Origin of the sequence: Mesorhizobium loti R88b, from assembly GCF_013170845.1 — a bacterium.
Lineage (GTDB): Bacteria > Pseudomonadota > Alphaproteobacteria > Rhizobiales > Rhizobiaceae > Mesorhizobium > Mesorhizobium loti_B.
Map to the genome: position 1 here is coordinate 4,797,736 of NZ_CP033367.1, position 53,681 is coordinate 4,851,416.

At 62.3% G+C, this 53,681-nt stretch carries 64 protein-coding genes (2 of these 64 only partly in view); 31 read left to right on the forward strand and 33 right to left on the reverse strand.

Annotation, left to right across the window (positions count from 1 at the left end; all coding sequences use genetic code 11):
- Window positions 1-709 carry the 5' portion of an aldo/keto reductase gene (locus EB235_RS23460; RefSeq protein WP_027028695.1) on the reverse strand. Its footprint begins 359 nt before the window's first position, so only the first 709 of its 1,068 coding nucleotides appear in the window; it begins with the start codon at window positions 707-709; its stop codon lies off the left edge, out of view.
- 119 nt (window positions 710-828) lie between these two features.
- Window positions 829-1,290: a hypothetical protein gene (locus tag EB235_RS23465; protein WP_080680700.1), complete on the reverse strand. Its 462-nt coding sequence runs from the start codon at window positions 1,288-1,290 to the stop codon at window positions 829-831.
- Between the two features lie 396 nt (window positions 1,291-1,686).
- Here EB235_RS23465 and EB235_RS23470 point away from each other — a divergent pair, with 396 nt between their 5' ends.
- A complete protein-coding gene (locus EB235_RS23470; RefSeq protein WP_080680699.1) occupies window positions 1,687-1,851 on the forward strand; it encodes a hypothetical protein in 165 nt (54 codons plus the stop codon).
- A 138-nt stretch (window positions 1,852-1,989) separates the two neighbouring features.
- Here EB235_RS23470 and EB235_RS23475 read toward each other — a convergent pair whose 3' ends face one another.
- Window positions 1,990-2,496, reverse strand: coding sequence for a DUF1993 domain-containing protein (locus EB235_RS23475; RefSeq protein ID WP_027028693.1), 507 nt, complete (start codon window positions 2,494-2,496; stop codon window positions 1,990-1,992).
- 141 nt (window positions 2,497-2,637) lie between these two features.
- Here EB235_RS23475 and EB235_RS23480 point away from each other — a divergent pair, with 141 nt between their 5' ends.
- Entirely contained in the window at window positions 2,638-3,690 is a 1,053-nt protein-coding gene (locus tag EB235_RS23480; RefSeq protein WP_027028692.1) for a DUF1176 domain-containing protein, read from the forward strand.
- A 34-nt stretch (window positions 3,691-3,724) separates the two neighbouring features.
- Here EB235_RS23480 and EB235_RS23485 read toward each other — a convergent pair whose 3' ends face one another.
- From EB235_RS23485 to EB235_RS23515, 7 genes are read right to left on the reverse strand one after another with little or no spacing between them, the layout of a single operon-like run.
- Complete coding sequence (locus tag EB235_RS23485) at window positions 3,725-4,618, reverse strand: alpha/beta hydrolase family protein (RefSeq protein WP_027028691.1); 894 nt, start codon at window positions 4,616-4,618, stop codon at window positions 3,725-3,727.
- A 32-nt stretch (window positions 4,619-4,650) separates the two neighbouring features.
- Window positions 4,651-6,261: an NTP transferase domain-containing protein gene (locus tag EB235_RS23490; protein WP_027028690.1), complete on the reverse strand. Its 1,611-nt coding sequence runs from the start codon at window positions 6,259-6,261 to the stop codon at window positions 4,651-4,653.
- Window positions 6,258-6,962 carry an XdhC family protein gene (locus tag EB235_RS23495; RefSeq protein ID WP_027028689.1) on the reverse strand — a complete coding sequence of 235 codons (705 nt, stop codon included), beginning with the start codon at window positions 6,960-6,962 and terminating at the stop codon, window positions 6,258-6,260. The genes EB235_RS23490 and EB235_RS23495 overlap by 4 nt, the downstream gene beginning before the upstream one ends.
- 4 nt (window positions 6,963-6,966) lie before the next feature.
- Window positions 6,967-7,305, reverse strand: a complete 339-nt coding sequence (locus EB235_RS23500; RefSeq protein WP_027028688.1) for an XdhC family protein — start codon at window positions 7,303-7,305, stop codon at window positions 6,967-6,969.
- A gap of 48 nt (window positions 7,306-7,353) precedes the next feature.
- Window positions 7,354-8,619, reverse strand: coding sequence for a vWA domain-containing protein (locus EB235_RS23505; RefSeq protein WP_027028687.1), 1,266 nt, complete (start codon window positions 8,617-8,619; stop codon window positions 7,354-7,356).
- Window positions 8,620-8,624: 5 nt separating this feature from the next.
- Window positions 8,625-9,554 (reverse strand): AAA family ATPase, encoded by a 930-nt coding sequence (locus EB235_RS23510; RefSeq protein WP_027028686.1) that lies wholly within the window; start codon window positions 9,552-9,554, stop codon window positions 8,625-8,627.
- Window positions 9,551-10,078, reverse strand: coding sequence for a flavin reductase (locus tag EB235_RS23515; RefSeq protein WP_027028685.1), 528 nt, complete (start codon window positions 10,076-10,078; stop codon window positions 9,551-9,553). Before EB235_RS23515 ends, EB235_RS23510 begins: the two co-directional genes overlap by 4 nt.
- Before the next feature lie 179 nt (window positions 10,079-10,257).
- Here EB235_RS23515 and EB235_RS23520 point away from each other — a divergent pair, with 179 nt between their 5' ends.
- Both EB235_RS23520 and EB235_RS23525 read left to right on the forward strand, forming a co-directional pair.
- Entirely contained in the window at window positions 10,258-11,328 is a 1,071-nt protein-coding gene (locus tag EB235_RS23520; protein WP_027028684.1) for a branched-chain amino acid ABC transporter substrate-binding protein, read from the forward strand.
- Window positions 11,328-12,350 (forward strand): P1 family peptidase, encoded by a 1,023-nt coding sequence (locus EB235_RS23525; RefSeq protein WP_027028683.1) that lies wholly within the window; start codon window positions 11,328-11,330, stop codon window positions 12,348-12,350. Before EB235_RS23520 ends, EB235_RS23525 begins: the two co-directional genes overlap by 1 nt.
- Before the next feature lie 12 nt (window positions 12,351-12,362).
- Here EB235_RS23525 and EB235_RS23530 read toward each other — a convergent pair whose 3' ends face one another.
- Window positions 12,363-12,617 (reverse strand): DUF2171 domain-containing protein, encoded by a 255-nt coding sequence (locus EB235_RS23530; protein ID WP_027028682.1) that lies wholly within the window; start codon window positions 12,615-12,617, stop codon window positions 12,363-12,365.
- A 133-nt stretch (window positions 12,618-12,750) separates the two neighbouring features.
- On the opposite strand from EB235_RS23530, the gene EB235_RS23535 reads away from it, so the two are divergent.
- From EB235_RS23535 to EB235_RS23550, 4 genes are all read left to right on the forward strand, one after another.
- Entirely contained in the window at window positions 12,751-13,488 is a 738-nt protein-coding gene (locus tag EB235_RS23535) for a DUF2259 domain-containing protein (RefSeq protein WP_027028681.1), read from the forward strand.
- 56 nt (window positions 13,489-13,544) lie between these two features.
- Entirely contained in the window at window positions 13,545-14,009 is a 465-nt protein-coding gene (locus EB235_RS23540) for a hypothetical protein (protein WP_032925327.1), read from the forward strand.
- A 157-nt stretch (window positions 14,010-14,166) separates the two neighbouring features.
- Window positions 14,167-15,474 (forward strand): adenylosuccinate lyase, encoded by a 1,308-nt coding sequence (gene purB, locus EB235_RS23545; protein WP_027028679.1) that lies wholly within the window; start codon window positions 14,167-14,169, stop codon window positions 15,472-15,474.
- Window positions 15,475-15,502: 28 nt separating this feature from the next.
- On the forward strand, window positions 15,503-15,850 hold the full coding sequence (locus EB235_RS23550) for a hypothetical protein (RefSeq protein ID WP_027028678.1): 348 nt from the start codon (window positions 15,503-15,505) through the stop codon (window positions 15,848-15,850).
- A 3-nt stretch (window positions 15,851-15,853) separates the two neighbouring features.
- Here EB235_RS23550 and EB235_RS23555 read toward each other — a convergent pair whose 3' ends face one another.
- Entirely contained in the window at window positions 15,854-16,672 is an 819-nt protein-coding gene (locus EB235_RS23555; protein WP_027028677.1) for a VOC family protein, read from the reverse strand.
- Between the two features lie 243 nt (window positions 16,673-16,915).
- Between EB235_RS23555 and EB235_RS23560 the strand changes: the two genes are divergently transcribed.
- On the forward strand, window positions 16,916-17,470 hold the full coding sequence (locus EB235_RS23560) for an RBBP9/YdeN family alpha/beta hydrolase (protein WP_027028676.1): 555 nt from the start codon (window positions 16,916-16,918) through the stop codon (window positions 17,468-17,470).
- 17 nt (window positions 17,471-17,487) lie between these two features.
- Here EB235_RS23560 and EB235_RS23565 read toward each other — a convergent pair whose 3' ends face one another.
- Together EB235_RS23565 and EB235_RS23570 are read right to left on the reverse strand one after the other, a co-directional pair.
- Window positions 17,488-18,261, reverse strand: coding sequence for an HpcH/HpaI aldolase family protein (locus tag EB235_RS23565; RefSeq protein ID WP_027028675.1), 774 nt, complete (start codon window positions 18,259-18,261; stop codon window positions 17,488-17,490).
- 226 nt (window positions 18,262-18,487) lie between these two features.
- Window positions 18,488-18,808: a DUF1476 domain-containing protein gene (locus EB235_RS23570; RefSeq protein WP_027028674.1), complete on the reverse strand. Its 321-nt coding sequence runs from the start codon at window positions 18,806-18,808 to the stop codon at window positions 18,488-18,490.
- A 277-nt stretch (window positions 18,809-19,085) separates the two neighbouring features.
- On the opposite strand from EB235_RS23570, the gene purC reads away from it, so the two are divergent.
- Together purC and purS are read left to right on the forward strand one after the other, a co-directional pair.
- On the forward strand, window positions 19,086-19,880 hold the full coding sequence (purC, locus tag EB235_RS23575; RefSeq protein ID WP_027028673.1) for a phosphoribosylaminoimidazolesuccinocarboxamide synthase: 795 nt from the start codon (window positions 19,086-19,088) through the stop codon (window positions 19,878-19,880).
- 44 nt (window positions 19,881-19,924) lie between these two features.
- Window positions 19,925-20,167, forward strand: a complete 243-nt coding sequence (gene purS / locus EB235_RS23580) for a phosphoribosylformylglycinamidine synthase subunit PurS (protein WP_027028672.1) — start codon at window positions 19,925-19,927, stop codon at window positions 20,165-20,167.
- 123 nt (window positions 20,168-20,290) lie between these two features.
- Here the strand turns inward: purS and EB235_RS23585 are convergent, their stop codons facing one another.
- Window positions 20,291-21,463: a hypothetical protein gene (locus EB235_RS23585; RefSeq protein WP_027028671.1), complete on the reverse strand. Its 1,173-nt coding sequence runs from the start codon at window positions 21,461-21,463 to the stop codon at window positions 20,291-20,293.
- Between the two features lie 284 nt (window positions 21,464-21,747).
- Between EB235_RS23585 and EB235_RS23590 the strand changes: the two genes are divergently transcribed.
- The 5 genes from EB235_RS23590 (at window position 21,748) to EB235_RS23610 (ending at window position 24,747) form a co-directional block, all read left to right on the forward strand.
- Complete coding sequence (locus tag EB235_RS23590; protein ID WP_027028670.1) at window positions 21,748-22,299, forward strand: RNA 2'-phosphotransferase; 552 nt, start codon at window positions 21,748-21,750, stop codon at window positions 22,297-22,299.
- Window positions 22,296-22,964: a phosphoribosylformylglycinamidine synthase subunit PurQ gene (gene purQ, locus EB235_RS23595; protein WP_027028669.1), complete on the forward strand. Its 669-nt coding sequence runs from the start codon at window positions 22,296-22,298 to the stop codon at window positions 22,962-22,964. The genes EB235_RS23590 and purQ overlap by 4 nt, the downstream gene beginning before the upstream one ends.
- Window positions 22,965-23,033: 69 nt before the next feature.
- Window positions 23,034-23,699 carry a glutathione S-transferase family protein gene (locus EB235_RS23600; protein ID WP_027028668.1) on the forward strand — a complete coding sequence of 222 codons (666 nt, stop codon included), beginning with the start codon at window positions 23,034-23,036 and terminating at the stop codon, window positions 23,697-23,699.
- Complete coding sequence (locus EB235_RS23605) at window positions 23,696-24,103, forward strand: hypothetical protein (protein WP_027028667.1); 408 nt, start codon at window positions 23,696-23,698, stop codon at window positions 24,101-24,103. Before EB235_RS23600 ends, EB235_RS23605 begins: the two co-directional genes overlap by 4 nt.
- A gap of 2 nt (window positions 24,104-24,105) precedes the next feature.
- Entirely contained in the window at window positions 24,106-24,747 is a 642-nt protein-coding gene (locus tag EB235_RS23610; protein WP_027028666.1) for a Pr6Pr family membrane protein, read from the forward strand.
- A 30-nt stretch (window positions 24,748-24,777) separates the two neighbouring features.
- Here the strand turns inward: EB235_RS23610 and EB235_RS23615 are convergent, their stop codons facing one another.
- Complete coding sequence (locus tag EB235_RS23615; protein WP_027028665.1) at window positions 24,778-25,029, reverse strand: DUF1127 domain-containing protein; 252 nt, start codon at window positions 25,027-25,029, stop codon at window positions 24,778-24,780.
- Window positions 25,030-25,122: 93 nt separating this feature from the next.
- On the opposite strand from EB235_RS23615, the gene EB235_RS23620 reads away from it, so the two are divergent.
- Complete coding sequence (locus EB235_RS23620) at window positions 25,123-26,532, forward strand: PLP-dependent aminotransferase family protein (RefSeq protein ID WP_027028664.1); 1,410 nt, start codon at window positions 25,123-25,125, stop codon at window positions 26,530-26,532.
- A 16-nt stretch (window positions 26,533-26,548) separates the two neighbouring features.
- Here EB235_RS23620 and EB235_RS23625 read toward each other — a convergent pair whose 3' ends face one another.
- Window positions 26,549-26,713, reverse strand: a complete 165-nt coding sequence (locus EB235_RS23625; RefSeq protein WP_167334844.1) for a hypothetical protein — start codon at window positions 26,711-26,713, stop codon at window positions 26,549-26,551.
- A 202-nt stretch (window positions 26,714-26,915) separates the two neighbouring features.
- Here EB235_RS23625 and purL point away from each other — a divergent pair, with 202 nt between their 5' ends.
- The 5 genes from purL to EB235_RS23650 all read left to right on the forward strand — a co-directional run bounded on the left by purL (window position 26,916) and on the right by EB235_RS23650 (window position 32,229).
- Window positions 26,916-29,147, forward strand: coding sequence for a phosphoribosylformylglycinamidine synthase subunit PurL (purL, locus tag EB235_RS23630; protein WP_027028663.1), 2,232 nt, complete (start codon window positions 26,916-26,918; stop codon window positions 29,145-29,147).
- Between the two features lie 47 nt (window positions 29,148-29,194).
- Window positions 29,195-29,728 carry a hypothetical protein gene (locus EB235_RS23635; protein WP_032926188.1) on the forward strand — a complete coding sequence of 178 codons (534 nt, stop codon included), beginning with the start codon at window positions 29,195-29,197 and terminating at the stop codon, window positions 29,726-29,728.
- Between the two features lie 121 nt (window positions 29,729-29,849).
- Complete coding sequence (locus tag EB235_RS23640; RefSeq protein WP_010909092.1) at window positions 29,850-30,083, forward strand: BolA/IbaG family iron-sulfur metabolism protein; 234 nt, start codon at window positions 29,850-29,852, stop codon at window positions 30,081-30,083.
- 420 nt (window positions 30,084-30,503) lie between these two features.
- The gene (grxD, locus tag EB235_RS23645) at window positions 30,504-30,839 is read left to right on the forward strand and encodes a Grx4 family monothiol glutaredoxin (RefSeq protein ID WP_027028661.1); all 336 of its coding nucleotides are present in this window, start codon (window positions 30,504-30,506) and stop codon (window positions 30,837-30,839) included.
- 121 nt (window positions 30,840-30,960) lie between these two features.
- A complete protein-coding gene (locus EB235_RS23650) occupies window positions 30,961-32,229 on the forward strand; it encodes a multidrug effflux MFS transporter (RefSeq protein ID WP_080681004.1) in 1,269 nt (422 codons plus the stop codon).
- 48 nt (window positions 32,230-32,277) lie between these two features.
- Here the strand turns inward: EB235_RS23650 and EB235_RS23655 are convergent, their stop codons facing one another.
- The 3 genes from EB235_RS23655 to rpsD all read right to left on the reverse strand — a co-directional run bounded on the left by EB235_RS23655 (window position 32,278) and on the right by rpsD (window position 34,736).
- Window positions 32,278-33,105 carry an inositol monophosphatase family protein gene (locus EB235_RS23655; RefSeq protein WP_027028659.1) on the reverse strand — a complete coding sequence of 276 codons (828 nt, stop codon included), beginning with the start codon at window positions 33,103-33,105 and terminating at the stop codon, window positions 32,278-32,280.
- Complete coding sequence (ttcA, locus tag EB235_RS23660; protein WP_027028658.1) at window positions 33,095-33,982, reverse strand: tRNA 2-thiocytidine(32) synthetase TtcA; 888 nt, start codon at window positions 33,980-33,982, stop codon at window positions 33,095-33,097. The genes EB235_RS23655 and ttcA overlap by 11 nt, the downstream gene beginning before the upstream one ends.
- A 136-nt stretch (window positions 33,983-34,118) precedes the next feature.
- Window positions 34,119-34,736, reverse strand: coding sequence for a 30S ribosomal protein S4 (gene rpsD / locus EB235_RS23665; protein ID WP_027028657.1), 618 nt, complete (start codon window positions 34,734-34,736; stop codon window positions 34,119-34,121).
- Window positions 34,737-35,114: 378 nt separating this feature from the next.
- Here rpsD and EB235_RS23670 point away from each other — a divergent pair, with 378 nt between their 5' ends.
- Both EB235_RS23670 and EB235_RS23675 read left to right on the forward strand, forming a co-directional pair.
- The gene (locus EB235_RS23670; protein WP_027028656.1) at window positions 35,115-35,312 is read left to right on the forward strand and encodes a hypothetical protein; all 198 of its coding nucleotides are present in this window, start codon (window positions 35,115-35,117) and stop codon (window positions 35,310-35,312) included.
- A gap of 209 nt (window positions 35,313-35,521) precedes the next feature.
- Window positions 35,522-35,710, forward strand: a complete 189-nt coding sequence (locus EB235_RS23675) for a hypothetical protein (protein WP_027028655.1) — start codon at window positions 35,522-35,524, stop codon at window positions 35,708-35,710.
- On the opposite strand, the gene EB235_RS23680 is transcribed toward EB235_RS23675, so the two are convergent.
- On the reverse strand, window positions 35,704-35,898 hold the full coding sequence (locus tag EB235_RS23680) for a DUF3008 family protein (protein WP_027028654.1): 195 nt from the start codon (window positions 35,896-35,898) through the stop codon (window positions 35,704-35,706). The two genes, EB235_RS23675 and EB235_RS23680, sit on opposite strands and share 7 nt — an antisense overlap.
- 153 nt (window positions 35,899-36,051) lie before the next feature.
- On the opposite strand from EB235_RS23680, the gene EB235_RS23685 reads away from it, so the two are divergent.
- Window positions 36,052-37,434, forward strand: a complete 1,383-nt coding sequence (locus tag EB235_RS23685; RefSeq protein ID WP_027028653.1) for an RNB domain-containing ribonuclease — start codon at window positions 36,052-36,054, stop codon at window positions 37,432-37,434.
- Here EB235_RS23685 and murI read toward each other — a convergent pair.
- Window positions 37,404-38,231, reverse strand: a complete 828-nt coding sequence (gene murI, locus EB235_RS23690; RefSeq protein ID WP_027028652.1) for a glutamate racemase — start codon at window positions 38,229-38,231, stop codon at window positions 37,404-37,406. The genes EB235_RS23685 and murI overlap by 31 nt on opposite strands.
- Entirely contained in the window at window positions 38,224-39,144 is a 921-nt protein-coding gene (locus EB235_RS23695) for an RNA methyltransferase (protein ID WP_027028651.1), read from the reverse strand. Before EB235_RS23695 ends, murI begins: the two co-directional genes overlap by 8 nt.
- 214 nt (window positions 39,145-39,358) lie before the next feature.
- Between EB235_RS23695 and EB235_RS23700 the strand changes: the two genes are divergently transcribed.
- From EB235_RS23700 to EB235_RS23710, 3 genes are read left to right on the forward strand one after another with little or no spacing between them, the layout of a single operon-like run.
- Entirely contained in the window at window positions 39,359-40,570 is a 1,212-nt protein-coding gene (locus EB235_RS23700; protein ID WP_027028649.1) for an NADP-dependent isocitrate dehydrogenase, read from the forward strand.
- Between the two features lies 1 nt (window position 40,571).
- Window positions 40,572-41,321, forward strand: a complete 750-nt coding sequence (locus EB235_RS23705; RefSeq protein WP_051429558.1) for a hypothetical protein — start codon at window positions 40,572-40,574, stop codon at window positions 41,319-41,321.
- A 53-nt stretch (window positions 41,322-41,374) separates the two neighbouring features.
- On the forward strand, window positions 41,375-41,944 hold the full coding sequence (locus EB235_RS23710) for a glutathione S-transferase family protein (protein ID WP_051429835.1): 570 nt from the start codon (window positions 41,375-41,377) through the stop codon (window positions 41,942-41,944).
- A 6-nt stretch (window positions 41,945-41,950) separates the two neighbouring features.
- Here EB235_RS23710 and EB235_RS23715 read toward each other — a convergent pair whose 3' ends face one another.
- From EB235_RS23715 to recA, 5 genes are all read right to left on the reverse strand, one after another.
- Window positions 41,951-42,745, reverse strand: a complete 795-nt coding sequence (locus EB235_RS23715; RefSeq protein ID WP_027028646.1) for a PhzF family phenazine biosynthesis protein — start codon at window positions 42,743-42,745, stop codon at window positions 41,951-41,953.
- A 48-nt stretch (window positions 42,746-42,793) separates the two neighbouring features.
- Window positions 42,794-43,273 carry a DUF2269 family protein gene (locus EB235_RS23720; RefSeq protein ID WP_027028645.1) on the reverse strand — a complete coding sequence of 160 codons (480 nt, stop codon included), beginning with the start codon at window positions 43,271-43,273 and terminating at the stop codon, window positions 42,794-42,796.
- Window positions 43,270-44,583, reverse strand: coding sequence for an SDR family oxidoreductase (locus EB235_RS23725; protein WP_027028644.1), 1,314 nt, complete (start codon window positions 44,581-44,583; stop codon window positions 43,270-43,272). The genes EB235_RS23720 and EB235_RS23725 overlap by 4 nt, the downstream gene beginning before the upstream one ends.
- Window positions 44,584-44,593: 10 nt before the next feature.
- Window positions 44,594-47,260, reverse strand: a complete 2,667-nt coding sequence (gene alaS, locus EB235_RS23730) for an alanine--tRNA ligase (protein WP_027028643.1) — start codon at window positions 47,258-47,260, stop codon at window positions 44,594-44,596.
- A 269-nt stretch (window positions 47,261-47,529) separates the two neighbouring features.
- Window positions 47,530-48,633: a recombinase RecA gene (recA, locus tag EB235_RS23735; protein WP_023669117.1), complete on the reverse strand. Its 1,104-nt coding sequence runs from the start codon at window positions 48,631-48,633 to the stop codon at window positions 47,530-47,532.
- Between the two features lie 281 nt (window positions 48,634-48,914).
- Between recA and EB235_RS23740 the strand changes: the two genes are divergently transcribed.
- Both EB235_RS23740 and EB235_RS23745 read left to right on the forward strand, forming a co-directional pair.
- Window positions 48,915-49,859, forward strand: coding sequence for a carbohydrate kinase family protein (locus tag EB235_RS23740; protein ID WP_027028642.1), 945 nt, complete (start codon window positions 48,915-48,917; stop codon window positions 49,857-49,859).
- A gap of 75 nt (window positions 49,860-49,934) precedes the next feature.
- Window positions 49,935-50,852, forward strand: a complete 918-nt coding sequence (locus tag EB235_RS23745) for a pseudouridine-5'-phosphate glycosidase (protein ID WP_027028641.1) — start codon at window positions 49,935-49,937, stop codon at window positions 50,850-50,852.
- Between the two features lies 1 nt (window position 50,853).
- Here the strand turns inward: EB235_RS23745 and EB235_RS23750 are convergent, their stop codons facing one another.
- Complete coding sequence (locus EB235_RS23750) at window positions 50,854-51,177, reverse strand: TfoX/Sxy family protein (protein WP_027028640.1); 324 nt, start codon at window positions 51,175-51,177, stop codon at window positions 50,854-50,856.
- Between the two features lie 91 nt (window positions 51,178-51,268).
- Between EB235_RS23750 and EB235_RS23755 the strand changes: the two genes are divergently transcribed.
- Entirely contained in the window at window positions 51,269-51,766 is a 498-nt protein-coding gene (locus EB235_RS23755; RefSeq protein WP_027028639.1) for a GFA family protein, read from the forward strand.
- A gap of 216 nt (window positions 51,767-51,982) precedes the next feature.
- Here EB235_RS23755 and EB235_RS23760 read toward each other — a convergent pair whose 3' ends face one another.
- From EB235_RS23760 to EB235_RS23775, 4 genes are all read right to left on the reverse strand, one after another.
- A complete protein-coding gene (locus tag EB235_RS23760) occupies window positions 51,983-52,390 on the reverse strand; it encodes a GNAT family N-acetyltransferase (protein ID WP_432431117.1) in 408 nt (135 codons plus the stop codon).
- A gap of 40 nt (window positions 52,391-52,430) precedes the next feature.
- Entirely contained in the window at window positions 52,431-52,811 is a 381-nt protein-coding gene (gene sufA, locus EB235_RS23765) for a Fe-S cluster assembly scaffold SufA (RefSeq protein WP_013532156.1), read from the reverse strand.
- 181 nt (window positions 52,812-52,992) lie between these two features.
- Complete coding sequence (locus tag EB235_RS23770) at window positions 52,993-53,385, reverse strand: SUF system Fe-S cluster assembly protein (RefSeq protein ID WP_027028638.1); 393 nt, start codon at window positions 53,383-53,385, stop codon at window positions 52,993-52,995.
- Between the two features lie 5 nt (window positions 53,386-53,390).
- Window positions 53,391-53,681 carry the end of a cysteine desulfurase gene (locus EB235_RS23775; protein WP_027028637.1) on the reverse strand. It continues 954 nt past the right edge of the window, so 291 of the gene's 1,245 nt are visible here — the last part of the coding sequence; its start codon lies off the right edge, out of view — the gene reads right to left on this strand; the stop codon is at window positions 53,391-53,393.

The window sequence follows — 53,681 nt, forward strand, 5'->3', positions numbered from 1 at the left end:
CCTGCTCGCGCTCGCAGACCTCGGCGAGGTTCACCTCGAAGGTGCGGTTGACGAGGTTGTAGGCGTTCTGGATCGAAGCGACGCGCGGGCCGATCCCTTTGTCGGCCTCGGCAAGGAACCGCATGACGCCCCAGGAGCTTTCGTTCGATAGGCCGAAATGGCGGATTTTTCCCGCCTTTACCAGTTCCTCGAACACTGCAAGCGTTTCGGCGATCGGCGTTTCGTCCGTCGGAGCGCCTACTGCATCGGCGCGCCGCGCTACAGCGCCGACACGTGTCGGATTGGCACCCCAGGGGATGTCCCGTTCCGGCCAGTGGATCTGATAGAGATCGAGATAGTCGGTGCCGAGCTTGGCCAGCGATTTGTCGATGGCGTCAAAAATATCGGCGCGCACCAGTTGCGAAGGCCTGTCGCCGCGAAACCAGGTGTTGGCGGTGCGGCCGACGACCTTGGAGGCAAGGATCACCTTGTCGCGGTTGCCCTTGGCCTTCATCCATCTGCCGATGATCTTTTCGGTCCGCCCTTGCGTCTCTGCCTTGGGCGGGATCGGGTAGAGTTCAGCGGTGTCGATGAAATTGACGCCGCGCGAAAAGGCCAGGTCCATCTGGGCGTGCCCCTCTGCCTCGGTGTTCTGCTGGCCCCAGGTCATCGAACCCAGGCAGATCTGGGTAACAAGAAGATCGGTCCGACCAAGACGGCGTTTGTGCATGGAATTCAGCTCCGGAGAGATAGGCTGGCGCGGTCGCGCGGGAGGAAGCCGCATCTATAGGGAAAGCAGCGGCGCTCTCCAAGCCTCGCCAGGCCGACTTTTGCGTGAACCAGCGGTGTTTAGCGGCGAACGCCGGCCACGGCGCGGCGCTTGGCCTCGTCGATCAGCATGTTGGCGATCTGCATGCGGATCATGGCGCGCTGGCGCAGATGCGGGGCGACGCGGTCGGGATGATTTGCGAAGGCAAAGCTGCGGCGCATGCGGCTGAAATCGGCAACCTGCTTGGACTGATCGAGGCCGAGTTCGGCTGCGATCGAGTCAGGATCGATCGGTGGCAGTTTCTCCTCGGGCTTCGGCACTTCGCCCGCCAGAGCCAGCTTGGCGTGGTCGAGCAAGGCTGCGAATTCGCTCGCCAGATCGGTACCTGCCTCGCGATACTCGGCGGCGGATACCTTGATGCGCCCGGAATGAAGCTCGTCGGCGACCGAGAGATAGTCGAACGGAATGGACGGACGCGCACCCGTCTCGTCGCCCTCGATGCCGTCGACCTTGTCGGAGGCAACAAAGAGGTCGTCGAGCAACGACGCGAAATCGCGCTTGGCGCTGGTAGCGATGTCAGCCTCCCCCTTGCCCGACTGTCCAGGCTACAGAGCATAGAACCGGCTCGTTAAAAATACATGCCACCGATCTTAACGAATTTAGCCGTTGCGAGGATTGCCGCCCGGGTACCAAGGCCCCTCCAACAAAAAGCCGGACCGCATTTTCATGCAGTCCGGAAATTCGCCAGGAGTGGCGAGGAAAAACTGGCCATGTGCCAGCATCGAAGCCTACGGTTCGTGCGGCACAGAAGTTTCACCGGGTCGAAAAAAATTTTATGAAAATCATCCGGACATAGCAGGCATGCAAATGCTGCACTGCACAATTGTCACGATTCACCTATATTGGCTGGCGTGGAGGACCAACCAGGAGCCTGAATCATGGGTTTCTTCACTGAAATGTTCGCCCGGCCACGCCCAAAAGAACATCTGAGATACCGGGCGGCGCTCGCACTGCTCCACTCAATGAGCAATGCCGACCGTGCCGACATCGGTATCAAGCCCGCCGATTTTCCACGCATCGCCCGCGAAATGTCCATTGGGTAGACTCTTTGTTTTGGCGCAATTCCCAAGGGAAAGCGCTATCCGCTTTTCCCGGAAAAACCGCCGACACTTTTTCTGGAATTGCTCAGAGCAGTAGCCAGATGTCCCGGGTCGCTCCGGGACATCTCAAAGCCTGATTTCTCAGCGCGCTCCGAGGAATGTCGCCTTGCCCAGCGGCACGCCATTGTGGCGAAGGATGTCGTAGGCTGTGGTGAGGTGGAAATAGAAATTGGGCATGGCCAGATGCAGCAGATACTGCATGCCGCCCAGCGTCGTTTCGCGTCCGCCGAGTTTCAACTCGATCACCTTGTCGTCGGATCCATCGATATCGGCAGCCGAAAAAGTCGCCAGAAGCGCGAGTGTCTTGGCGATCCGCGCCTCCAGATCGGCGAAAGTCGCCTCGTTGTCTTCATATTTCGGCACCTCGCGGCCGGCCAGCCGCGATGGCGCCCCCTTGGCATGATCGGTCGCGATCTGCACCTGCCGGGTCAGGGCGTACATGTCGGGTGCCAGTCTCGAGGTCAGAAACACCTGCGGGTCGATCTTGCGGTCAAGCGCATTCTGTTCGGCTGCCGCCAGCACACTGGAAAGTGCTTTCAGCCTGGCTGAAAACACGGGCACGGATGCCTCATACATCGATATCGTCACGTCAAATCTCCTATCCGGCCCGAACGCCGGCTGGGGGACGTAGCGCCTGTGCGCACGATTCTTCAAGCGCCGTAAGGCACCGCGTCACCACGTCGCCGCAATCGCCGTGGTAGAATTTCCGGTATCGAGCGGAGATTCCCGATGAGACGCGTCCTTCTCGCAGCGACAGCCCTTCTCTCCCTTGCCGCCATGGGCCATGCGGCACGTGCCGCCGACGACGCGCCCGAAGCACCCTATGTCGACGACCGGTCGAGCGCCGAGGCGGTCATCCGCTCGCTCTACAGCGCCATCAATCGCCACGAATTCACCCGTGCCTGGGGGTATTATGGCGATGCGAAGCCGGCTAAGGATTTCGACAGTTTTGTCAAAGGCTATGACGGTACCGACAAGGTGGAAGTCGCGACCGGCGCCGTTTCAGACGAGGGTGCCGCCGGCAGCATCTTCTACAACGTGCCTGTCGCCATCCGCGCCACGGACAAGAGCGGCGACGCAAAAGTATTTGCAGGCTGCTACACACTGCGCCAGGTGAACGCCCAAATCCAGGCGGCGCCGCCCTTCGATCCGATCCACATCGAAAAAGGCGCACTGAAACCTTCGACCGCCGATCTCGAGGAGGCTGTGCCGCCAAGCTGTGGCGACGGACCACCACCGCCGAAGAAGGATACGGCACTTGAGCAGGCCAAGAAGGCCTTTCTGGCGACCTATGGCGGCCAATGCGACAACGACCTTCTGGCCACTGAGCCGGATGTCTTTTCGATCAAGTACAAGGACAAGAATGGCCAGCCCGGTGATCCGGACAAGGAAACGCGGCTGTTCCATTTCTCCTGTGCGGCCGCCGCCTACAATGAAAGCTCGGTCTACTACATGACGGATGAGGTCGACGGCGTGCGGCAATTGCAGTTTGCCGAACCGGAGACCGATATCCGCTACCAAAACAACGACAGTGACGGCAAGCTGTTGAGCGTGACGGTGATCGGCTTCCAGACCACGGGATGGGCCACCAACTCCGACTATGACCCGGACGCCCATACGATCACCACTTTCAACAAATGGCGAGGCATCGGCGATGCCTCCGACTCCGGCACATATTTGTTCCGTAACGGTGATTTTTCGCTGGTTCAGTATGACGTCGACGCGTCCTATGATGGTGAAGAAAATCCGCAGACGATTGTCGACTACAACACCGCACCCTGAAGCGCGATGCGCTTCAAGGTTTTGTCCTTCCGTATCAAGGCGCCTTCGACAGCATCCAGTTGAGCGTGCCGCGCCAGTCGATCATGCGGATGGGCGTGCCATGTGTGCCGGTCTCGAAGCGGACGAAACGGGTCGGATACGTCTTTGATCTGGCGAGGATCGAACGGAAGAAGGCTTCCTGGTTCGCTATGGGAAAGACGACATCGTGGCTTCCCTGACCGAAGAAAACCGGTACGCGGCGTTTGAAGGCAGGGCTGGCCAAAAAGCTCTCGTCCCAAAGTGAGCCGAGCAGCAGCAACCCATTGATGCGGCCACCGGTGTCCTTGCGTCCGGCAAGCTTCCAGCACAACGCGCCGCCCATCGAGCCACAGGCGACGAAGATTTTAGCGCCCGGCGACTGTGCGGCGTAGTGCTCGACCAGGGCGGCGACCTGAGCCGCACCTTTGTCGCCGAAATCGGTAAAGTCCGGGGTGAGATAGAGGCCGCCATTGCCGGCCATCAAATTCTTGATGCGGTTGAAATTCCCGCCGAAAGTAAAGTCGTCGACACCCTGCTTGCGGCTGCCTCCCTGCCCATGCAGGTAAAGCACGATGATGCCGGCGCCTTGCGTCTTGCCGACGGCGACGTGCCTGACATCGCCGGCATCGGTCTTCAGCAGCAGGTCCTGCTGCACCTTGCGAACGCTGGTGTCGGTATATTGCGGATGCACGCGCTTTTCCGGCACCTCGTCGCGCTGGTTGATGTCGCGCATCTCGCGGTAATCGAGGACCGTGTAGACGCCGTTGGTGTCGGATGACAGCGCGGCCGGGTAGGCGAAGAGATCGTCCCTGAAGGGTTTTAGTTCGAGCGCATCGGCATGGCCGGCAACGCAAAGAACAAATGTTGCGAAGAGAAAGCCGTGAAGAGGGGAAAGGAAAGGAAACGCCATACCGCAGGCTTGCGTAATTCAGCCTGGGTTTGTCAATCCTGCAGCACGCCGCCGGCGCCTTCGAGCGCCTCGCGGGTGTCAACATCGACAGACGCGCCCTCGCCAATCTCGACATCGACGACATCGAGCCCTTCGGCCTCGACCAGATGGCGCGCGCCGGTGTCGCCTTCGAGATGGGCGATGGCCGGGAACAGCGAGCGCGGCAGGAGCACCGGGTTGCCGCGCTTGCCCTCATGCGAAGCGCGGACCACCGAATTGCCTCCGGCTTTGCGGAACGCATCGATCAGCCGGTCGAGATCGGCGGACGCGACGCCCGGCATGTCTCCCAGAACGATCATCGCACCGGCGATGTCCTCAGGCAGATAGGCGATACCGGCCTTCAGCGAGGTGGACAGGCCGTCGGCAAAATCGGGATTGTCGGCGAAGGTGACGTCGAGGCCCGACAAAGCCGCGCGCACGCGCTCGCGCTGATGGCCGGTTACGACGATCGTACCCGAAGCCTTCGAGGCGAGTGCACGCTCGGCCGTGCGGCGCACCAGCGATTGACCGTTAAACAGGGCCAGCAGCTTGTTCGGCCCGCCCATGCGGCTCGACCGGCCAGCCGCCAGAAGCACGATCCCGACCTTCAGCTGGCTCTTGGCCGGCAGCGGTTCGCGCGGCTGCGGCCGCGTCGGGATTTCCATCAACAGCCCGCCGACCCCCATGCCGGCGATGTCCTTGGCAGTAACGTCGAGCCCTGCGACCAGCCGGTCCAGCACCCAGTCAAAGCCGTTTTCCTTGGGGCTGCGGGCGCAGCCGGGCGCACCGATGATGCGTTTGCCGGCAAGTGTGCCGAGCACCAGCAGATTGCCGGGATCGACCGGCATGCCCGCGCGGATGACAGTACCCCCCGCCATTTCGATCGCCGCCGGAACGACATCGGCGAAATCGCTCATCGCCGAAGCGCCAAAAATCACCACCATGTCGTTGTCGCGCGCCAGCGACGCGGCAGCCTCCGCCACGGCCGTGATCTCATGCGCCGTGCGGCGCTCGGCCGTCAGCCTGCCGCCCGAGCGCGCCAGCCGCGCTTCAGTGACGCGCAAGGTCTTGTCGAGCACGCCGGGCTTGATGCCCGGCAGAACGGTCTGGATGACGCCGACGCGCACCGGTTGATAGGCGTTGACGGCAAAGATCTCGCCGCCGACGCAGATTTTCATGGCGGCATCGACCAGCGCGGAACTGACCGCGAAAGGAATGATCTTCACCGTCGCCACCATTTGGCCCCTCTCGACCGGCGCATGTTGCGCCAGCGTGGCGATGGTGATGGCCGGATCGATGGCGTTAATGGCGTCGATCATCCCGGCGTTGACGGTGAAGATGCCCGCCGCACCAGCATGGAGGTTGACCCGCCCGGTCGCAGCCGGCCTGGCCTCGATGCCGCGAAACGCCATGCTCTGCGCGATCTTTTGCGCCGCGGCATCCTCGCTGAGATCGTCCGAGGCCAGCACGGCGGCAACGACCTGCGAAATTCCGGCACTCTTGAGTATGGAGACGTCCTCGGCGCTCAGTCGGTGCGCCTTGCGAAAGCGCTTTTCGCCAGCGGTCGTAGCATGCGCCAGCACCGCGCCTTCGGCCGTTTCAACCGGAATGGGCCCGAATTTCACGCGGCTACGCCCTTGGCATCGAGGCCGCGCGAGCGGAAGGCGTGGACGACTTGCGCCAGCACCGCCACGGCGATCTCGGCGGGGCTCGCGGCACCGATGTCGAGCCCGATCGGCGCATGGATGCGGGCGATCTGGTCCGCACTCGCGCCTAGCGCCAGCAGGCGTTCGACGCGCTTGGCGTGCGTCTTGCGGCTGCCAAGCGCTCCGACATAAAAGCAATTGGCGTCAAGCGCCGCCTTCAGCGCGAAATCGTCGATCTTCGGGTCATGGGTGACGGCGGCGAGCGCCGTATAGCTGTCGAGCGGCTGGCGCTTCAGCACATCTTCCGGCCATTCGGCATGCAGCGCGACATCGGGAAAGCGATCCGGTGTCGCAAAGGCAGTCCGCGGATCGATGATTTCGAGGGGGTAGCCGGCGATTTTCGCCATCGGCGCCAGCGCCTGGCTGATGTGGACCGCACCGATCACCACCAGGCGCGGCTGCGGCAGATGCGCGTTGAGAAAGAAGGTCCGCCCTTCCGCCTCGACGGAACCGGAATTGCCCGACCGAAACGCCTTGGCGATCGCGGCTCCGAGGTCCCCGGCAACCTGGTCGCCCTCGCGCACGATGCGATCACGGCCGTCACCGAGGTCGGTGACCAGGATCGCCGCGCGGCGGGCGCGGCGCTCGGCGTTGAGCGTTTTCAGTGCATAAGGATCCATTGGATCAGCCTAGTCTCTCAACATAAACCTTGATGCGGCCGCCGCAGGACAGGCCAACCTGCCAGGCGGCCTCGTCGGCGACACCGAACTCCAACATTTTCGCCTTGCCCGTATCGATGACGTCGATCGCCTCGGTCACGACAGCCCCTTCGACACAACCGCCTGAGACGGAACCGTGAAAATTGCCATCCGCATCGATGACAAGATGGCTGCCCACCGGGCGTGGCGCCGAACCCCAGGTCTCGACCACGGTCGCGATAGCGACATCCTTGCCGTCCTTCATCCAGCCTTCCGCGATGATCAGCGGATCGCGGGCTTCATCGAGATAAATGTTGTCGCTCATCGTTGCTTCTCTCAGGGTCTGTTTTTCCAAGGAGCCGGAAACATATGGCTATGCGGCGTGCCTCGCGCCAGCGTCCATCCATCGCCGCGGATCGACTGAAAGCGCCGACTTCTTGTCCAGCGAGGCGCAGAGGTCGGCGAGCGCGTCGAGATTGTGCACCGAGCGGAATTCGTCGACATGCGGCAGCATCGCCTTGACGCCGCGGGCTCGCGCCTGAAAACCGTCGAAGCGTAGCAACGGGTTGAGCCAGATCAGCCGCCGGCAGGATTTGTGCAGCCGTTCCATTTCCTCCGAGAGGCCGGCGACATCGTCACGCTCCAGCCCGTCGGTGATCAGAAGCACGACCGCGCCCTGCCCCAGCACACGGCGCGACCACAGCTTGTTGAACTCGGCCAGCGTATCGCCGATGCGCGTGCCCCCTGACCAGTCCTTGACCGCCGCCGAACAGTCGGCAAGGGCGGCATCGGGATCACGATGGCGCATCTGCCGGGTCAGGTTGGTCAGCCGGGTGCCGAAGACGAAGGTGTGCACGCGGCGGCGCTTTTCCGTCAGCGCATGCAGGAAATGCAGGAAGATGCGCGTGTACTGGCTCATCGAACCGGAAATGTCGGCCAGCACCACCAGCGGCGGGTGGACTTCGCGGGCAGAGCGGAATTTCGGCAGGATCAGTTCGCCGCCGGTGCGCGCGGCCGAGCGCATCATGGCGCGCGGGTCGATGCGGCGGCCATGCGCATCGGCCTTGAAGCGCCGGGTCCGCACCATGTCGACAGGCAGTCGCAGCGCTGCGATCGCCTTCCTGGCATCGGCCATCTCGGCGGCGTTCATCTGGGCGAAATCCTTGGCCCGCAGCACCTCGTTGCCGGAAAAGGTGAAACGGGCATCGACCTCGATCTCAGGGATTTCCTGCGCTGGCTGGTTCTTCTGGTGGCCTTCGAACATCGCCTGGCTGACGCGGTTCTCGGCTGCGCGCGGCTTCTGCTTCTCCCTGGCGTCAGGCGCCACCGGCGAAAACATCGCCAGCATCTTCTCGATCAGTTCGTGCGACTTCCAGAACAGCCGGAAGGCTTCGTCGAAGATCGGGTGATCCTCGTGCCTGGACACCAGCACGGCGTGCAGCGTCCAGTAGAAATCGTCGCGCGAGCCGATGCCGGCGGCCAGCACCGCCTCGATCGCATCCTTGACCGAGGCCGGCCCGACCCGCATGCCGGCCTTGCGCAAGGTGCGGGCAAAATAGACGATGTTGTCGGCGATGCGTCCGTCCACCGTCGCCTCTCTGGGGTCGGCCTCTTTGGGGTAAGCACCCGGCGCCTTCATTGCCGCTACTCCGCCGCCGCGAGCTCGGCCTTGACCTCGTCGAGGATGCGCCGGCCCTCGCCCGCGCCGATGCGGGCAATGTCGTCCTGGTATTTCAACAGCACGCCGATCGTGTCGGACACGGTTTCGGGATCGAGTGCCACCTTGTCGAGTTCGGTCAGCGCGCCGGCCCAGTCTATGGTCTCGGCGACGCCCGGCACCTTGAACAGTTCGATCTGGCGCAGCTTCTGGATGAAGGAGACGACCTCGGCCGAAAGCCGCTGGTTGGCCTGCGGCACCTTGCGGCGCACGATCTCCAATTCCCGCTCGGCATTGGGATAGTCGACCCAGTGATAGAGGCAGCGCCGCTTCAGCGCGTCGTGGATCTCACGAGTGCGATTGGTGGTGATGATGACGATCGGCGGCTCTTCCGCCTTGATGGTGCCGAGCTCAGGCACTGTTACCTGGAAGTCGGACAGGATTTCGAGCAGGAAGGCCTCGAAGGCCTCGTCGGTGCGGTCAAGCTCGTCGATCAGGAAGACCGGCGCCGCACCCGCCTTGCCGGTCAGCGCATCGAGCACCGGGCGGCGGACCAGGTATTTTTCGGAGAAGACGTTGCGCTCCATGGCGGAGCGATCGACCTTGCCGGCCGCCTCCTCCATGCGGATTTCGATCATCTGCGCGGCGTAATTCCACTCATAGACGGCCGAGGAGACATCGAGCCCCTCATAGCATTGCAGGCGGATCAGCCGGCGGCCGAGCGCCTGCGCCAACACCTTGGCGATCTCGGTCTTGCCGACGCCGGCCTCGCCCTCAAGGAACAGCGGCCGGTTCATGCGCAGCGACAGGAAAAGCACGGTCGCCAGCGACCGGTCCGCCACATAGTCCGCGCCGGTCAGGAGATCGAGTGTCTCGTCGATCGTCCGCGGCACGGGGCGCGGGTTCAGTTCGGTCATTCTTTCTCCGTGAACGCCGCCACTCCGCTGTCCAGGACGTGGTAGCCGCGGGCGTGGTAGATCAGCGGACGCAAATTATCGCCCATGCGCAGACCTGTCACCTTGCCAAAAAGCACACGATGGGTGGCCAGATCCTTGGTGTCGATCAATTCGCAGTCGAACACGGCGAGCGCGCCCTTCAGCGTCGGCGCACCTGTGGAAATCACATCCCACTCACCGAGCGCGAAACGCTCTTCCAGCGACAGGTTGGTGATGCCAGAAAAGCCGACCGACAGCGGCTCCTGGTGCGAGGCCAGTGTGTTCAAGGCAAAGCGGCCGTTTTTCACGAACAGCTCGTTCTTGGGATTTTCGCGGTTGAGACAGACCAGAATGGTCGGCGGTGTGTCCGACACCGAACAGGCAGCGATCACCGTCGTGCCGCGCTTGCCAGCCGGCCCATCCGTTGTAACCACGTGGACGTGACCGGCAAAATGGCTCATCGCATCGCGATAGGCCTGCGGTCCAATATCGTTCTTCTTCAGCACCGGGAATATTCCATGGCCAGCATCTCCTGACATATATGGCCAGACATGACACGCCACAAGCGAAGTGGCTGAAGCGTATCCCGAAATTCGCGTGTTGCGCCAAAGCCGGGCAGCCTTTAGGTCTTGGCGGCAAATCGTGCCAAGAGCATAAGACCGGCACAAAGGACGCCATCGCTCGAATGCGACCCGGGACAAGAACAATAACGGCGCTGTTCTGGCTGTTTGCGGCCGGCGGGGCGCATGCCGAGACGCTGCTGGTCGGGGTCGCCGCGCCCTTGTCTGGACCTTCAGCCATCCTCGGCAAACAGATCGAGCTTGGCACCGGCCTGGCGGCGCAAGCCAACGGCATCGAACTCAAGACCGTGGACGACGCCTGCACCGCCGATGGGGGTGCTGCCGCGGCCAGGGATTTTGCCGCAGCCAAGGTCAATGTCGTGGTCGGCTTCCTCTGCACCGACGCCATCGAGGCGGCGATGCCGATCCTGAAGGACGCCAATATCCCGGTCATCACAGTCGGCGTGCGCACCGAAAGCCTGACCGACCGCCGCGCCAAGACCGGCTGGCCGGTCTATCGGCTCGGGCCGCGTGGCGACGACGAGCGCAACGCGGTGGCGGCCAGCCTCACCCGACTGTGGCAGAACGAACTGTTCGCCATCATCGACGACGGCACCATCTACGGCCGCGAGATGGCCGAGACATTTCGCGCGGCGGCCGAGCAGGCAGCGCTGAAACCCGTCTTCGTCGACACGTTCAGGCCGCAGCTCGATAACCAGATCGGCCTGGTCGGTCGGCTGAAAAAGGCCGGCGCCACACATGTCTTTGCCGGGGGCGACGGCGACGACATCGCCATTATGGGCCGCGATGCCGCGCAGCTCCAGGCCGGCATCGTCTTTGCCGGCGGCGAGAACCTGCGCACGCCGCCCGGCGACGTACCTTATGCCTTGGGCACGTTGATGATCGCACCGCCTGAATGGGCCGACATCGCCGATCCAAAAGTGCTGGAAAGCTTCTCCGCCCAGAAGATCGCGCCGGACGGTTACACGCTGCCGGCCTATGCGGCGATCGAGATTGCCAAGGCGGCGGCGCTGTCCGAGAGTTCCGGCAAGCCGTTGACCGAGGCGTTGACCGGGCAGGATTTCAGCACCGCGATCGGGCCGGTCCGCTTCGACGCCAAGGGTGACCTCAGCCAGAGCCCGTACCGTGTCTTCCGCTTCGACGGCACGCGCTTCGTGCCCGCAGAAAGCAATTGATGTTCCGCACCGGGCCGCGCAACCTGATCACCGACGTTGCCGGCCTGCGCGTTGGCAATGCTTCCGATGCCAGGCTGAAGTCCGGCGTGACATCAGTGCTTTGCGACCAGCCGGCCGTAGCCGGGGTCCAGATCCTGGGCGGCGCGCCCGGCACCCGCGAGACCGACCTGCTCGAACCGCACAATTCCGTCGAGGCAGTGCACGCCGTCGTGCTCTCAGGCGGTTCAGCCTTCGGCCTCGATGCCGCGTCCGGGGTGCAGGCGGCGCTGCGCGAGCGCGGCATCGGGCTGGAGGTGGGCGGTTTTCGTGTGCCGATCGTGCCGACAGCAATCCTCTTCGATCTGCGCAACGGCGGCGACAAGGACTGGGGCCGCTACCCGCCCTACCGCGATCTCGGCTATGAGGCAGTGCAAGATGCCGGGCTCGATTTCCAGCTCGGCACGATCGGCGCCGGCACCGGTGCGCTGACCTCAGGGCTCGTAGGGGGTCTCGGCTCGGCCTCGACGCTGCTCGACAGTGGCGTCACCATCGGCGCGCTGGCAGCCGTCAATCCGACCGGCTCGGTGACCGTGGGGCGAACCCGCCATTTCTGGGCGGCGCCTTTCGAGATTGGTGATGAATTTGGCGGGCTCGGCTATCCCTCGCCAATGCCGGACGATGCAAAACGCATTTTGTTGAAGTATCGCGACAAGCGCGTCGCCGCGAAGACGGAGACCGGCGGCAACACAACCATCGCCGTCATCGCCACGGACGCGGTTCTTACCAAGGCCGCGGCCAAACGCCTGGCGATATCGGCGCATGACGGCTTCGTGCGAGCCATCTGGCCAACGCATACGCCGGCCGATGGCGACCTGGTGTTTGCGCTGGCGACCGGCACGAGTGGCATCGAACTGACGGCCGACGCGGCAATCGACCTCTATGCCGCAGCCGGAGCCACGATGGCGCGCGCCATCAGTCGAGGCGTGTTTGCCGCGACGCCAGCCGACAACGATCTGTTTCCGGTCTGGTCGTCGCGTCGCTAGCCAAACCGCCGATCAGACCGGATCGGATTTTTCTTCTTCGAACGTCACCGCGACATCGGAATTCGCCGACAGCCACACCTTCTTGCCATCGACCTCGGCAACCAGAGCCAGAGGAATGTAGTGGTGATGACCCTTGTGGGCGCCCTCGCCGCTGTCGGCCTTGGTCAGCTTGATGCGCTCACCGTCGACCTTGTCGACAGTGCCGACATGCACGCCATCGGCGCCAACGACTTCCATATGTTCACGAATTTTGCTGGTGTCGGTCATGGTGGTTCTCCATTGGGGACTGCCGACAATAACAAATGACGAGCCGATTGGATGCATCGGCTTTTGACCCGCACGACGTTTTGATTCGGCCGTGCTAGGGATTGAACGATTGCTGTGGCGCGAGTGAAAAACGATGCGAATGCTTTTCCTGTTTGCCGTTTCCCTGGCCGCTTCCTTGGCCGCACAGTTTGCGGCGTCGATCGGCGCCCGGGCCGGCGATGTCGCCGAGCTTGAAATCCTTGGCTTCACAAAGGACGGCGGCGTTTTCGCCTTCGAGGAATATGGCGTCCAGGACGGGTCGGGTTTTCCCTATGCCAACCGCTATTACATCGACACGAGGAATGACAGCTTCCTCCAGGGCACGCCGATCAGGGTCCGGCTCGACGACGAGAATGCCAAACTGGACGCTGCCCGCCTCCAGGCCCGGCAGAAAGGCGAGGCCATTGTCAGCCAGGCTGAGTTGAGCGCCAACCGCGGCATCACCGCCGGCTTCAACCCGGTGACCGAGCTTTCGGCCGATCCGCACCGCATAGTGGTCAATCCGCGGCCGATCTTTTCTCCGGTCGACCAGCCTCTCGAGTTCCGGCTGGACGAAATCGGCATGAACAATACCGAAGGCTGCGAGAGCCAGGGCGAGATCAACGGCTTCCGGCTGCTGCGCATCGAGGCGCAGGATGGCGGTGCCACCAAGTTGCTGCACGAGGACAAGTCGATTCCCAAGAGCCGGGGCTGCCCGAACGGCTATCGCATCGGTGCGGTCCAGACATTCTCCATGGACAGCCTCAGCGCCTATGCCGTCCTGATCGCGGTGCGCCTATATGGCTTCGAGGGGCCGGACTATCGCTGGATCGCCGTGACCGGCCGCCTGTGACAGCGCTCGTTCAACCCGCCAGGCGCAATCGTGCCCTGCGCCGCCTGCGCCACGCGATGCCAACACTGCGCGAAGCGCTTCTCGGTGCCGTGCTGTGGGCCGCCACGATGGGTGCCAGCGCGCTCGTCAACCTGTTGCTGGACAATTGGGTGACACCGGACAAGATCCGCACCGTATCGCTGCTGTTTGCGGGCGGCGGCGCCCTGGCCATTCCGGTTGGCCTGTTCGCCGCACGGCTGGTCTCGCTCGGAAGGGGCTGGGAGGTTGCCTTCGCAGCGACATTGGTGGGCCTCGCCGCCGCAACGATCGGCCTGACCGCCGGCCTGTACGCACTGCAATACCGGTCATACTACGCCGAATGGCATGCACCCGCCTTCACCCTGGAATGGGGGTTCCAACTCGTCTTCACCATGGCGGTGGCGTTCTACCAGTTCGTGGTGCTGGGTATCAGGCTCTATTTTCCACTGGGTTTCGTCGCCTTGTTTGCCGCGAGCCTCTGGTTTGCGCGGCGGCAACGTTGAGCATTTTGTCCGCCTCTGTTAGGACGCGGGCTAACCCAGAGCGGTTCGGCGTTTGGCAGAACCGCCGACCCGCTCTAATTCCTTCTCCTCGCAATTCCCGTGGGAAAACCGCTGCACATTTTTCCTGGAATTGCTCTAGATAAATCAGGACTGACCGATGATCCCTCGCTATTCCCGGCCGGAAATGGTCGCCATCTGGTCGCCCGAAACCCGGTTTCGCATCTGGTTCGAAATCGAGGCCCATGCCTGCGATGCACTGGCCGAACTCGGCGTTATCCCTAAAGCGGCCGCGAAAACCATCTGGGAAAAGGGCAGCGCGGCGAAATTCGACGTCGACAAGATCGACGAGATCGAGCGCGTAACCAAGCATGACGTCATCGCCTTCCTGACCCATCTCGCCGAATTCGTCGGACCCGACGCACGCTTCATCCACCAGGGCATGACCTCTTCGGATGTTCTGGACACCTGCTTTGCCGTCCAGCTCACCCGCGCCAGCGACATCCTGCTGGGTGACATTGACGGCCTGCTTGCCGCCCTCAAGCGCCGCGCCTTCGAGCACAAGGACACCGTCACCATCGGCCGCAGCCACGGCATCCACGCCGAACCGACAACCTTCGGCATCAAGCTGGCGCAGGCCTATGCCGAGTTCTCGCGCTGCCGCGAGCGGCTGGTGCACGCACGCGAGGACATCGCAACCTGCGCGATTTCAGGCGCCGTCGGCACGTTCGCCAACATCGAGCCCTATGTCGAAGAGCATGTCGCGGCAAAGCTAGGGCTTAAGCCGGAGCCGGTGTCGACGCAGGTCATCCCACGCGATCGCCATGCGATGTTCTTTGCCACGCTCGGCGTCATCGCCTCGTCGATGGAGCGGCTGGCGACCGAGATCCGCCATCTGCAGCGCACCGAGGTGCTGGAAGCGGAAGAGTATTTTTCGCCGGGCCAGAAAGGCTCGTCGGCAATGCCGCACAAGCGCAACCCGGTGCTGACGGAAAACCTCACCGGCCTTGCCCGCATGGTGCGCTCCATGGCGTTGCCGGCGATGGAGGATGTCGCGCTCTGGCACGAGCGCGATATCTCGCATTCCTCGGTCGAGCGCATGATCGGTCCGGACGCCACGGTGACGCTCGATTTCGCACTGTCGCGGTTGACCGGCGTCATCGACAAGCTGGTCGTCTATCCCGAGAACATGCTGAAGAACATGAACAAGTTCAGGGGTCTCGTGCATTCGCAGCGCGTGATGCTGGCGCTGACGCAGGCCGGCCTATCGCGCGAGGACTCCTACCGGCTGGTGCAGCGCAACGCCATGAGGGTGTGGGAACAAGGTGCTGATTTTCTTGAAGAACTTCTGGCCGACAAGGAAGTGACCGCGGCATTGCCCGAGGCGGAGATTCGCGAGAAATTCGACCTGGGCTATCACACCAAGCATGTCGATACGATTTTCAGGCGGGTTTTTGGGGAGGCCTGACAAGCTTCGTGCCGGAGCGATCTGAACGATGGGTGTGATCGTCATTGGTGAAGGCATCGAGGACTTTGGCACCGCATCTTGGTTTGCGCGGTGGGTGATCCGCTATTGTATCGGCGAAGTCGGGGAAAGACCTTACCTCGTCAACTTCAAAAACCAATATGATTGGGGCTACAATTGCATCTATGTGGATCAGCTCGCCTCAGCTGATCTCGCTGAATTTGCTGGTTTGCTGCACAAGTTTGTACTCGATTTCGAACTCGACGCTCCGAGCTACGATCGCGAGAAATTTCTTGCGCATGCGCAACACCTATCCGCGCTTGTCGACACCTACGTCGAGAAGCGTAAGGCTCTAGGGTCCACTGGAGCCGCCGAATAGGGCTTAACTGCCAGCCTTTCCAGGAACAGTCCTGATCACCGTGCCCCACGGGTCCTCACGGCTGCTCTCGCTGGCCACATTGTCTGAACGCATCTCGACCCAGGCAAGCCCCGACCGGCTGGGATCACGGCGGCCGGCGCCGGGACTCTGCCAGGCGTTCGCGCCGATATGGTGGTGATAACCGCCCGACGACAGGAAAACCGCCTGGCCGCCATATTTCGCCACCGTGTCGAAGCCGAACTCCTTGTTCCACCAAGTCTCTGCCTCTTCCGGCCTGCCGACGCGCAAATGGACATGACCGACAATGCTGTTTTCGGGCGCACCTTGCCAACCGGCATCGCCGGCCGGCACGCTGCCAACGACCGCAGGAATGTTCATGCGTTCCGTTGCCATCGCCACCTTGTCGCCGTTCCACTTCCAGTCCTGCGGACGGCGGTCGGCATAGATTTCGATGCCATTGCCCTCGGGGTCGGTCAGGTACAGGGCTTCGCTGACCAGATGGTCCGAAGCACCCTCGATGGCGATCTTGGCTGATATGGCATGGTTGATCCAGCGGCCGAGATCGGCGCGGCTGGGCAGCAGGAAAGCGGTGTGGAACAGGCCGGCGCTGCGCGGATCGTCCGGCTTGGCCGAAGGATCAGCCTCGATGACCAGCAGTGGGCGGCTGCCGGCGCCGAGCGTGATGGCGCCATCGGCACGGCTCAACTCCTGCAGCCCAACGACTCTGCGGTAGTAGGCCGCGAGGCTTTCGGCATCGCGTGCCTTGAGCCCGACGCGGGCAACGCTCACCGGCGTGGTGGCGGCAAATGGCAGTTCGCTCATCATTGTCTCCGTTGCGGCAACGCTTGATGGAACTCCAAAAGCCAGGAACCCGGCGCCGCCGATCAATGTACGTCGTGTCAGCGCCAAAATCCGGCCCCCACGGCTGTTTCTCTCCCGACGACAGATCGTCTATCGCAATCGTTCACACAAGACAGCGAAAAGCGAACATGGTGTTCACCATTCCGAGCAGGAGCATGCCCTTCAACGGTTGCATGAGGCAATCGGGCTCGCTATCTCAGCGCCATGAAAGTCAAAGACGCAGATATCCTGATCGTGCCGGGCTACACCAATTCCGGGCCTGAGCATTGGCAGACCCGTTGGCAATCGAAACTGTCGACGGCGCGCCGTGTCGAACAGGCGGAATGGTCGAAACCGGTGCGCGAGGATTGGACGGCGAGCGTGGCCAAGGCGGTCAACGAAGCCGAGAGGCCGGTCGTCATCGTCGCGCATTCGCTGGGGGTCGCCGCCGCGGTACAGGCCGTTCCGCGATTCGTGAGGCCAGTTGCCGGAGCCTTCTTCGTGGCACCGCCCGATGTCGCCAATCCCAAGATCAAGCCGAAGCACCTGATGACCTTCGGCCCCTATCCGCGCGAGCCGCTGCCTTTTCCGTCGATCGTGATTGCCAGCCGCAACGACCCGTTCTGCGCCTTCGATGTCGCCGAGGACATTGCCGGGGCCTGGGGCTCGCTGTTCATCGACGCCGGCGAGACCGGCCACCTCAATGCGGATTCGGGCTTCGGCCCGTGGCCCGAAGGATCCATGACCTTCGCCAAGTTCCTCACCGATCTGAAGGCGTAGTTTCTTCGGGCGCCTCGTCAGGCGCCGATCGAATCCTTGATGCCCTTCAGCAGGGTCTTTGCCCCCAGCGAAATCACCGCATGCTCGGACCCGGTGGCCAGCAGACGATAACCCATCGCCACGACACGGCCGGCAATTGCTGGTTCGACGACATAAATAGCGGCATGTTTACCGGCCTTGCGGGTGCGCTCGGCGACCGATGCTATCGTCTCCATCATGCTTTCCAGCGTCGAATTGACGGTCGTGCCGTTGCTCCAGGCGATCGAGAAATCCGACGGTCCCAGGAAAATGCCGTCAATGCCCGGCGTGTCGAGAATGCCGTCGAGCGCGTCAAGCGCGGCACGCGTCTCGACCATGGCGAAGGCCATGGTGCGCTGGTTGGTGTCGCGCAGCCATTCGGCATAGTCGCCCTTGCCATGGCGTGGAAAGGCGTAGGTGGGGCCCCAGGAGCGCTCGCCGAGCGGCGGATATTTCATCGCCGCGGCAAACAGCTTTGCATCGGCGACCGAGTTCACCATCGGCGCGATGACCGCTTCGGCGCCGAAATCGAGTGCCCGGCTTGCCATGTCGAAACGGCCGACGGGAATGCGCACCAGCGCTGGCTTGTTTGCCGCAAGTACCGGCACGAGACCGCGCAGCACGCTGTCCTCATGATGGCCGCCATGCTGCATGTCGAGCGTCACCGCATCGAAGCCCTGCTTGGCGAGGATTTCGACGGTCAGGGCGTCCGGCACGCCCGACCAGGCGGTGATCAGCGTTTCATCGGCGGCAAGGCGGGACTTCAGGGACATCAATCTCTTTCCTCGTTAACTCTGGGAGTTTCAGCCGGAAACGGCGGCAAAGGCAAAGAAAAACCGCCCGGCTTGGCCGAGCGGTCGATTGGTCCAGTCATTCCTGTCTGTCGCAGGCTCTGTCGCAAAACCGTGGGACACTTTTGCGGAACCTGCTTCCTTCCAACTGTCGCAGGTTCTGTCGCAAGGCCGTGGGACACTTTTGCGGAACCTGCTCCGGCCTTGATCAGGTGTTCTTGATCTGCTCGATCGCCTGCGCCATCAGTTCGTCCATGGTGCGGCGGATCTGGTGGTCCGACTGTTCGACGCCAGCGGCATCGAAATCCCGGCGGATCTTGCGGAACACGTCATGGTCGCCAGCTTCCTCGATGTCGGACACGACCACTTCCTTGGCATAGGCATCAGCATCCGCCCCCGACTTTCCGAGCTTTTCGGCGGCCCACAGGCCAAGCGCCTTGTTGCGGCGCGCCGAGGCCTTGAACCGAAGCTCCTCGTCGAAAGCAAATTTGCGCTCGAAGCCTTCTTCGCGGTCTTTCATGCTGCTCATGGCGTCCCTCCGGGTCAAATTCGATTCGTTTGCAAAAGGATATGTGTGTTGCCAAAGCACAAACCAAAAGGTCGCGAGCCGGTCAATATGCTTCATCGCATGCTGCGCTGCGGCATTTCAGTCCCGAAAGCGGTTGGTTGAAAGGATTTGCCGATTGAGCAAACGATGTGATTGGGATAGACCCGGCATTGAACCCAACCGTCGCCACAACTAATTTAGGCAGACGGACAGGAACTGGTCGCTTGCCGCCTGCCCGCAAATCCAGAGAAAAATTCAGATGAAAAATCGCCGCCGCATTTATGAAGGCAAGGCCAAGATCCTCTATGAGGGACCTGAACCCGGCACGCTGATCCAGTTCTTCAAGGACGACGCCACCGCGTTCAACAAGAAGAAACACGAGGTCATCGACGGCAAGGGTGTGCTCAACAACCGCATTTCCGAGTACATTTTCAACCACTTGAACCGCATGGGCATCCCGACCCACTTCATCCGCCGGCTCAACATGCGTGAGCAGTTGATCAAGGAAGTCGAGATCATCCCGCTTGAAGTGGTGGTGCGCAACGTCGCCGCCGGCTCGCTGTCCAAGCGCCTCGGCATCGAGGAAGGCACCGTTTTGCCGCGCTCGATCATCGAATTCTATTACAAGGCCGACGCGCTCGACGATCCGATGGTGTCGGAAGAGCACATCACGGCGTTCGGATGGGCGAGCCCGCAGGAAATCGACGATGTCATGGCGCTGGCCATTCGCGTCAACGACTTCCTCTCCGGCCTGTTCATGGGCGTCGGCATCCAGCTCGTCGACTTCAAGATCGAGTGCGGCCGCCTGTTCGAGGGCGACATGATGCGCATCGTCGTCGCCGACGAGATTTCGCCGGACTCCTGCCGCCTGTGGGACGTGGCAACGCAGGACAAGCTCGACAAGGACCGTTTCCGCCGCGACATGGGTGGCCTCGTCGAAGCCTATCAGGAAGTTGCCCGTCGCCTCGGCATCATGAACGAGAACGAGCCGCCGCGCCCGACCGGCCCAGTGCTTGTCGCCTCGACCGACGGCGTCAAAGGCAAGCCGCACTGATCGCGGCTTGCAAACCCGATACTTAGAACAGGAGCATGTCCAGCGTGATCAAGGCCCGCATTACCGTCACCCTCAAGAACGGTGTTCTCGACCCCCAAGGCAAGGCGATCGAACATGCATTGTCAGGCCTGGGCTTCGGCGGGGTCGGCGCGGTGCGGCAAGGCAAGGTGTTCGATGTCGAACTGGCAGAAAGCGACAAGGCCAAGGCCGAGGCCGATCTCAAGGCCATGTGCGACAAGCTGCTGGCGAATACGGTGATCGAGAACTACAGCGTAACGCTGGGCTAACTCCCTGTTTCAATGCAATTTCCCAGGGAAAGCGTTATGCGCTTTCCCTGGGAACCATTTTGCACTTTCCTTGAGTTGGCCTTACGCCGACAACGCCCGGTTGCCGGCGCGCGATGACCCGGCCTAGATGGCTCGTAGATTCTGCGGCTTGCGGACCCACAAATAATAGATCGCGACGGCGCCCGCGATGATCATGAGCAGCTTGTAGAACATTCGTTTGACATCGCCGCCATCGAAAATCTTGTCGATTCCTTCGAAGCTGGCAGGATTGCGCAGCACTTCTATCCTGGCACCGACCGATGTCGGGAAATTCACATAAAAATCTCCTTCGACGTCGAACGAGTATTGGCCACCGTCCGGAGCGCGATAGGCAAGCTTTGCGGTCGGGATTTTCGTGATGCGCCAAGCACCCGCGCCCGGTGCCGGCGTTGAAGGGACTGGTTCAACCTCCGGAGAGCAATCGGTGCGGGACTGCTCAACCCAGCTCCGCCTGACTTTGATTTCGAGCACACATTGCATTCCCGTCTCAACCACATTCGCCTCCTGCCGCTCCCAGGTGAAGGTGTGAATGAAGCGGACGACGGCAGGCTTGATTGACCATGCTCCCATAAAGAAAAGCGCAGCTGCCAGGATGGTCGCCATTAGCCTGAACACGAATCGTCCAACTGCCATGCGGCGCTGAGACCATTTCAGGGCTTGCAACTGGATTTTCCTGACCCGCGGATCGTCGGAAAGCTCACCCGGATCTCGCCCGTCAATGATTGCGCGCCGCAGGATCGTCAACACCATCATGCTGGCCCAACCCAGGATGACGACGATGAGAAGCTGCCAGTATAGTCTGTAGAAAGTGGTGTAGTGGCTGGCGACGCAGGCGTTCGCGAGATCGATCCGCGACATACCGTGACGGCCGCCCGCATACCATCCACCGTTTTTTGAAATAAGCGGCACCAGCAACAATACCGTAAGGACCGCCCCTGCCAGGAAAAGCCTGCGGTAAACGCGAAAGTCTCTCTTGTAGCTGAAAACGTCAATCAGATCCGAGACGACCAGCCCTGCGGAAATGACACCAAGACCGACTGAAATGATTGCGGTTGCCAGCAGTAAGCGTGTGAACGAGACAGCGCATGCTCCCAGGTCCGTATCGAGAGAAAGCCAGGTTGAAAAAAGCGTTCCGGTAGAGGGGTTAACGTCCCACATCAGCATGAACGCAAACGCGCAAAGCGATGCTATGATCGTTGCCGAGACCCACATGCTGCGCCGAACATTTTCGCGCTCTTTGATCTTGTTGCTGTCCACTCGAGCCCCAGTCCTTTGTATGTAAATTCATCTTGCGAGTAGAAGCGTTAACGCCGGGATTCATGCTGTATAAAATCTTCGATATGGTCTCTCAAAGCCCACAGACATGGGCGTAGACTTAATCGACAGTAACCGCCTGAAACCTTCGTGGACGCTTTTCAGCAAGAACTCTTGGCCTGGGCGATTTGACCGGCGGGCTCCCACTGGTTAGACCGGCAAGCGATATCTCAGATGGACGGACCGGAATTAACCCTCCAAAACACCGTGGCGCGATCGCTTCTCACATGCCCAACGACACGCAAGTCTCGAAATTCATGAGCCTGGTCCTGCGGCACGCGCCGCAAGAGGCTGGATTGTCGCTTGACGAAAACGGCTGGGCCGATTTTGACGCGCTTTGTGCGGTCATCCGGACGAAGTTCGGCGCATCGGCCGCCGACGTTTTGCGCATCGTCGAAGAGAATCCGAAAAAGCGCTTTGCCGTCGATGGCAATCGCATCCGTGCCGTGCAGGGCCACAGCGTCGATGTCGATCTCGGCCTGCCGCCGTCGGTGCCGCCTGATTTGCTCTATCACGGCACCAAGGAAGAGTTTCTCCCCAGCATTCTGCGCGAAGGCCTGACCAGCCAGTCACGCCAGCACGTTCACTTGTCAAAGGATGTGGAAACGGCTCTGATCGTGGCGCGGCGCCGTGCCGGGAAAAGTGCTATCCTGCAAATCGACTCGGCATCCATGACCAAGGACGGGGTGTCATTCTTTCTCTCCGATAACGGTGTCTGGTTGACCAACCACGTTTCACCCCGGTATCTCACTCAGATGCTCGAACGGGAATTGCCATGAAATCCGCCGTCGTCCTCCTGCCTGGCCTCAACCGCGACCGCGACATGATTGCGGCGCTGACCAAGATTTCCGGCAAGCCGCCCGTCACCGTCTGGCAGACCGATACCGAAATCCCCGATGTCGACCTGATCGCCATTCCGGGCGGCTTTTCCTTCGGCGACTATCTGCGCTGCGGCGCCATTGCCGCGCGCATGCCGGTGATGCGGGCCGTCGCCGAAAAGGCGGCCAAGGGCGTCACCGTCATCGGCGTCTGCAACGGCTTTCAGATTCTGGTCGAGGCGGGCCTATTGCCGGGCGCCTTGATGCGCAACACTTCGCTGAAGTTCGTCTGCCGGCAGGTGAAGCTTGAGATCACCAATGCCAACACGATGTTCACCCGCCGCTATCAGCCCGGCCAGATCATCCGAACGCCGGTCGCGCACCATGACGGCAATTATTTCGCCGACGCCGACACGCTTGCCCGCCTCGAAGGCGAAGGCCAGGTCGTGTTCCGTTATGCCGAGGGTACCAACCCCAACGGCTCGATCAACGACATTGCCGGCATCATCAACGAACAAGGCAATGTGCTCGGCTTGATGCCGCATCCCGAAAACCTGATCGAAGCAGCCCATGGCGGCAGCGACGGTCGCGGACTGTTCGAAAGTGCGCTCGGCATTGCCGCATGATATCACCAAGGCGCATGCCTTGAAAAACAGCCGGACATCAAGTCCGCGTCACATGGGAGAGAGACGGTCATGAAACTCTATTCGCGGCCGTTGTCGCCCTACTCATCGATCGTGCGGGCGCTGGCCTACATCAAGGACGTGCCGCTCAAGATCATTGCGCCGCCGCCGGGTTTTCCGATCCCGGAAGAATTTCGCGCCATTTCGCCGATGAATCGGATTCCGGTGCTGATCACCGGCTCTGGCGAAACCATCGTCGAATCGGTGGTCATCGCCGAATATCTCGAGGAGCGGTTTCCGGAACCGGCATTGCTGCCGCCTGACTCCAAGGACCGCGCGCTGGTGCGCATGTTCGCCCGCATCACCGATCTCGACGTGCTGACGCCGACAATGAAGCTTTTCGAGCTGCATTTCGTCCAGAAGCGAAACAATGCCGAGATCGACGCCCAGTTCGCCCGCTTGCATCACGGGCTGGCGGCGATCGAGGCACGCATGGCGCAAGGCCCCTTTGCGCTCGGCGACGACATCAGCTTCGCGGATGCCTGGCTGACGCCGACGCGCTTCATCTTCAACAATTTCCGGGCCATGACGGGACATCACGACCTGCTCGCCGCCTATCCCAAATTCGACGCCTATGAGCAGATCGCTTCGCAGCATCCGGCACTGTCGCGGGTGTGGGGCGAGATGACGGACGGCCAGAAGATCTTCCTGTCCGAACTTGAGATGGGTGCCGCTTGATCAAGGTGAAGACAATCGCGCTCGTTGCCGCGACAGGCTTTGCCTTGGCATCGTGCCAATCGACTCCGAAAAGCACGCCTGTCCCGTCGGGCAAGAGTGCGTCGCTGCTGGCCATGGAGCAGGTGGCGATATCCGCCCACAAATGCTGGATCGCCAGCAAGGATCCGGCCTTCAAGCAATATCAGATGGCCAACGAACTGAACTCGTTCAGCGGTACGCCACGCTTCCTGCTGGTGCCGGCGAAGCAGTATGGCGGCAAGCCGCTGCTGGTGGTGCAGGCGCAAGGCAATTCGAACCGCGTCGACGCGTTCGGGCCGCTGATGAACGATCCGATCGGCGCGCGCATCAGCTCCGACATTGCCCGCTGGCAGGCCGGCAATCCGGCCTGCGCCGCAACCGCATAGCCATGGGCCGCTTTCTGCAGGTCGCGGGTCTGGTCATAGGTCTGGCCGGGCTCGTCCTGCAGTTCTGCATCACCATTCCAGCGTCGATGGAAGCCGGCCGCAGCCTGCTTGGCTCGATTGTCTTCTATTTCAGTTTCTTCACTATCCTGACCAACATCAGCGCCGTGCTGATCTACACCTCGCTGCTGTCATCCAGCTTCTATGCGTGGCTGCCGGCCTTCGCCGGGCCGCGAATGCGCGGAGGGGTCGCTGTTTCGATCACGCTGGTCTTCATCGTCTATGCCACGGTTCTGGCGCGGCTCTGGCAGCCGCAGGGCCTGTTCCTGCTCTGCGATGTGCTGCTGCACTATGTGACGCCGGTCCTGTTCGTGCTGTGGTGGCTGGTCGCGGGTGCCGACGGCAGGACACGTCTGCGCGACGTGTCCTGGTGGGTGCTCTACCCCATCGCGTATCTGGTCTATGCGCTGGCGCGGGCGCCGTTTGCCGGCGAAGTGCCCTACCCCTTCCTCGACGTCGCCAAGAACGGCGCAACCAGTGTCGCTCTGGCGGCACTGTCCATCACGGCGCTGTTTCTGGTGATATGCGTCGTCGCCGTTTTTATCGATCGCGGCATAGGCCATCGCGGGGCCAAACGCGTCCGCTAATGCATGCCGCGACGCGCCTTAGGTTGGCCGCTATTCCCAGAAAGGCCTGACGCCCTCGCGATGGGCATCGCAGCGGGAAAGGCCGATGTCCTTCAGTTGATCGTCGGTCATCTCAAGCAATGCCAGCCGGCTGCGCCGACGATCAAGCAAATGGTCGATCCATTTCGCCAGCGAGATCACCACCCACACCAGACGGCTGACAAAGCCGGGACGACCTGACGGGCGGCGCGTTTGGCTGGGAAGCGCGGCTCTTGAATGACTGATTGTCGCGATTGTATCCATTTTCTTTCTGCCAAAACTCTCAATTGCACCCTTTTTGGTGCGCGACTGATATGTATTGACTCACAATCCGGTGCAATATAGAAAATTGTCACCATGACAAATTGGCTTCCAGACCTCACCGGCTCCGGCCCGCTGTATCAGCGCCTTGCCGACTCCATTGAGACGGACATCGATCGGGGTGTGATCGATGCCGGCGCAAAGCTGCCGCCGCAGCGGGACCTCGCCTACGATATCGGCGCCACGGTCGGCACGGTCGGCCGGGCCTATCAATTGCTGCGCGAGCGCGGGCTGGTGAGCGGCGAAGTCGGGCGCGGAACCTATGTGCTGGGACAGCGCGCCGGAAATGCGAAACCGGAAGCTCCCGATGTCAGCGTGGAAGGCACGCGGTATGTCGATGCGCCCAGGGACAAATTGCGTTTCGACAGCACGGCGGCACCCGATATCGGCCAGGGCGCCATTGTCGCCGATGCGCTATCGCGCGTGGCGCAAGACCATCCGCACGAGATTTCAAGCTATACGCGCGATTTCCCCGACCGCTGGTATGAGGCTGGCGCCCGCTGGCTGTCGCGAAATTCCTTCCGTCCGGCTGCCGATACAATCGTTCCGACGCTCGGCACACATGCAGCGGTGATGGCGGCGATCGCAGCACTGACCACGCCCGGCGATTATGTTGCCTTCGAGCACCTCACCTACTCGCAGATCTCGCGCAGCGCCGGGCTGATCGGCCGGCGCACGGCGTTGGTGGCATCGGATGACGAAGGCCTCGACCCGGCCGATTTCGAGCGTGTCTGCGCGCAAAAACATCCCAGGATGATCTTCCTGATGCCGACGGCGCAAAATCCCACCCTGGTGACCTTGTCGCCGGCGCGTCGCGAGGCGATTGCGCGGGTCGCGCGTGAATACAATGTCATTCTCATCGAAGACGATCTCTACGGCCACCTGACCGATGACCCGACACCGTTGCTCGCCGAATATGCTCCGGAGAGAACCATTATCGCCGGCGGTCTGTCGAAGTCGGTCGCGGCCGGCATGCGCGGTGGTTGGCTCTCCTGCCCGCCTGCCTATCGCCACCGTATCCGCGTCGCCCACAAGATGATGACCGGCGGCATGCCCTTCCTGTTGGCAGAGGTGAATGCCCGGCTGGTGCTTTCCGGCCAGGCCAGCGATATCCGCAAGCGCAGCATCGCCGAAATCAGCGCCCGAATCGCGATCGTGCGTGAGACTCTGGCCGGTTTCGCCTTCCAGTCTCACGACAGGGTACCCTTCGTCTGGCTGACTTTGCCCGACCCCTGGCTTTCCGGCACCTTCAAGAACGCCTGCCTGGAACACGGCGTGCTGATCGACGATGAGGACGAGTTCAAGGCCGGCCGCTCCGAACAGGTCTTTCACGGTATCCGCTTCGGCGTTTCGCAGCCCAGACAGCGCGGGGATGTCGCCGACGGCGTTGCGGTCCTGCGGCGCCTCCTCGATGAGGGCCGCGCCGGCTACGACAGCTTCTCCTGACGGAGCCAGGCCCGGATCAGCCTTCGGCCTTGAAGTTCCTGGCTTCCTTTTCGGCCTTGTCCTTGCCGTGCTTTTCAGCCAGTTCCTTGGCCTGTCCAGGCGAAACGTCTGTCGTTTCCGCGATATGCATGGCCTCCTTGTCCGAGAGGCGATTGTCTTTCTTGCCTTGCTTGGTAGCCATGGTCCAGTCTCCTGAGTGGTTGAGACCTAACGGCCGGCACATCGTAGCGTTCCATTCGGCCTAGCGTTCCTCGCTGTGAAGGCCATCACGGTCGTCACCTTGTCCTTTCTGTCTTTTTCCTCGATCGACGGGTGTATCGGCCGCAAAGCTTGCGATATGAGGGGACTCAGAATCCCGCTCCCATGGACATAAATCGCCGCCCATGACCATTTCCAATTCCGTGCCGATCACCCCAGAACTCATTGCCGCGCACGGGCTGAAGCCCGACGAATACCAGCGCATCCTCGACCTGGTCGGCCGCGAGCCGAGCTTCACCGAGCTCGGCATTTTCTCGGCGATGTGGAACGAGCACTGCTCCTACAAATCCTCGAAGAAATGGCTGCGCACGCTGCCGACCACCGGGCCGCAGGTCATCCAGGGGCCGGGCGAGAATGCGGGTGTGGTCGACATCGGCGATGGCGACTGCGTCGTCTTCAAGATGGAAAGCCACAACCATCCCTCCTTCATCGAGCCCTATCAGGGTGCGGCAACCGGCGTCGGCGGCATCTTGCGCGACGTCTTCACCATGGGCGCGCGGCCTATCGCGGCGATGAATGCGCTGCGCTTTGGCGCACCGGACCATCCCAAGACGCGGCATCTCGTATCAGGCGTGGTTTCCGGCGTTGGCGGTTACGGCAACGCCTTCGGCGTGCCGACGGTCGGCGGAGAGGTCAATTTCGATGCTCGCTACAACGGCAACATCCTGGTCAATGCCTTTGCCGCAGGCCTTGCCAAGACCGACGCGATCTTCCTGTCCGAAGCCAAGGGCGTCGGCCTGCCGGTCGTCTATCTCGGCGCCAAGACCGGCCGCGACGGCGTCGGCGGCGCCACCATGGCCTCGGCCGAGTTCGACGACAAGATCGACGAGAAACGGCCGACCGTGCAGGTTGGCGATCCCTTCACCGAAAAGTGCCTGCTCGAAGCCTGCCTCGAATTGATGGCCTCGGGCGCCGTCATCGCCATCCAGGACATGGGCGCGGCCGGCCTCACCTGCTCGGCGGTCGAGATGGGCGCCAAGGGCGACCTCGGCATCGAGCTTCACCTCGACAAAGTGCCGGTGCGCGAAGAGCGCATGAGTGCTTATGAGATGATGCTATCGGAAAGCCAGGAGCGCATGCTGATGGTGCTGCGCCCGGAGAAAGAAAAGGAAGCCGAGGCGATCTTCCACAAATGGGGCCTCGACTTCGCCATCGTCGGCAAGACCACCGACGATCTGCGCTTTCGTGTCATCCACCAGGGCGACGAGGTCGCCAATCTGCCGATCAAGGACCTTGGCGACAAGGCGCCGGAATATGATCGCCCATGGGTCGAGCCGAAAAAGCCGGCGGCACTGGCGGCCGGCGATGCACCGAAGGCCGATGTCGCCGATGCCCTCTTGAAACTGCTCGGCGGGCCGGACCTGTCGTCGCGCCGCTGGGTGTGGGAGCAGTATGACACACTCATCCAGGGCAATTCGCTGCAGCTTCCCGGCGGCGACGCCGGCGTGGTGCGCGTCGAAGGGCATGCGACCAAGGCGCTCGCCTTCTCGTCGGACGTGACGCCGCGCTATTGCGAGGCCGACCCGTATGAGGGCGGCAAGCAGGCGGTGGCCGAATGCTGGCGCAATCTCACCGCCACCGGCGCGTTGCCGCTGGCGGCGACCGACAACCTCAATTTCGGCAATCCGGAACGGCCGGAGATCATGGGCCAGCTGGTCGGCGCGGTGAAGGGCATCGGCGATGCCTGCCGGGCGCTCGACTTCCCGATCGTGTCCGGCAATGTCTCGCTCTACAACGAAACCAACGGCCAGGGCATCCTGCCGACGCCCACCATCGGCGGCGTTGGCTTGATATCAGACTGGTCGAAGATGGCGCGCATCGGCTTTGCCGCCGAAGACCAGATGATCCTGCTGGTCGGCGCTCCGGCGACATGGGGCAGCCATCTCGGCCAGTCCGCCTATTTCAGAGACATTCATGGCCGTACCGACGGCCCGCCGCCGCCTGTCGACCTCGCGCATGAAAAGCGCGTCGGCGACCATGTGCGCGCGCTGATCGCGTCGGGCGTGGTGACGGCGGCGCATGACCTTTCCGATGGCGGCCTTGCCGTGGCCCTGGCCGAAATGGCGATGGCATCCGGCATTGGCGCCACCGTTCCGGGTCTTGCCGGCACCGACCCGATCCCGGTCTGGTTCGGCGAGGACCAGGGCCGCTATCTCCTGACGTTGTCGGTCGATCCGCAAAGCAAGGAATGGGATGCCATCCGCGAGGAGCAGAGCAAGCTCGGCATCTTCGCGCCATGGATCGGCTCGACCGGCGGAACTGAGCTGAAGCTCGGCGACGCCAGGGCAATCCCGGTCAGCGACTTGACCGCAGCCCATGAAGGCTGGTTCCCGCGCTTCATGGATCAGGCCAGTTGACCGGAGCATGATCCCGAAAAGTGGAACCTGGTTTTTCGGAAAAGATCATGCTCAATCACGGGAAACTGGCCACGCGGGCGCTGCTTGCAGTCGTTTTCTGGCCGTCGCTGTTCTTCTTCTGGTTCCTCGGGCCGTTCGTCTTCTTCCTGCTGTCAACGACCTCGAGCGAGGTTTGTCCGCTGCTGGAAAGGCGTGAGCAATTCCTGGCCTCGGCCAATGGCACGCTGCCGATGCTGGTTCTGCAGAACCTGATCTATGCGGTTCCCATCGTCTGCCTGGTGCTTTGGAGCCGACTTCTGCCGGAGCCTGCGCGGGCCAGGCAGATCGTCATCTGCATCAAGCTTTTCGCCATTGCGGCCATCCTGGGGGCGCTATGGGAATATGGTTCGTCGCTGGTCTGCGATGGCTACGGGCAACCGTTCTTCTCGCCTGTCTGGCAGATCACCAGCTATCTGCCGATCGCCAACATAGTCGTCAACATTCCTCTCTATGTGCTGGTCTTCAGCCTAGGCCGTGCCTTTTCAACGCGCGAAGATGATCCCACGGAAGATACAGCCCGGCCGGACGGGACCGTCTCGTAAAGCTCAATTACCCTCAACCGGATGGAAGCGCTTCAATCGCGGCCAGAAACGCTTTAGGCTCATCGCGACTCTCATCGCATGGGCAGCCACGCTGCCGCCCGCCCGAAACAGGAATTCTGCCATGGCAATGGATGCCCACGACATCGAAAAACTGATCAAGGACGGCATTCCGGACGCCAAGGTGACGATCCGCGATCTGGCCGGCGACGGCGACCATTATGCCGCCGAAGTCGTGGCCGAAAGCTTTCGCGGAAAAAGCCGCGTCCAGCAGCACCAGATGGTCTACGACGCGCTGAAGGGCAATATGGGCGGCGTGCTGCATGCGTTGGCGCTGCAGACCAGCGTGCCTGACTAGGTAGTCTATGACCTGGATCCCAGATCTCCTCTTTTCCATGTTGTTCAGGCGCATTGGAGGAGATCGGGCGATTCAGCTGATTTTGACAGCGGCATGGAAGGGTATCGTTTTCGTGGCGCGATCCTTTGTTGATCTGGCGCTTCGGCTCATCCCTCCGGCCCCAATACGCCCCGCGCCTCCAGCGTTTGGTGATGAGCGTTATCGCGGTCTTTCTCTTCGCCGGCCTCGCAAGCACGCCGCCGCTGGCCAGCAGAATGTCTAGATCCGCCGCATAGGGCCGTCACCTGGTTTGGCCCAAGCCGTGCCAACTCTTGCGCCATTTCAGCGCCGGCACGGCTAATGTCTTGTTTCGGGCAATCGATGGGTTTATTTGATAGGAATGCTTCGAGCCTGACTCCCACGGGCATGAAAGGATATTCCATGAGCGGTATCAACGACTACATCGACAATGAAGTGAAGGGCAACGACGTCGTCCTTTTCATGAAGGGCACGCCCGGTTTCCCGCAGTGCGGATTTTCCGGCCAGGTGGTCCAGATCCTCGACTATATCGGCGCCGACTACAAAGGCGTGAACGTTCTGGACTCCGCCGAATTGCGCCAGGGCATCAAGGAATATTCCAACTGGCCAACGATCCCGCAGCTCTATGTAAAGGGTGAGTTCGTCGGCGGCTGCGACATTATCCGCGAGATGTTCCAGGCAGGCGAACTGCAGACGTTCCTCGTCGACAAGGGCGTGAGCGTAAAAGCCACCGCCTGACACGCACCGAGCACCGGGGCAGCCTAACCTCGGCAATTAACGTGTCCCTGATATCGGGGGCCAAGACGAGCCAATGCGCCGGCCCGCCGGCGCGTTTTCGTTTTTAGAGATCGGACTTGCCGTGGACCAGCATTCGACAGCGCCGCAATTGGCAGGCAAACTGCCCATTCCGCGCTGGGAATTCATTGCGCTCTGTGCCGCTTTGATGGCGCTCAACTCGCTGGCCATCGACATCATGCTGCCGGCGCTGCAGCAGATCGGCGCCTCGCTCGGCGTCGAAAATGAAAACCACCGGCAATATGTGGTCACCGCCTACATTCTGGGTTTTGGTGGCGGCCAGCTGTTCTTCGGACCGATCTCCGACCGATTCGGACGCCGCGCACCTCTCGTCGTCGGTCTGATCATCTACGTGGCTGCCGTCGCCGCCGCCGCCATCGCGCCGAGTTTTGACGCGCTTCTCCTTTGCCGAGCCGTGCAAGGCATCGGGGCAGCCGCCACGCGTGTCATCGCGGTTTCGATCGTGCGCGATACATTCGAAGGCCGGCGTATGGCCGAGGTGATGTCGCTGATCTTCATGGTGTTCATGGCGATACCGGTCATCGCGCCCGGTGTCGGCCAGTTCATCATGCTTTTCGCGACCTGGCATTGGATCTTTATCACCATGGCCATCGGAGCGGTGCTTGTCTCGGCATGGTCGCTGCTGCGCCTGCCTGAAACGTTGCGTCCCGAACATCGTCGGCCGCTGACGGTATCTTCCATCCTTGGCGGTTTCCGCATCGTGCTCACCAACCGCATTGCGATTTGCTATGCCTTCGCCAGCACCTTCGTCTTCGCCGCCATGTTCGGCTTCATAGCCTCCGCGCAGCAGATCTATGTCGACATATTCAACGTTGGTGAGATGTTCCCGGTCATCTTCGCCGGGGTCGCCGGCGTGCTCGCCTTCTCCAATTTTCTGAATTCACGCCTCGTCGGTCGCATCGGCATGCGCCGGCTCTCGCAGAGCGCGCTGCTGCTGTTCTTGACCATCAGTCTCGCCTGGCTGGTCGTCTCGCTGGAAATGAAGATGCCGCTTTGGCTGTTCGTCACCTTCTTCGCCAGCGCCATGCTTCCATTCGGTGCACTCGGCGCCAATTTCAACGCGCTGGCCATGGAGCCGCTTGGCCAACTGGCTGGTACGGCCTCTTCCATCCTGGGTTTCATGCAGACGTTTCTTGGCGGCATCCTCGGTACGCTGATCGGCCAGGCTTTCAACGGCACGGTGACGCCATTGGCCGCCGGCTTCTGCAGCGTTTCGGTCGCTACCCTGCTGATGATCCTGCTCGCCGAGCGCGGCAGGATGTTCCAGCCGCACAACCCACCGGTTTTAGGCCACGTCACCGACCTGCACTGATTGTTGTTTGTCGGCCGACAGATTGGCGCTTTAAATGCCGCGCAGGAATTATTCTGCCCACAGTTCGCGGCGCAACTCCTGCCAGCTTTCGCGGTCGGGAGCGACGAGCAAACCGCCGCCGACATGCGACGGCAGGTAGGCTGTGCCATCGAACCGCGCGGCGTGGCCGCCAGCCTCGGCATGGATCAGCACGCCCGCGAGATGATCCCAAGGCATCAGCTTGTTGTAGACGACGAAATGGCCATGGCCGCTGGCCAGCAAGCGGTATTCGTGGGCGGCACAGCGGTAGTTGAACTGCGACAGCGTCTTGGTCTGGTTACAGGCCAGCCGCGTGCGGTCTGGCTCGGCCATGTATTGCCAGGACACCGCACCGGTCATCTGAGAAATCGGCGCGCGCGCGGCAACCCGCACTTTCTCCAGCGTACCATACGCGTGGCGGATATGGCTGCCGGCACCTATGCCACCGATCAGCCAGTCCTTGCCGACCGGATCGTGAATGATGCCGGCAACGGTTTCGCCCTTGACCACGGACGCCAGCATAACGCCGAACAGGGGCACGCCGGAGGCAAAGTTGAACGTGCCGTCGACCGGGTCGATGACGAAGGCCAGATCGGCGTCGCCCAGACCGTTGAGCAGCGCCGGATTGTCGGAACAGGCCTCCTCGCCCACAACCATCGCCGAGGGATAGCGATCGCGCAGCCGCGCCGTGATCAGCCGCTCGGCGTTGACATCGGCCTCCGTCACCAGATCGGCGGCGGAGGTCTTCTGTCTGATGTCGCCATCACCCAGCCGGCGAAAGCGGGGCATGATTTCGGTGTCGGCCGCCTCGGCCAGCAGGCTGGCCAGCCAGTCGATCGCATTGTCGTCAAATATCATTGGAAGCGTCTTGTCCTGTCATGAGGGCCTGGTTCAGGGCGGCGAAATCGAACAGCTTTCGATCGAGCAGATGCGACGGCCTGGTGTTGGACAGCGCACGCAGCATCGTGTCCTTGCGGCCAGGCATGCGCTTTTCCAGATCGTCCAGCATCGCCTTCATGGCGTTGCGCTGCAGGCCTTCCTGGCTGCCGCAGAGATCGCAAGGGATGATCGGGAAGCGCATCGCGGCGGCAAATTTTTCAAGGTCGATTTCGGCGCAATAGCTCAGCGGCCGCAGCACCATGACATCGCCTTCGTCGTTGAGCAGCTTTGGCGGCATGGCCGCGAGACGGCCGCCATGGAACAGGTTCATGAAGAAGGTTTCGAGAATGTCCTCGCGGTGGTGGCCGAGAACCAGCGCCGAGCACCCCTCCTCGCGCGCGATGCGGTAGAGATGGCCGCGCCGTAGCCGCGAGCAGAGCGAGCAATAGGTGCTGCCCTGCGGCAGCTTGTCTGTGACGATGGAATAAGTGTCCTGATACTCGATGCGGTGTGCAATGCCGTTGGCGTCGAGATAATCGGGCAGAATGTGTTTTGGGAAGTTCGGTTGGCCCTGATCAAGATTGCAGGCCAGCAGTTCGACCGGCAGCAGCCCGCGCCATTTGAGGTCCAGCAGCACGGCAAGCAAACCGTAGGAATCCTTGCCGCCCGACAGCGCGACCAGCCAGCGCTGGCCCGGCTCCACCATCGAAAAGTCCTCGATCGCCTGGCGGGTCAGCCGCAGCAGCCGCTTGCGCAGCTTGTTGAACTCGACCGAGGACGGCACATCGGCGAACAGCGGATGGAAACCACCCTCGGAGATCGGTTCAAGCGTTTCGATGTCTGGCAGCATGTTCATGGCGCGGTGGCCCCGGGGATGTAACGTCCGCCCGGATTAGCGCATCGGCCGGAAAATCGAAACGGCAAAGCCGATGCGCGAAACAAAAAGGCCGCCTCGAGGGCGGCCTTTCGATGATATGGCAGAAAACGTTCGCTTAGCGCGAATAGAATTCGACGACCAGGTTCGGTTCCATCTGCACGGCGAACGGAACGTCGGCCAGGCCGGGGATGCGCGAGAAGGTCGCGACCATCTTGTTGTGATCGGCTTCGATGTAGTCCGGCACGTCGCGCTCGGCGAGGCCAACCGATTCCAGAACGATGACCAGCTGCTTCGACTTTTCGCGCACTTCGATGACGTCGCCCGGCTTGCAGCGGTACGAACCGATGTTGACGCGCTTGCCGTTGACGTTGACGTGGCCGTGGTTGACGAACTGACGGGCCGCGAAAATGGTCGGCACGAACTTGGAGCGGTAGACGACCGCGTCGAGACGCGACTCGAGCAGACCGATCAGGTTCTCCGAGGTGTCGCCCTTGCGGCGGTCGGCCTCTTCATAGACCTTGCGGAACTGCTTTTCCGAAACGTCGCCATAGTGACCCTTCAGCTTCTGCTTGGCGCGCAGCTGCAGGCCGAAATCGGAAAGCTTGCCCTTGCGGCGCTGGCCGTGCTGGCCGGGACCGTATTCACGCTTGTTGACCGGGGACTTCGGGCGGCCCCAGATATTTTCGCCGAGACGGCGGTCGATCTTGTACTTCGCGGATTCGCGCTTGCTCATCGCATTCCCTTTTCAAAACAACACACCCGGCACCTCATGGTCCGGGTGAAGGAAACGCGCCCTCCTCTGGCCTCCGTTTTCGAGACCTGACAGGGTTTTCCCACGCAACGCGGCGGAAAACCCACGGGACACGTCATTTCAAACAAAACCAGAAACGATTAGGGTCACTGGTCTTGCGTATATACAAAACAAACACCGGACATCGCTGCCCGGCGTTGGCGGCTGGTTAAACCGAGTTTTAACCGGTGTCAAGCTTTCGCCTGGCTCGGCATGGCGCAACCATATACCGTCGCCGACGTTATGCGATGCCGGATGTGGCGGGCGGTTTTGCGCCAACGGCACCAGGAAGGGATCTGGAGCTAGAGGAGTCCAATTAGCATGAAGAAGTTCTTCCTTACCTTGGCAGGCGCCGCGGTGCTTGCAGGTTCGATGGCGGTGGCGCCGGAACCGGCTATGGCGCGTCATTGGCACGGCCACAAACAGGTCTGCCGCGTCATCGTCAAGAAGCGGGTGGTGTGGCGGCACGGTCATCGCAAGGTGATCGTGACAAAGGTAAGGCGCTGCCACCGCTGGTGATACCGGCTTAGCCAGGGACAAGCTTCTCTTGGAAGAAATCGAAGGAGGGCCAGCGATCCGTCGCTGGCCCTTTGGCATTGAATGGCTGTCAAATCCGGGAAAGCCCGTGGCTCCTCCCGTGGCCCAACCTCCTAACGTTCCCGACTTCGTGATTGGGGATGATTGCCGCGATTCGCTAGAAATCGAATGTCAGGCAATGGAGAAGCCCTATGAAGACCGCAACCCTGCTTCTGGTCGCGCTGCTTGCAGGCCCGACCCTACTCGCCTCGCCGGAACTCGCTGTGGCCGGTGGAAAAAACAACTGCCATTGGGTCAAAATCACCCGGCGTGTCTGGAGCAACGGGCATCCCCACTGGGTCACAAAGAAAGTGAAGCGCTGCGACTACAACCATCATTGATGGCTTGATGATTTCTTCTCGGGCAAGCCCTTGCGCTTGGTCTCGGCGAAGTCCTCAAGCTGCTTTTCGCTCATCGATTCGTACATCTCGCGCGACGCGCCTTTGAGTTCGCCCTTCTTGGTCTCGCCGCGCTTGGCGGAAAGTGCTGCGCCGGCGGCTTTTTGCTGAGCTTGTGATTTGGCAGGCATGATTTTTCTCCCTTGCTGTCTGGAGAAACGCCGCGCTTCGGCGACAGTTCCAGCGGCCCAGTTCTTCGTCCGGCTGCTGCCATTCCGGCGGCCGGCTTTGGCGAGTTCGTTGGCAGCCTTCCCGTGCCCGGAGCGCCGGTGTAGGACAGCCGAATGAAGTCTCTGACAGACCCCTCGCAAGCTCTCTCCACCGGCCTGGCGAAAATCCGCACCGAATTCCATGTGCCGGATGGATTTCCGGCTGACGTCATGGCTGCGGCGGAGGCGGCGGCCAAACGTGTGCCGAACCAGCATGCCGACCGGACAGCGATGCCCTTCGTTACACTCGATCCGGCAAGCTCCACCGATCTTGACCAGGCGTTCTCGATCGAAGCCAGCGGTGGCGATCTTTTACTGCATTATGCCATTGCCGACGTGGCCTGGTTCGTCGAGGACGGCGACGCGATCGATCGCGAAGCCTGGACGCGGGGCGAGACGTTTTATCTGCCGGACGGCAAGGCCGGGCTCTACCCGCCGGCACTTGCCGAGGGCGCGGCCAGCTTGTTGCCGGATGGACCACGTCCGGCAATCATCTTCACCGTTCGGGTCGCTGACGACGGCGCGGTGAAATTGGACGGCGCGGAGCGGGCAATCATTCAAAGCCGCGCGAAGCTCGCCTATGACAGTGTGCAGGCCGCCGACGTTCCGGCCGGCTTCGCGGAGCTGGCGCGGCGCGTGGCGGCAAACGAGGAGCGTCGAGGCGCTTCGCGCGTCGACCCGCCCGAGCAAGAGGTGGAAAAGCTCGCCGACGGCACATACCAGCTTTCGTTCAGGCCGATGCTACAATCCGAACAGGACAACGCCGCGCTTTCGCTGGCCGCCAACATGGCGATTGCCGACGCCATGCTGGCGCACAAGACCGGGTTGTTCCGGGTGATGTCGGACCCGGATGCGTTCAAGGTGCAAAGGCTGCGCAATTCAGCACAGGCGCTCGGACTGTCCTGGCCGGCCTCGACCAGCTTGCGCGACTATCAGCGGACCCTTGATCCGAGCAACAGGCAACAGGCGGCGCTGATGCTGGAAATCCGCCATGCCGGCTCTGGCGCGTCCTATCAGCCCTATCAGGAGGGCGTCGTCCCCTGGCATGAGGCGATGGCTGCGACCTACGCCCATGCAACCGCGCCGCTCAGGCGACTGGCCGACCGCTATGTCGTGCGCTGCGCGCTGGCTATATCAAACGGCCAGCCGGTGCCGCAGGCCGTCACCGATGCGTTTGCCAGGTTGCCGAAGGTGATGGGGCGTGGAGACAGCCGCGCTTCGCAGATCAACCATGCAGCGATCGACCTTGCCGAGGCGGTGATGCTCAGGGGGCGCGAGGGAGAAACGTTCAAAGCCGTTGTCACCGACCTAGTCGACCAAGGCGTGCGCGTCCAGCTTGCCGACATGGCTGTCGTTGCGACCGTAAAGGCCTCCGGGCTCGGACAGGGCGACAGCCTGACGCTAAGGCTGGTCTCGGCCGATCCGGATCAACGCAGCATCGTCTTCGAACCTGTTTGAGCAGCGGCCGTTTCCGTCACCAGTCCAAAGCCCTGCATCAGCCGGCTGACGGCGAAATCGGCCTTGCCAGAGGTGAAGACGGCAATATCGGGCTCGCCTTGCGGCAGCGCCCCATCGACGGATGGCAGCAGCGAAAGGGCGCGCCTTGCGATCGCCTCGGCCGGATCGATCCAGTCGACCGGCCAGGGTGCGGTCTTGCGCATGCGGTTGACCAGAAAGGGGTAATGCGTGCAGGCCAGCACCACGATATCCGTCCGCATCCCGTCACGTTCGATGAAGCAGGGCGCGATCTCGGCGCGCACGGCTTCCTCGTCGACAAAGCCCTCGCGCATATAGGCTTCGGCAAGTTGCGCCAGCCTGTCGCTGCCAACCAGCCGGACATGGCATTTCTGTGCCCATTTGCTGATCAGGTCACGCGTGTACTGCCGCTTCACCGTACCCGGCGTCGCCAGCACTGAGACCAGGCCCGAGCGGGTGCGCTCCGCCGCCGGCTTGACCGCCGGCACCGTGCCGACAAAGGGATGGCCGGGAAACGCGTCGCGCAACGCGTCGATCACCAGCGTCGATGCAGTATTGCAGGCGATGACCGAAATGACTGGTTCAAACCGGTCGAGCAGCTTGGCGAACAGCTCCAATATATGGGTCCGCAACGCCGGTTCTTCCCAGGCACCGAAAGGAAAGGCCGCGTCGTCGGCGACATAGATGAAGCGCCGGTCCGGCATCAGCACCCGCGCCTCGCGCAACACGGTCAGCCCGCCGACGCCGGAATCGAACATCAGGATCGGCCGCTCAGTCATTGTCGGTTCCCTTGCCGCCTAGCGGCGGCGTGTCGGTATCGTCGCCGTTGGCGTCCGGCACATGGCCGGCCGCATCCGCCTTGCGGGCGCGAGCGGCGGCCGCGGGCAGACGCCTCGGATCATCGCCCGGCGAACCATCGCCGCGCGGCATAGCCGGCGAAAACCTATCGAGCGAGGAAATGATACCGCGCAGCACTTTGAGCTCCGGTTCGGCAAAGCCGGCGCGCGTCAGCACGGCGCGCAGATTGTCGACCATCTTCGGCTTCTTCGGCGCCGGCCGGAAATAGCCGCGCGCTTCCAAGGCGCCCTCGAGATAGGCAAACAGGCCGTGCAATTCTTCCTTGCTTGCCGGCTTCATGTCGGGGCCGGAAAAATTGGTCTTGGTTTCGTCCTCGAGGCCTGACTTCATCCACTCATAGGACATCAGCAAGGCGGCCTGCGCGATGTTGAGCGAGGAGAAATCGGGATCGACGGGAAAGGTGACGATCTCGTCGGCAAGACCGACCTCGTCATTGTAGAGGCCGAAGCGTTCGCGGCCGAACAGGATGCCGGTGCGCTGACCCATGCCGTGGCGGGCGCGAAGCACCCTGCCCGCTTCGACGGGACCGCGTACGGATTTGAAGCCGTCGCGCTGCCTGGCGGTGGTGGCGAAAACGAAATTCAAATCGGCAAGCGCCGAGGCCAGGTCGTCGAACACCTTCACCGCGTCGATGACATGGTCGGCACGGCTGGCGGCGGCGCGGGCCTTCTCGCTCGGCCAGCCGTCGCGCGGATTGACCAGGCGCAGTTCGGACAGACCGAAATTGGCCATGGCGCGTGCGACCATGCCGATGTTCTCGCCGAGCTGCGGTTCGACGAGAATGATGGCGGGGCCTGCGGCTGCGCTGTTGTCGGGATCGTTGGTGATGGGCATCATTGTCAATGAACTGCTGTTTGCGGCATTTCAGCGTCCCCTGCCATATTCGGCCGCGAAAATGAAGCATTCGCAAATGATTGCGGTGACAGCCTCACATTCGTGACCGATCGCCGTTTGCGCGGCCAAAAGCGCTTTGATATACGGGCGGCATCCCCGGCCGAACGCCACGCGGGCAAGGCCGTCCCATATCCCAGCAACGAGGCATTCTTTCATGGCGAAGATCAAGGTGGCGAACCCGGTCGTCGAACTCGACGGCGACGAGATGACCCGCATCATCTGGCAGTTCATCAAGGACAAGCTGATCCACCCTTATCTCGACCTCAAGCTTGAATATTATGATCTTGGCATCGAGCATCGCGATGCCACCAACGACCAGGTGACGATCGATTCTGCCAACGCCATCAAGAAATACGGCGTCGGCGTGAAATGCGCGACGATCACCCCCGACGAGCAGCGCGTCGAGGAATTCAAGCTGAAGAAGATGTGGAAGTCGCCGAACGGCACCATCCGCAACATCCTCGGCGGCACGATCTTCCGCGAGCCGATCATCATGAAGAACGTGCCGCGGCTGGTGCCCGGCTGGACCAAGCCGATCATCGTCGGCCGTCACGCCTTCGGGGACCAGTACCGCGCCACCGATTTCCGCTTCCCCGGCAAGGGCAAGCTGACGATCAAGTTCGTCGGCGAGGACGGCCAGGTCATCGAGCATGACGTGTACGACGCGCCCGGCGCCGGTGTCGCCATGGCCATGTACAATCTCGACGACTCGATCCGCGAGTTCGCTCGCGCCTCGCTGAACTACGGCCTGCTGCGCAACTATCCGGTCTACCTGTCGACCAAGAACACCATCCTCAAGGCCTATGACGGCCGCTTCAAGGATATCTTTCAGGAAGTCTACGAGGCTGAGTTCGAGGCGGAATTCAAGGCGAAGAAGCTGTGGTATGAGCACCGCCTCATCGACGACATGGTGGCGTCCGCCCTGAAATGGTCGGGCGGCTATGTCTGGGCCTGCAAGAACTATGACGGCGACGTCCAGTCCGACACGGTGGCGCAGGGCTTTGGTTCGCTCGGCCTGATGACCTCGGTGCTGATGACGCCGGACGGCAAGACGGTGGAGGCGGAAGCAGCGCACGGCACCGTCACCCGCCACTATCGCCAGCATCAGAAGGGTGAGGAAACCTCGACCAATTCGATCGCCTCGATCTTCGCCTGGACGCGTGGCCTCGCCCACCGCGCCAAGCTCGACGACAATGCCGAATTGAAGCGGTTTGCCGACACGCTGGAGAAGGTCTGTATCCAGACGGTCGAGAGCGGCTTCATGACCAAGGACCTGTCACTGCTGATCGGTCCCGACCAGCCTTGGCTGTCGACCACCGGCTTCCTCGACAAGATCGACGAGAATTTGCAGAAGGCGATGGCCTGATATGAAGATGCGGACCTTGGCAGACAAGGTCCGCATCTGTGCGGCAAACAACGCCGATCTCTACGAAGCGGTGTTTCGGGCTCACGGGTTGAGGGAACACCGAAACTTGTTCCTGTGGTGGAGCGATACGCCGGCTCCACCATACTATTCAAATATGACAACGCTGGATCCTGATGCGATCGTGCTTCAGCTCGAAGCAGTCAAGCACTTGAGTTCGGTGCTTGACGGTCCCTTTGCGGTCAAGGACGGATTTTGTCGTCTCGACCTGGCCGACATCGGGTTCAAGGTTCTTTTCGACGCAAGCTGGATATGGGCCGATCCGGACAGCGCGATCGGAAGGACCGGCGGCGGCCGGGCTGCCGGATGGCGGCGCATCTGTGATCCCGACGCGCTCCATGCCTGGGAGGATGCATGGGCGTCAGACAACCCAACCGACCGAGGGGGGTTCCCGCCGGCGATACTCGATAACCCAAACGTTGCATTTCTAGGGCGTGCTACAACCGCTGGCTTTGACGCCGGATGCATCGTTAACCGCTCGTCGGAGGCGATGGGCCTATCGAATGTCTTTGCAACGGGTGACGACGCAGAACCCGTCTATCAAGATGCAGCGAATGCCGCCCTTACCTACGCCAACGGTCTTCCGCTCGTGGGATATGAGCGCGGTGCTGCTTTGCGGGCGGCGCGTACAGCCGGCTTCGAATCGGTCGGGAACTTGCGTATTTGGCTTCAGCTCGGCGAGGAAACAACTTGAACAGGCCAACTCTCTACGGCGCGGACTACAGCGTTTACGTGCGCATCGCGCGGATGGCGCTGGAGGAGAAAGGCATCGACTATGAGTTGGTGCCGCTCGACATCTTTGCCGCCGACGGCATCCCGGCCTGGTATCTCGAGCGTCACCCGTTCGGCCGCATTCCGGCCTTCGAGCATGACGGGTTCCGGCTCTTCGAGACGAACGCGATCGCGCGCTATGTCGACGAGGCTTTCGACGGTCCGGCGCTGCAGCCCGCCGATGCGCGCGGTCGCGCCAGGATGGGCCAGATGACAGGCATGCTCGACGCCTATGGCTACCGCGCCATGGTCTGGGACGTCGCCGTTGAGCGGCTGGAGAAGGCTGAACCCGACAAGACGGTGATCGCCAACGGCCTTCGGCAGGCGGAAACGGTGCTCAGGGTGCTCACCTCACTCAAGGCTCCCGGCCCCTGGCTGCTGGGCGACCAGTTGACACTCGCCGACCTGCACGCAGCGCCGATCATCGGTTATTTTCTCAAGGTTGCCGAGGGACAAAAGCTGCTGGCGGAGTTCGCCGAGATCCAAGGCTGGTACACGCGCATTGCTAATCGTCCGAGCTTTGCCCGCACCGAGAAAGCCGAATAGCGCACATCAATCGGGAAGATAGATCTCGGCCTTCATGAAGGTTTTGGCGCGGCCGCTGATCAGCACGCGGTCATCGGCAAGTTCGCACAGCAAATGGCCGCCGCGCTGCGAGCACTGGAATGCCGAAAGCCTGGTCTTGCCCAGTTTCTCCGACCAGTACGGCACCAGTGTCGCATGGATCGAGCCGGTCACCGGATCCTCGGGAATGCCCGCTGCCGGAGCGAAGTAGCGCGACACAAAATCGTGGCTGCCGCCGCACGCGGTGACAACGACTCCGAGCGGGTCGAAGGCCGCGATCTTGAACAGGTCCGGAGCGAAGGATCGCACGGCCGCTTCATCGGCAAGCTCGACGAACAGGTTCTCGAAGTTGCGAAAGCACGCGACCGGCCGGGCCGACACGCTGTCCTGAAGCGTGCGCGTCAATTCGGCATCGAGCGGCTGCGGCGGGAAGCATGGCAGGTCAAGCCGATAGGCGCCGTCATGTCGCGAAACCCTGATCTCGCCGACCCGCGTCGCGAAGGCCATGTCGTTCGACACGTTGTAGGCTTCGGCAAGCACGTGAGCGGTGGCAAGCGTCGCGTGGCCGCAGAAATCGGCCTCATGCACCGGCGTGAACCAGCGCAGGTCCCAACCGGTGCCGTTCGGTCGTGCAAAGGCGGTTTCGGCCAAATTGTTCTCGTTGGCAACCGCCTGCATGACCTCGTCCGGCAGCCAGTCCTCCAGGATGAGGACGGCCGCCGGGTTGCCCTGAAAAATCCGATCGGCAAAAGCGTCGGCCTGATACATGGTCAGTGTCGGCATAATCCTTCTCCGGACCGGCCGTCGAAACATCCAGGCGGCAGGCGCGCATTAGAAGCTGATTTCCGGCCGGGTCACCATCAGCCAGAGGATCGCAAGCACCGCGCCAAAGGCTGGAAAACCGCAAGCAAACCAGATGCGAAACAGGCGCTTCTCCTCAGCGGGCAGCGGCGCGTTTTCGAGAGCCGCTTGCCGCGCCAGGTTTCGTATCCGAATTTGAATCCAGACCACCGGCAGCCAGAACAGGCCGGTCACGACATAGAGCAGCAAGGACAGTACGATCCAGCCCTCGGAGAGCGGCCAACCCACTGCCCGCGCCAAAAGCACGCCAGTGATCGGCTGGACGATGACGGCCGTTGCCGTGAAGATCGTGTCGGCGATGACGACCGTGCCGGCGACATGGGCAACGAGCTCGGCGCGGCCAGTGCGTTGCGCCATCAGCATGAAGAAGGCGATGCCGGCGCCGGTGCCGAACAGAACCATGGCGCCGATGACATGCGCCCAGCGCAGGAGGTCGGCCCCGAGGCTCATCGCTCGTCCAGGATCGCCAAGGCCACGAGAGCAAGGCAAAGTGCGGGAACAGCCTTGACCATTGCCCCCAGCGGATCGAGCCACAGGTCGGGCGCAAGCACGGTCGCCGTGCCGAGATAGGCCAAGGTGATGGCAAGCATGCCCAGCAGCGCGAGGCGCGCGAGGGACCGTACGATAATGGCGGCTCCGACAATGATGTCGGCGAGACTTCCGGCAATGACCGCACCGAGCGCCAGGGCCGGCGACAGGCCATGTGAGACCAGAATATCCGCCGCCGCACCTTGTCTGATAAACCCGACGATGCCGGAAACCAGCCAGAACAACGACAGGATGCCGAACACAGCCGGTTTCAGCAGCCAAAGGCGGGCGAACCAGCGTTCCTGGACATGGGCGGGCATGGCAGCCAGCGTTGCTTCCAGCGGCTGCAGTTTGTGATCGGAAATCTCGCTCCAGGATTTGGCGTTACCGGTGACGCCGCGCGCCAGCGCGGCAAGGGCTGCGCTGCGCAGAGGCGATCGCCAGCCAAGCAAGCCAAGGCCATCGGCAATGGCGCCCGCAAGCAAACCGAGCATGGACGGCATCGGCACGACGCGGGCCTGCGGCAGGCCAAGCCAGGCGCGGAAAGCAATCAGGACATCGCCGAGCGAGCGGGCATCGGCTTCGACGAGATCGACTGTAGTGCGGGGCGGCAGGGATCCGGCGACCGCGCGTGACACGGTTTCTGCAACGTCAGTGACCGCCACGGTCTGGATCGGCTGGCGTGCCATGACGGCGGGGATAAAGCCGGGGAATGCCGCAAGCGCGCGCAGAAGTGCTGTCCCGCCATAGGCAGCAGGCGCGATCACCAGGCCCGGCCGCAGGATCGTCCACTCCAGCGAAGAGCTGGCGACTGCCTTGTCGCCTTGCGCCTTGGTGCTGAAAAAGACATTTGTCGACGCGGGATCGGCGCCGATGGCGGAGATCTGCACCAAACGGCCGACCCCGGCCTGTTCGCAGGCTGAGACCAGAGCCACGACCGAGTCCCGGTGGATGGCGTCGAGGCGGTCGCGCGGGCCGTCCTGCAGGGCGCCCGCCGCATTGACGACCGCATCCATGCCCGCGACCATTGGCAGCCAGTCCTCAGCGGCAAGCAGTTGCGCCATGTCGGCCGCGATCCAGCCTACCGCCGGCCAGCGCCGCTTGGCATCACTGACATCACGGCCGAGCCCAGTCACCTGATGGCCGTCGCGAACCAGGCGGCCGACGACGGCTTCGCCGATCAGCCCATAGCCGCCAAGGACGAGCACCTTCTTGCCAGGACTATCGGGCATTCCGTGGCTTTCAGGCTGCCTCCAGCGCCGCCTTGACCGCGGCGATCGCATCATTGGCCTTCGAGGCATCCGGGCCGCCGGCCTGCGCCATGTCGGGCCTTCCGCCGCCGCCCTGCCCACCCAGGGCGGCCGAGGCCACACGCACCAGATCGACCGCGCTGAAGCGGCCGACGAGATCATCGGTCACGGCGACGACGACGCTTGCCTTGTTGTCTTCGCCGGCGCCGACGAAGACGACGACGCCGGAGCCGAGCGAGGTCTTGCCGGCATCGGCCAGCGGCTTCAGATCCTTCGGCGAGACGCCCGATACTGCCTTGCCGAGGAAACCGACACCGGCGACGATCTCATTCTCGGCCGGGGCGCCGGCAGCGGCACCGCCGCCAAGCGCAAGCTTCTTGCGCGCTTCGGTCAATTCCTTCTCGAGCTTCTTGCGCTCCTCAAGCAGCGTCTCGACACGCGCCGGTACGTCGGCGGGCGAGATCTTCAGCACGGCTGCCGTCGCCTTCAGACGCCTGTCCTGCTCATCGAGATATCTTCGTGCGGCTTCGCCGGTCAGCGCCTCGATGCGGCGCACGCCGGCGGCGACCGCGCTGTCGGAGACAACGCGCACCAGGCCGATATCGCCGGTCGCCCGGACATGGGTACCGCCGCAGAGTTCGACCGAATAGGGCCGGTTGGCCTTGGCGCCATGCAGCCCCGTGCCCATCGACACGACGCGCACCTCGTCGCCATACTTCTCGCCAAACAGCGCCATGGCACCCTCGGCGATGGCATCGTCGACCGACATCAAGCGCGTCGTCACCGGGCTGTTCTGCACGACGATTTCGTTGGCCATGCGCTCGACCTCTTCGAGCTCCTCGGCAGAGATCGGCTTGTTGTGCGAGATGTCGAAACGCAGGCGCTCGGGCGCTACCAGCGATCCCTTTTGCGCGACATGGGTGCCCAGCACCTCGCGCAGCGCCTCGTGGATCAGATGCGTCGCCGAATGGTTGGCACGCAGCCTCGTGCGGCGCGCGTGGTCGACTTTCAGCTCGACGGCGGCGCCCGTCTTGACCGTGCCGCTCGCCACCTTGCCGAGATGCACGAACAGCCCATCGGCCTTCTTTTGCGTGTCCGAAATCTCGATCGAGAAGCCTTCGCCCGAGATGACACCGGTGTCGCCCATCTGGCCGCCGGATTCGCCATAGAACGGCGTCTGGTTGACGACGACAGCGACCGCATCGCCCTTGCCGGCGCTGTCGACGGTCTTGCCGTCCTTGACCAGCGCCTGGACGAGGCCTTCCGCGGCTTCAGTCTCGTAGCCGAGGAACTCGGTGGCACCAGCCTTTTCGCGCACCGAGAACCAGACTGTTTCGGTTGCGGCTTCGCCGGATCCCGCCCAATGCTTGCGCGCCTCGGCCTTCTGCTGCTCCATCGCATTGGTGAAGCCGGCAAGATCGACCGAGATGTTGCGCTGACGCAGAGCGTCCTGCGTCAGGTCGAGCGGGAAACCATAGGTGTCATAGAGCCTGAAGGCCGTCTCGCCATCCAGCATGTCGCCGGCATGAAGCGTTTCCGTCGCCTCGGAGAGCAGGCCGAGGCCGCGTACCAGCGTCTTGCGGAACCTGGTCTCCTCAAGCTTCAGCGTCTCGGTGATCAACTGTTCGCCGCGCAGCAGTTCGGGATAGGCCTGGCCCATCTCGCGCACCAGCGCCGGCACCAGCTTCCACATCAGCGGCTCGCTCGCACCGAGCAACTGCGCGTGGCGCATGGCGCGGCGCATGATGCGGCGCAGCACGTAGCCGCGGCCTTCGTTCGACGGCAAGACACCGTCGGCGACCAGGAAAGAAGATGAACGCAGGTGATCCGCCATGACGCGGTAGGACGCCACGGTCTCCGCATCCGGAGCGCGCCCGAGCGCGGAGGACGCGGCATCGATCAGGTGGCGGAACAGATCGGTTTCGAAGACGCTTTCCACCCCCTGCAGGATGGACGCCATGCGCTCCAGGCCCATGCCAGTGTCGATGGACGGGCGCGGCAGGTCGACGCGCTCCTCCTTCGTCACCTGTTCATACTGCATGAACACCAGGTTCCAGAATTCGAGGAAACGGTCGCCATCCTCCTCGGGGCTGCCGGGAGGCCCACCCCAGATGTGCTCGCCACGGTCGATGAATATCTCAGAGCACGGCCCGCACGGTCCGGTGTCGCCCATCGCCCAGAAATTGTCCGAGGTCGCGATGCGGATGATGCGGTCGTCCGAGAAACCCGCGATTTTCTTCCAGAAGCCGGCAGCCTCATCGTCGGTGTGATAGACGGTGACCAGCAGCTTGTCCTTCTTCAGCCCGAATTCCTTGGTGATGAGATTCCAGGCAAGCTCGATGGCGCGCTCCTTGAAGTAGTCGCCGAAGGAGAAATTGCCGAGCATCTCGAAGAAGGTCAGGTGACGCGCGGTGTAACCGACATTGTCGAGGTCATTGTGCTTGCCGCCGGCGCGAACGCTCTTCTGGGCAGTTGTGGCGCGCGAATAGGCCCGCTTCTCCAGGCCGGTGAAGACATTCTTGAACTGGACCATGCCGGCATTGGTGAACATCAATGTCGGATCGTTGCGCGGCACAAGCGGGCTCGAGGCCACGACCTCGTGGCCCTCCTTGCGGAAATAGTCGAGAAAGGTCGACCGGATCTCGTTCACGCCACTCATGACTGCTGCCTTTTCGCGAAAACCGCCGGCACGGCCGGCGGAAACTGGTCTCTGCTTTCCAGAAATAGACTTGGCCTTTTAGCGGGCAGGCCCCAGCCTGTCCAGAAACACGGAATTGGGCCAATCCAAGAGCTTGCCAGCCATCCGCGTTACCCAAAAACGAAAACCGCCGGCTCAAAGGCCGGCGGTTTGGAACGCGATACTACGGAACTCAGTTACTTAAGCGTCAGATGATAGGCTGGATTTATGGCTGAACTCTGGCCATTGCCTTACATCGCGCCGGATTCTTCCTCGAAGCCATCGTCGCTTTCACCGCGCTCGGGGCCGCCATTTTCGAGGAATTTCTCGGCGATCAGACCGGCATTCTGCCTGAGCGCCAGTTCGATTTCGCGTGCCGTATCGGGATTGTCGCGCAAGAACAGCTTTGCATTCTCGCGGCCTTGGCCGAGGCGCTGCGAATTGTAGGAGAACCAGGCGCCCGACTTCTCGACCACCCCGGCCTTGACGCCGAGATCGACCAGTTCGCCGGTCTTTGACACACCTTCGCCATACATGATGTCGAATTCGACCACCTTGAAGGGCGGCGCCAGCTTGTTCTTGACCACCTTGACGCGGGTCTGATTGCCGACGACCTCGTCGCGGTCCTTGACCGAGCCGATGCGGCGGATGTCGAGGCGAACCGAAGCGTAGAACTTCAGCGCATTGCCGCCCGTCGTGGTTTCGGGCGAACCGAACATGACGCCGATCTTCATGCGAATCTGGTTGATGAAGATGACCATGGTGTTGGAGCGCGAGATCGAGGCGGTCAGCTTGCGCAGCGCCTGGCTCATCAAACGCGCCTGAAGACCAGGCAACGAATCGCCCATCTCGCCCTCGATTTCGGCGCGCGGCGTCAGTGCCGCGACCGAATCGACCACCAGCACGTCGATGGCGCCGGAGCGCACCAGAGTGTCGCAGATTTCCAGCGCCTGTTCGCCGGTGTCGGGCTGCGAGATCAGCAGGTTTTCAAGGTCGACGCCCAGCTTGCGGGCATAGACCGGGTCGAGCGCGTGTTCGGCATCGACGAAGGCGCAGATGCCGCCCTTCTTCTGGGCCTCAGCCACGGTGTGCAGGGCCAGCGTCGTCTTGCCCGAGCTTTCCGGCCCATAGATTTCGACGATGCGACCGCGCGGCAGACCACCGACGCCAAGCGCGATGTCGAGGCCAAGCGAGCCGGTCGGCACCGTTTCAATCTCGACGACCTGCTCATTGGCGCCGAGCCGCATGATCGAGCCCTTGCCGAAAGCCCGCTCGATTTGCGACAGCGCCGCATCCAGAGCCTTTGATTTGTCCACTGCCTTGTCCTCTACAAGCCGCAAAGAATTCTGAGCCATGATACATCACCCCTTGGTCGTCAATGAAGGCCGGACAATCCGTAATCCCTGCCAGTTTGTACCTTTTTTGTTCTCATTTGGCAAGAGGCACCAACCAATTGAAAAACAAGTAATATCCTGATTTGTTCCTTTTTCGTACCAGGACATCGAGCAGAATGCCCCCATGCGTTGGGCCAGACGCTTCGTTGTTTCGATCCGCCGAATCGCCTCCCCTGCATGCGAAGCTCCGTCGCAGACCCTAGCGCTTGTGCGATGGGAATAACAAAGGTCATATCGCCGGCATGGTGAAATCCGCAAAAATACTGGCCGTGGGCGGCGCTCATATCGACCGGCGTGGCCAGGTGTCCGGTGCTTACGTGCCGGCTGCCTCCAATCCCGGCACGATGCGCGAGGATGTCGGCGGCGGCGTCTTCAATGCGCTGCGCAGCGTCGTGCGGCGCGGCGTCTCGGGCTCCCTGATGTCGATGCGCGGCGGCGACGCCTCGGCCGAGACGGTTTCGCGCGCCATCGCCGAGGCCGGCATTGCCGATCTGTCGGCGGTGTTCCTCGACCGCACGACGCCGAGCTACACGGCGCTGATCGACAGCGAGGGCGAACTCATCACCGGCTTTGCCGACATGGCGCTCTACGACCTGGCGTTTCCCAAACAACTCAGGCGGTCCAAGGTCCGCGAGGCGATCGCCGATGCCGATGCCATCCTGTGCGACGCCAATCTACCATCCTCGGCGCTGGAGCGGCTGGTCGCGCTTGCCGCTGGCAAGCCCGTATACGCCATTGCGATTTCGCCGGCCAAGGTGGTGCGGCTGATACCTGTGCTCGGGACGCTGGCGCTGGTCTTCATGAACTGGCGGGAAGCGATGGCGCTGGCCGGCGTCCACGCGAATGCCACGCCACGCGAGATGGTCGACGGCTTGAGGTGCAGCGGCCTGAAATGCGGCCTGGTGACGGCGGGCGGCGCGCCGGTGTTGGGCTTCGATGCATCTGGCGCCTTCTCGGTCATGCCGCCTGCCCCCAGAAAGGTTGCCGACGTCACCGGCGCCGGCGACGCACTGGCGGGAGCGACGGTCGCAGCCCTGCTGCGAGACGTACCGCTGCGCGAGGCCTTGCGCGAGGGCGTTGCGGCGGCGACGTTGGCCATCGAAAGCGCCAGCGCCGTCCCCGATTTCACCGCGGCGCGCTTCACTGAAGCGCTGGCCCTTGTGCCGGATGCCAAGGAAGTGGCATGAGACCGGCAAATTCATAGTGCGGCGGTGTTGCCGAGTGTCCCGATGGATGCGCCGCACCGCGCGTTGGAGATCCAGATGACGCCAGAAACCGCCCGCCCCTTCATCGACATCCACGCACCCGTGGCGCAGGCCCTGGCCGCCGGGCGGCCCGTGGTGGCGCTGGAAAGCACCATCATCACCCATGGCATGCCCTACCCCGACAATGGCGCGATGGCGGCCAATGTCGAAAAGATCATCGGCGATGGCGGTGCCGTGCCGGCCACGATCGCCGTGGTTGGCGGGCGCATCAAGATCGGTCTCTCCGACGGCGAACGCGAATCGCTCGCCATGACCGGTGACGCGATGAAGCTTTCGCGCGCCGATCTCGGCTTTGCCGTCGCGCAAGGCCGCACCGGCGGCACCACGGTCGCCGCCACGATGATCGCGGCGCATATGGTCGGCATAAAAGTGTTCGCCACCGGTGGCATTGGCGGCGTGCATAAGGGCGCCGAAAAGAGCTTTGACATCTCCGCCGACCTCGATGAACTGGCGCGCACGCCGGTCATCGTCGTCTCGGCCGGCGCCAAGGCCATTCTTGATATCGAAAAAACGCTGGAGGTGCTGGAAACCCGCGGCGTGCCGGTGATCGGCCATGGCTGCGAGACGATGCCGGCCTTCTGGTCGCGGCAGTCGCCGTTCCGCGCACCGCTAACCCTGTACACGCCGGAAGACATCTCGCATTTCTACCAGGTTCGGGCTGCGCTGGGGCTCGGCGGCGGCGTGCTGGTTGCCAATCCGGTGCCGGAAAACCACGAAATCCCGGCCGAAGAGATGGCAGGCTATATCGAGGCTGCGCAGAAGGCCGCCGAGGCGCTCAATGTGACCGGCAAGGCCGTGACGCCGTTTCTGCTGGGAAAAATCCTGGAATTGACCGGCGGTCGGAGCCTCAAGACCAACATTGCGCTGGTGGAGAACAATGCGCGGCTGGCGGCGGAGATCGCCAAGGCGCTGTAGGTCAATTCCCTGCCCTTCGCCCCGCCTCATACGCCCGGCGCGCCCATACCGTCATTTCATCTGGATCATCAAACGCGTCATCGGGAATGCTCCAGTAGGGCATGGCGACCAGCTTGCCGTGACGCGTGCCGGTATAGGTCCATTGCCGGCAGCCGGCGGCTTCGAAGTCGGGTATGCTTTGCTCGTCGGCCTTGAGCAGCAATTCGCCGCGCAGCACGATGGCGACGATGACGCCGTCGAAATAGATGCCCTTGCCGCCGAACAGTCTGCGGATCGAGACCGGGCCGAGGCCGGCGAACAGTTCGGCGATGCGTTCATTGTCCATGCCGCGATCATGTCACCGCACCCAGGACTTGTCATCGCCGCAACCAAAGCCATGCTGACGGGTTGAGAGAAAAACATCGGAGTTTCCCAACATGCCGCTTCTGCTCAAGGGGTCCTGCCGCTGCAACGCCGTGCGTTTCGAGGTGGAAAGCCACACGCCGGTGCCGTTCATGCTGTGCTACTGCTCGATCTGCCGCAAGCAGCAGGGCGGCGGCGGTTTCGCCATCAATCTTGGCGCCGACTACGAAACGCTGAACATCAGGGGCAAGCGCAGCCTCGGCGTCTTTCGCGCCGAGATCGAGGACGACGAGCATCCGCATTGCGAGGTCTCGACCGGCGAGCGGAATTTCTGCCGCAAATGCGGCTCGGCGCTCTGGCTTTACGACCCGACCTGGCCGGAGCTGGTGCATCCCTTCGCCTCGGCGATCGACAGCGACCTGCCGAAACCACCAGAAAAGGTGCATCTGATGTTGAAGTACAAGGCGAACTGGGTCGAGCCCGACATCGGCAAGGGCGACAAGACGTTTGATGTCTATCCAGAGGAATCCATCGCGGACTGGCACAAGCGGACGGGAATGTGGGTGGAGTAGCGCTCTTCGCCCCGTTTACGAGGAGAAGATGCCGGCAGGCAGATGAGGGGCGGCGCTAGCTTTGGAGAGGTTGGCGCTGCCTTTCATCCGTCACTTCGTGACACCTTCTCCCCGTGAACGGGCAGAAGGAATGGTTCGTCTTTCGCCAAATCCGAGAGCGCCTCGCCGCTCAGCCGAAAGAAGACCTTGTCCGGCTGCCGCGTGCCGCCAAGACCGTCATAGAAGGTCAGCAGCCGCTCGTTGTCGCGGTCGGCGGTCCAATCGACGCGTCCATGGCCGCGCCCGCCGCGCGATGCGCACCAGCGCCAGCAGGAGCAGACGCCCGGCACCGCTGCCGCGATAGGCCTCCGAGACAAACAGCTCTTTCAGGAAGAATCCGGTGCGCAGGCCGGGTCCCGGATAGATCGTCGAGCAGATGGCGAAACCGATGATCCCGTCGGTTTCGGCGACCAGGATCTCAACACCGGCCGGCAGACCGGCAAGATCGGCAAGGATTGTCTCGAACGGCGGACACGGCACCCGATAGTGCCGCTGCATCTCCTCGAAGAGGCGCGCCAATGCGGCATTGTCGGCACTGACATGCGGCCGGACTGATATCGCGACGGTCACGTTTTCGACGGCCATCCGGTCACGGCTCGGTGCGGGGTGGATTTGAAAAGTCGGCTCAGGCCGAGGCGCGTGCCTCTGCCAGTGCCTTCAAGTCAGCAGGCTTCAATTCGACGGATTCGCCGCAGCCGCAGGCCGAGCTCTGGTTCGGGTTGTGGAAGGTGAAGCCGGTGCGCAGCGTCGTCTGCTCGAAATCCATTTCGGTGCCGAACAGAAAAAGAGCGGCTTCCGGCGCGACATAGACATGGGCGCCGTCGCGCTCGATATGGTCGTCCTTGGTGTTGGGCTCGGTCACCAGGTCGACCGTGTATTCCATGCCGGCGCAGCCGCCCTTCTTGATGCCAAGGCGGATGCCGTGCGCGTTGTCCCGGGTAGCCACGATCTCGCGCACCCGGTCAGCGGCCTTTTCGGTCATCGTGATGACGGCGAAGCGTCCCATTCGTTTTCCTTCTCCATTCCATGCAGGTTCAAGGCCTGCCGAATGATTCCTCACCTAAAATGGTGAAGTTTTATTACTGGCGCAAGTGCGCCAGCCTCTGCCTAAAGCGCGACGCGTTTTAGGTTTTTGTTTCATGCATGCCGTTGTCCCAAAACCGAGGGTCACTTTTGGGCGACATGCATTAGTACCAACCCACCGCCACCTGCGCCTCTTCCGACATGCGGTCGGCCGACCACGGTGGATCGAAGGTCATGTTGACCTCGACGCCCGACACGCCCTCGACGGCACCGACGGCATTTTCCACCCAGCCAGGCATTTCGCCGGCAACCGGGCAGCCAGGTGCTGTCAGCGTCATGTCGATCTTGACCGAGCGGTTGTCCTCAATGTCGATCTTGTAGATGAGGCCAAGCTCGTAGATGTCGGCCGGGATTTCCGGGTCATAGACCGTCTTCAGCGCCGAGACGATGTCGTCGGTCAGGCGCGCCAGTTCGTCGGCGGGAATGGCCGAAGCGGAAACCAGCGGATTGATGGCCGTTTCCGGCGCGGCCTCGGTGGTGTTGCTAGCGTCATCCATGATCGTCACCCGAAGAACTTGCGCGCTTTTTCGAGCGCCTCGGCCAAAGCGTCTACTTCGGCCCTGGTATTATACATGCCGAACGATGCCCTGCATGTGGAGGTTACGCCAAAGCGTTTCAACAGCGGCTGGGCACAATGGGTGCCGGCGCGAACCGCCACGCCCTGCCTGTCTATCACCATCGATACGTCATGGGCATGAATGCCTTGCAACTCGAACGAGATGATGGCGCCCTTGCCGGGTGCGTCGCCGAAGATGCGCAGCGAGTTGATGGCGCGCAGCCGCTCGTGGGCATA

What these genes read in the sequence shown, in the direction of transcription:
- EB235_RS23470 (WP_080680699.1), top strand. Translation starts at nt 1,687, where the DNA reads ATGGGTTTCTTCACTGAAATGTTCGCCCGGCCACGCCCAAAAGAACAT.
- EB235_RS23480 (WP_027028692.1), top strand. Translation starts at nt 2,638, where the DNA reads ATGAGACGCGTCCTTCTCGCAGCGACAGCCCTTCTCTCCCTTGCCGCC.
- EB235_RS23485 (WP_027028691.1), bottom strand. Translation starts at nt 4,618, where the DNA reads ATGGCGTTTCCTTTCCTTTCCCCTCTTCACGGCTTTCTCTTCGCAACA.
- EB235_RS23495 (WP_027028689.1), bottom strand. Translation starts at nt 6,962, where the DNA reads ATGGATCCTTATGCACTGAAAACGCTCAACGCCGAGCGCCGCGCCCGC.
- EB235_RS23500 (WP_027028688.1), bottom strand. Translation starts at nt 7,305, where the DNA reads ATGAGCGACAACATTTATCTCGATGAAGCCCGCGATCCGCTGATCATC.
- EB235_RS23505 (WP_027028687.1), bottom strand. Translation starts at nt 8,619, where the DNA reads ATGAAGGCGCCGGGTGCTTACCCCAAAGAGGCCGACCCCAGAGAGGCG.
- EB235_RS23510 (WP_027028686.1), bottom strand. Translation starts at nt 9,554, where the DNA reads ATGACCGAACTGAACCCGCGCCCCGTGCCGCGGACGATCGACGAGACA.
- EB235_RS23520 (WP_027028684.1), top strand. Translation starts at nt 10,258, where the DNA reads ATGCGACCCGGGACAAGAACAATAACGGCGCTGTTCTGGCTGTTTGCG.
- EB235_RS23525 (WP_027028683.1), top strand. Translation starts at nt 11,328, where the DNA reads ATGTTCCGCACCGGGCCGCGCAACCTGATCACCGACGTTGCCGGCCTG.
- EB235_RS23530 (WP_027028682.1), bottom strand. Translation starts at nt 12,617, where the DNA reads ATGACCGACACCAGCAAAATTCGTGAACATATGGAAGTCGTTGGCGCC.
- EB235_RS23535 (WP_027028681.1), top strand. Translation starts at nt 12,751, where the DNA reads ATGCGAATGCTTTTCCTGTTTGCCGTTTCCCTGGCCGCTTCCTTGGCC.
- EB235_RS23540 (WP_032925327.1), top strand. Translation starts at nt 13,545, where the DNA reads ATGCCAACACTGCGCGAAGCGCTTCTCGGTGCCGTGCTGTGGGCCGCC.
- purB (WP_027028679.1), top strand. Translation starts at nt 14,167, where the DNA reads ATGATCCCTCGCTATTCCCGGCCGGAAATGGTCGCCATCTGGTCGCCC.
- EB235_RS23550 (WP_027028678.1), top strand. Translation starts at nt 15,503, where the DNA reads ATGGGTGTGATCGTCATTGGTGAAGGCATCGAGGACTTTGGCACCGCA.
- EB235_RS23555 (WP_027028677.1), bottom strand. Translation starts at nt 16,672, where the DNA reads ATGAGCGAACTGCCATTTGCCGCCACCACGCCGGTGAGCGTTGCCCGC.
- EB235_RS23560 (WP_027028676.1), top strand. Translation starts at nt 16,916, where the DNA reads ATGAAAGTCAAAGACGCAGATATCCTGATCGTGCCGGGCTACACCAAT.
- EB235_RS23565 (WP_027028675.1), bottom strand. Translation starts at nt 18,261, where the DNA reads ATGTCCCTGAAGTCCCGCCTTGCCGCCGATGAAACGCTGATCACCGCC.
- EB235_RS23570 (WP_027028674.1), bottom strand. Translation starts at nt 18,808, where the DNA reads ATGAGCAGCATGAAAGACCGCGAAGAAGGCTTCGAGCGCAAATTTGCT.
- purC (WP_027028673.1), top strand. Translation starts at nt 19,086, where the DNA reads ATGAAAAATCGCCGCCGCATTTATGAAGGCAAGGCCAAGATCCTCTAT.
- EB235_RS23590 (WP_027028670.1), top strand. Translation starts at nt 21,748, where the DNA reads ATGCCCAACGACACGCAAGTCTCGAAATTCATGAGCCTGGTCCTGCGG.
- purQ (WP_027028669.1), top strand. Translation starts at nt 22,296, where the DNA reads ATGAAATCCGCCGTCGTCCTCCTGCCTGGCCTCAACCGCGACCGCGAC.
- EB235_RS23600 (WP_027028668.1), top strand. Translation starts at nt 23,034, where the DNA reads ATGAAACTCTATTCGCGGCCGTTGTCGCCCTACTCATCGATCGTGCGG.
- EB235_RS23610 (WP_027028666.1), top strand. Translation starts at nt 24,106, where the DNA reads ATGGGCCGCTTTCTGCAGGTCGCGGGTCTGGTCATAGGTCTGGCCGGG.
- EB235_RS23615 (WP_027028665.1), bottom strand. Translation starts at nt 25,029, where the DNA reads ATGGATACAATCGCGACAATCAGTCATTCAAGAGCCGCGCTTCCCAGC.
- EB235_RS23620 (WP_027028664.1), top strand. Translation starts at nt 25,123, where the DNA reads ATGACAAATTGGCTTCCAGACCTCACCGGCTCCGGCCCGCTGTATCAG.
- EB235_RS23625 (WP_167334844.1), bottom strand. Translation starts at nt 26,713, where the DNA reads ATGGCTACCAAGCAAGGCAAGAAAGACAATCGCCTCTCGGACAAGGAG.
- purL (WP_027028663.1), top strand. Translation starts at nt 26,916, where the DNA reads ATGACCATTTCCAATTCCGTGCCGATCACCCCAGAACTCATTGCCGCG.
- EB235_RS23635 (WP_032926188.1), top strand. Translation starts at nt 29,195, where the DNA reads ATGCTCAATCACGGGAAACTGGCCACGCGGGCGCTGCTTGCAGTCGTT.
- EB235_RS23640 (WP_010909092.1), top strand. Translation starts at nt 29,850, where the DNA reads ATGGCAATGGATGCCCACGACATCGAAAAACTGATCAAGGACGGCATT.
- grxD (WP_027028661.1), top strand. Translation starts at nt 30,504, where the DNA reads ATGAGCGGTATCAACGACTACATCGACAATGAAGTGAAGGGCAACGAC.
- EB235_RS23655 (WP_027028659.1), bottom strand. Translation starts at nt 33,105, where the DNA reads ATGATATTTGACGACAATGCGATCGACTGGCTGGCCAGCCTGCTGGCC.
- ttcA (WP_027028658.1), bottom strand. Translation starts at nt 33,982, where the DNA reads ATGAACATGCTGCCAGACATCGAAACGCTTGAACCGATCTCCGAGGGT.
- rpsD (WP_027028657.1), bottom strand. Translation starts at nt 34,736, where the DNA reads ATGAGCAAGCGCGAATCCGCGAAGTACAAGATCGACCGCCGTCTCGGC.
- EB235_RS23670 (WP_027028656.1), top strand. Translation starts at nt 35,115, where the DNA reads ATGAAGAAGTTCTTCCTTACCTTGGCAGGCGCCGCGGTGCTTGCAGGT.
- EB235_RS23675 (WP_027028655.1), top strand. Translation starts at nt 35,522, where the DNA reads ATGAAGACCGCAACCCTGCTTCTGGTCGCGCTGCTTGCAGGCCCGACC.
- EB235_RS23680 (WP_027028654.1), bottom strand. Translation starts at nt 35,898, where the DNA reads ATGCCTGCCAAATCACAAGCTCAGCAAAAAGCCGCCGGCGCAGCACTT.
- EB235_RS23685 (WP_027028653.1), top strand. Translation starts at nt 36,052, where the DNA reads ATGAAGTCTCTGACAGACCCCTCGCAAGCTCTCTCCACCGGCCTGGCG.
- murI (WP_027028652.1), bottom strand. Translation starts at nt 38,231, where the DNA reads ATGACTGAGCGGCCGATCCTGATGTTCGATTCCGGCGTCGGCGGGCTG.
- EB235_RS23695 (WP_027028651.1), bottom strand. Translation starts at nt 39,144, where the DNA reads ATGCCCATCACCAACGATCCCGACAACAGCGCAGCCGCAGGCCCCGCC.
- EB235_RS23700 (WP_027028649.1), top strand. Translation starts at nt 39,359, where the DNA reads ATGGCGAAGATCAAGGTGGCGAACCCGGTCGTCGAACTCGACGGCGAC.
- EB235_RS23705 (WP_051429558.1), top strand. Translation starts at nt 40,572, where the DNA reads ATGAAGATGCGGACCTTGGCAGACAAGGTCCGCATCTGTGCGGCAAAC.
- EB235_RS23710 (WP_051429835.1), top strand. Translation starts at nt 41,375, where the DNA reads ATGGCGCTGGAGGAGAAAGGCATCGACTATGAGTTGGTGCCGCTCGAC.
- EB235_RS23715 (WP_027028646.1), bottom strand. Translation starts at nt 42,745, where the DNA reads ATGCCGACACTGACCATGTATCAGGCCGACGCTTTTGCCGATCGGATT.
- EB235_RS23720 (WP_027028645.1), bottom strand. Translation starts at nt 43,273, where the DNA reads ATGAGCCTCGGGGCCGACCTCCTGCGCTGGGCGCATGTCATCGGCGCC.
- EB235_RS23725 (WP_027028644.1), bottom strand. Translation starts at nt 44,583, where the DNA reads ATGCCCGATAGTCCTGGCAAGAAGGTGCTCGTCCTTGGCGGCTATGGG.
- alaS (WP_027028643.1), bottom strand. Translation starts at nt 47,260, where the DNA reads ATGAGTGGCGTGAACGAGATCCGGTCGACCTTTCTCGACTATTTCCGC.
- recA (WP_023669117.1), bottom strand. Translation starts at nt 48,633, where the DNA reads ATGGCTCAGAATTCTTTGCGGCTTGTAGAGGACAAGGCAGTGGACAAA.
- EB235_RS23740 (WP_027028642.1), top strand. Translation starts at nt 48,915, where the DNA reads ATGGTGAAATCCGCAAAAATACTGGCCGTGGGCGGCGCTCATATCGAC.
- EB235_RS23745 (WP_027028641.1), top strand. Translation starts at nt 49,935, where the DNA reads ATGACGCCAGAAACCGCCCGCCCCTTCATCGACATCCACGCACCCGTG.
- EB235_RS23750 (WP_027028640.1), bottom strand. Translation starts at nt 51,177, where the DNA reads ATGGACAATGAACGCATCGCCGAACTGTTCGCCGGCCTCGGCCCGGTC.
- EB235_RS23755 (WP_027028639.1), top strand. Translation starts at nt 51,269, where the DNA reads ATGCCGCTTCTGCTCAAGGGGTCCTGCCGCTGCAACGCCGTGCGTTTC.
- EB235_RS23760 (WP_432431117.1), bottom strand. Translation starts at nt 52,390, where the DNA reads ATGGCCGTCGAAAACGTGACCGTCGCGATATCAGTCCGGCCGCATGTC.
- sufA (WP_013532156.1), bottom strand. Translation starts at nt 52,811, where the DNA reads ATGGGACGCTTCGCCGTCATCACGATGACCGAAAAGGCCGCTGACCGG.
- EB235_RS23770 (WP_027028638.1), bottom strand. Translation starts at nt 53,385, where the DNA reads ATGGATGACGCTAGCAACACCACCGAGGCCGCGCCGGAAACGGCCATC.